The organism is Streptomyces sp. NPDC025721 (assembly GCF_055558595.1).
The window spans coordinates 143,434-201,104 of record NZ_JBVHMF010000010.1 but is presented as its reverse complement, the minus strand read 5'-3'; the positions used below and the strand labels follow the sequence as shown (position 1 = coordinate 201,104).

The window sequence follows — 57,671 nt, the reverse complement described above, 5'->3', positions numbered from 1 at the left end:
GCCACCAGCCACCACGCTCCCGCACCTCACCACCCGCCCCAACGGGGCAGACCGGTTGTCCCCGGACCACCCGCCGGTGAGGGGTTCGCCTCTGACGGGGCGCACCGTCTTTCGCCCGGACGGCGAGCCGATCCTTTAAGGGGCGCGGGGAACTGCGCGCTCAGCCACCACGCTCCCGCACCTCACCACCCGCCCCAGCGGGGCAATTCGGTGGTGGCCGGACCACCGGCCGGTGGGGGGCGGGCCGCGCAAGGTCCTCGCGCCCCTGACGGGGCGCCGTCCTGCGCAAGGTGTCGGCGGAGGAGGGAGGCAACCTGATCGCCGCGAAGCGGCTCTTAGCGGGCGTGAAGGACCACCACAGCCCAGACCACCCCTCCCGCCGCTCCCTGCTGACGGCAGCGGTGGCGACGGCGGGAGCGACGGCCGCGGCAGTGGCCCTGAGCGGCTGCACCTCCCAGGCCCAGGACACCGCCCCGCGCCGGCTCCCGGCCCCGGCGGACCCGCTGGCGACGCAGCCGTACCGCCCGCAGGGCGACCCGCTGGTGCTCCAGGTGATGGCGCACCCGGACGACGACCTGTTCTTCATGAACCCGGACACGCTGCACTCGCTCCAGGCGGGCACGCCCGTGGTGTCGGTGTACGTGACGGCGGGCGAGTCGACAGGCGTCAACCACGAGCCGTTCGGCCCGCGCAGGCGCCACCGCAGGGACCAGGCCGCGTACTCCTCCTCCCGCCACCAGGGCCTGCGGCAGGCGTACGCGACGATGCTGGGGCTGCCGCACTTCACCCGGTGGACCACCGACGTGATCGACGTCGGCGGCGGTCTGCACGCGGAGGTGGACGAGCTGCGGCACGGCGCGATGCACGCGCGCCTGGTGTTCCTCCAGGTGTCGATGCACGAGCTGAGCTCCAGCGCGAGCCTGCCGATGATGTGGGAGGTGCCGGGCACCGTACTGTCGTACGTGGTGGCGCAGAACGCGCCCGCGCCCGCCAACGGCCGCGGCACGTACACCCACCAGAAGCTGGTGGACGTCCTGGCCGGGCTGATGGAACGTTTCCGCCCGACGGAGATCAGGACGCTCGACCCGGACCCCGACATCCAGGTGCACGACAAGCGGCATCCGGCCGCCAGTGAGCAGCCCGGCTTCTCCGACCACCGGGACCACACCGCGACGGCGCTGTTCACCTGGAAGGCGATGGCGCAGTGGGTGTCGGAGTCGGCGAACGGCCCCGGCCGGGCGGTGCCCGCCTTCAGCACCACCGCGTACCGCGGCTACTACAACCACCACTGGCCGTACAACCTGCCGCCCGCGACCGTGGCGCTCAAGGCGCGCTTCCTCTTCCAGTACGGCGGCAACCAGGCGTGGCGCTGCGGGAATCCGGGCGGCTGCGGTGACTACGGCCAGGGCGAGAACGAGCCGCTGGCCAACCCCAAGGGGTGGATCCGCTCGACGCACCGCCGCTATCCGGGGGCGCGCCGGATCGTGGTCGGCGGGGCCGCGTACGAAGTGCTCGGTACGCGGGCGGTGCGGCGCGAGGAGACCCGGCCGGGCAGCGGGGTCTGGGGGCCGCCCCAGGATCTCGGCGGCGGGACGCTGGCCCCGGCGCTGTCCTGTGTACGGACCCGCGACGGCGGCACCCTGCTGTTCGCGCTGCGCTTCGCCGTCCTGGAGGGGCACGGCGGGCCGAACACCCGCGACATCGTGATGTGGCGCGACGGGGGCTGGTCCTCGCTCGGCAGTCCCGAGACGCACCCGGACCGTACGCGCAGGACCGGTGCGCCGGTCGCCGTCGCGGCCCCTGACGGCAGCGTGCACCTCTTCGCGCGCAACGCGGCCAAGGGGGTCAGCACCCGGGTGCTGACCGCCGGCGTCTGGAGCCCCTGGCGCGATCTCGGCGGCGCCGAGGTCCAGGACGGGCTGGCCGTCGTCACCGACCGCCGTGGCCGTATCCACGTCTTCGCCTCCGGCCACACCACCGTCCACCACTGGGCCCAGTCCAAGCCGGGCGGCGCCGTCGCCTACGCCCCCCTCCCGGCCCTCCCCGCCCCCGGCGGCCTCCCCTCCGCCGCCCTCACCCCCTCCGGCCCCCTGTCACTCCGCTACACCCTCCCCGCCACCCCCCGCGTCTTCCACCAGTCCCTCGCCCTCTAGGGCCGCGCCTGACGGGGCGCAACGCAAAGGTGCCCCGGATCGCGGGAAGCGATCCGGGGCACCCTCGTTGGCTCAGAGCGAGCCGCAAGCCACTACTTGTTGATCTTCGTGACCTGACCGGCACCCACCGTGCGCCCACCCTCACGGATGGCGAACTTCAGGCCCTCTTCCATGGCGATCGGCTGGATGAGCTGGACGCTCATGGCCGTGTTGTCGCCCGGCATGACCATCTCGGTGCCCTCGGGGAGGGTCACGACGCCGGTCACGTCCGTGGTGCGGAAGTAGAACTGCGGACGGTAGTTGTTGAAGAAGGGGGTGTGACGGCCACCCTCGTCCTTCGACAGGATGTAGGCCTGGGCCTCGAACTCGGTGTGCGGGGTGACCGAACCGGGCTTGATGATGACCTGGCCGCGCTCGACATCCTCGCGCTTGATGCCACGGAGGAGCAGACCGACGTTCTCACCGGCCTGGCCCTCGTCGAGCAGCTTGCGGAACATCTCGATGCCGGTGACCGTGGTGGTGGTCTTGTCCTGCTTGATGCCGATGATGTCAACGGTCTCGTTGACCTTCAGCACACCACGCTCGATGCGGCCGGTGACGACGGTGCCACGACCGGTGATCGTGAAGACGTCCTCGATCGGCATCAGGAACGGCTTGTCGACGTCACGCTCGGGGGTCGGGATCGCGGTGTCCACGGCCTCCATGAGGCCGAGGAGCTTCTCGCCCCACTCCTTGTCGCCCTCAAGCGCCTTGAGCGCGGAGACGCGCACGACCGGCAGGTCGTCGCCCGGGAACTCGTACTCGGAGAGCAGCTCACGGACCTCGAGCTCGACGAGCTCCAGGATCTCCTCGTCGTCCACCATGTCGGCCTTGTTCAGGGCGACGACGATGTACGGCACGCCGACCTGGCGGGCCAGGAGCACGTGCTCCTTGGTCTGCGGCATCGGGCCGTCGGTCGCGGCGACCACCAGGATGGCGCCGTCCATCTGCGCCGCACCGGTGATCATGTTCTTGATGTAGTCCGCGTGACCGGGGCAGTCGACGTGCGCGTAGTGACGCGACTCGGTCTGGTACTCGACGTGCGCGATCGAGATGGTGATACCGCGCTGGCGCTCCTCAGGAGCCTTGTCGATCTGGTCGAAGGCCGAGGCCTCGTTCAGGTTCGGGTACGCGTCGTGCAGCACCTTGGTGATCGCCGCGGTAAGGGTCGTCTTACCGTGGTCGATGTGACCGATGGTGCCGATGTTGACGTGCGGCTTAGTCCGCTCGAACTTCGCCTTCGCCACTGGGGTCCTCCTGGGGAGTGGATCTGTACGCCTTGCTTCATCGGCGCCAGGTGATCTTTGCTGGAATGCGGACTGCCGGGGCACCCGCCGCGCACCGTCCGGTACACACCTTCCGGTTTGCGGCGGATTGCCCCGAAGCCTGCTGTCAAGCCTAAAGGGTGAAACGCGCTGAGGATTTCAGGCGTTACTCGCCCTTGGCCTTCGCGATGATCTCCTCGGCGACGTTCCGCGGAACCTCGGCGTAGGAGTCGAACTGCATGGAGTAGCTGGCCCGGCCCGAGGTCTTGGACCGCAGGTCACCGACGTAGCCGAACATCTCCGACAGCGGAACCAGGCCCTTGACGACACGGGCGCCGCTGCGCTCCTCCATGGCCTGGATCTGGCCACGGCGGGAGTTGAGGTCGCCGATGACATCGCCCATGTAGTCCTCGGGCGTGGTGACCTCGACGGCCATCATCGGTTCGAGGAGCACGGGGCTCGCCTTGCGGGCACCCTCCTTGAACGCCTGCGAACCGGCGATCTTGAATGCCAGTTCGGAGGAGTCGACCTCGTGGTAGCCGCCGTCGATCAGGGTGACGCGGACGCCCACCATCTCGTAGCCGGCCAGGATGCCGAACTTCATGGCCTCCTGCGCACCGGCGTCCACCGACGGGATGTACTCGCGGGGGATGCGGCCACCGGTGACCTTGTTGACGAACTCGTAGGTCGCGTCGCCGCCTTCCAGCGGCTCCAGCATGATCTGCACCTTCGCGAACTGACCGGTACCACCGGTCTGCTTCTTGTGGGTGTAGTCAATGCGCTCGACCGTCTTGCGGATGGTCTCGCGGTACGCGACCTGCGGCTTGCCGACGTTGGCCTCGACCTTGAACTCGCGCCGCATACGGTCGACCAGCACCTCGAGGTGCAGTTCGCCCATACCGCCGATGATGGTCTGGCCGGTCTCCTCGTCCGAGTGGACCTGGAAGGAGGGGTCCTCCTCCGAGAGCCGCTGGATGGCGACACCCAGCTTCTCCTGGTCACCCTTGGACTTGGGCTCGATCGCGACCTGGATCACCGGCGCCGGGAAGTCCATGGACTCCAGGATCACCGGGCTCTTGTCGTCGCACAGCGTCTCACCGGTGGTGGTCTGCTTCAGGCCCATGACGGCGATGATGTCGCCCGCGCCCACCGACTCGATCTCCTCACGCTTGTTCGCGTGCATGCGGTAGATCTTGCCGATGCGCTCCTTCTTGCCCTTGACGGAGTTCAGCACAGCCGAACCCGCGTTCAGGCGGCCCGAGTAGACCCGGACGAAGGTGAGCTTGCCCAGGTGCGGGTCGCTCATGATCTTGAACGCGAGGCCGGAGAACGGCTCCTCGTCCGACGGCCGGCGCTTGATGATCTCGTCGGCGTTGCCGACGGCGTGGCCCTCGATGGCCTCGACGTCCAGCGGCGACGGGAGGTAGCGCACGACCGCGTCGAGCAGGGGCTGAACGCCCTTGTTCTTGAACGCGGTGCCGCAGAACACGGGGGTGACGGTGACGGAGTCCTTGGTCCCCTTGGAGGCCAGGGTGATCCGGCGGATGGCCGCGATCAACTGGTCCTGGTCGGGCTCCTGGCCCTCCAGGTACAGCTCCATCATGGCGTCGTCGTGCTCGGCGACGGCCTCGAGCAACTTGCCGCGCCACTCGTCGGCCGCTTCGACGTGGGTGTCCGGGATGTCGACGGTGTCGTACATCTCGCCCTTGGTCGCTTCCGCGGACCAGACCAGCGCCTTCATCTGGACGAGGTCGACCACGCCCTTGAAGTCGGCTTCCGCGCCGATCGGGAGCTGCATGACCAGCGGCACCGCGCCGAGGCGGTCCACGATCATGTCGACGCAGCGGTGGAACTCCGCGCCGGTGCGGTCGAGCTTGTTGACGAAGCAGATGCGGGGCACGCCGTAACGGTCGGCCTGACGCCACACCGTCTCGGACTGCGGCTCCACACCGGCGACACCGTCGAACACCGTGACGGCGCCGTCGAGGACGCGGAGCGAACGCTCCACCTCGACGGTGAAGTCGACGTGACCGGGGGTGTCGATGATGTTGATGGTGTGGTCGACATCATCGAGCGGCCAGTGACAGGTCGTCGCGGCCGACGTGATCGTGATGCCGCGCTCCTGCTCCTGCTCCATCCAGTCCATGGTGGCTGCGCCGTCGTGGACTTCACCGATCTTGTAGGAAACACCGGTGTAGAACAGGATCCGCTCGGTGGTCGTCGTCTTGCCCGCGTCGATGTGGGCCATGATCCCGATGTTGCGGACCCTGGCCAGGTCAAGCGAAGTGGTGGCCATGTGGCTCAGTCTTCTCTCGGTTTCGATGTGGGTGGTGACTACCAGCGGTAGTGCGCGAAGGCCTTGTTGGACTCGGCCATCTTGTGCGTGTCCTCGCGGCGCTTCACGGAAGCACCCAGGCCATTGCTGGCGTCGAGGATCTCGTTCATCAGACGCTCGGTCATCGTCTTCTCGCGACGGGCGCGGGAGTAACCGACGAGCCAGCGGAGCGCCAGCGTGTTCTGACGGCCCGGACGGACCTCGACCGGCACCTGGTAGGTCGCACCGCCGACGCGGCGGGACTTGACCTCAAGGGTCGGCTTGATGTTCTCCAGCGCGCGCTTCAGCGTGATGACCGGGTCGTTGCCCGACTTCTCACGAAGGCCCTCAAGGGCGCCGTACACGATGCGCTCAGCGGTGGAGCGCTTGCCGTGCAGGAGGATCTTGTTGACGAGCGACGTCACCAGCGGGGAGCCGTAAACCGGGTCGATGATGACCGGGCGCTTCGGGGCGGGGCCCTTACGAGGCATGCTTACTTCTCCTTCTTGGCGCCGTAGCGGCTACGAGCCTGCTTACGGTTCTTGACGCCCTGCGTGTCGAGGGAACCGCGGATGATCTTGTAACGAACACCCGGAAGGTCCTTCACACGACCGCCGCGCACGAGCACGATCGAGTGCTCCTGGAGGTTGTGGCCCTCACCCGGGATGTAAGCCGTGACCTCGATACCGCTGGTCAGCCGTACGCGCGCGACCTTGCGCAGCGCCGAGTTCGGCTTCTTCGGGGTGGTCGTGTACACACGCGTGCAAACGCCACGACGCTGCGGGGAACCCTTCAGCGCGGGCGTCTTGTTCTTCTCGACCTTGTCCTGCCGGCCCTTTCGGACCAACTGCTGGATCGTAGGCACCGTTTCTCCGGTTTCTGTGTGCCGATCTCGATAAATCTAACCTGGGGACCGACCCACGCGGTCGGGTGTGTCGCGGACCCCACACGAATCCGAACCAACGGAGAAGTGCGTATGTCGGGTGACGCGGCCTCGGTGCCCTCTCGCGGTCGCATGGCACACGCGAGGACCCGGGCACACCCCAGGCACAAGGTCAGAGCGTACCTACCGCATCGGCTGCGGTCAAAACAAATGCAAACGCGCAGGCCGGTGACTACTCGAAGATTGCCACCACCCAGATCAGCGCCCAGAAAGCCAGCCCGAGATAACCGATCACCAACCCGGCGGTCGCCATCCCGTCACCCTGCTCACCGCGCTCGCGGATCTGCCGCTTCGCGGTGTGCCCGAGCACGACCGCGCCGATCGACGCCATCCCGAAGATCGGCGACCCGACCAATGAGCACACCAGTGCCCCGATCGCCGCCCCGTTCGTCTTCGGCACGGGCGCCACCGGCGGCGCGTACCGGAACGGCTGCGGCGCCCCGAACGTCGGAGGCACCGGATACGGCGAGGACGGCCGCGGAATGTCCGCTGTCAGCCGGTCCAAGTCCCCGTACGTACGCGCCGCGTAGGCACGCCCCAACCGGTCCTCGTACTCTTCCTGCTTCAACCGCCCCTCGGTGAACGCCTCGTTCAGCACGTTCACCGCGCGCTCTCTGTCCGCATCCCCGGCAAGCATGTATCCATAATGCCGCAGAGCGGCCATCCCCGAGAGGGATGGCCGCCCTGTGTGACAGCAACGGGACGAAACTCAGCCGTTGTACGGGCCGTAGTCGTAGTCCTCCAGCGGAACGGCCTGGCCGGAGCCGGTGCCGAACGGGCTGTAGTCGATGTCGTCGTAGCCGACGGCCGAGTACATCGCGGCCTTGGCCTCCTCGGTCGGCTCCACCCGGATGTTGCGGTAGCGGGCGAGGCCCGTACCGGCCGGGATCAGCTTGCCGATGATGACGTTCTCCTTCAGGCCCAGCAGCGAGTCCGACTTGGCGTGGATCGCCGCGTCGGTCAGCACCCGGGTCGTCTCCTGGAAGGAGGCGGCCGACAGCCAGGACTCCGTGGCCAGCGAGGCCTTGGTGATACCCATGAGCTGCGGACGACCCGAGGCCGGGTGACCGCCCTCGGAGACCACACGCCGGTTCTCGGTCTCGAACCGGCCGCGCTCGACCAGCTCGCCGGGCAGCAGCTCCGCGTCGCCGGACTCGATGATCGTCACCCGGCGCAGCATCTGCCGGATGATGATCTCGATGTGCTTGTCGTGGATCGACACGCCCTGCGAGTTGTAGACCTTCTGGACTTCCTGCACCAGGTGGATCTGCACCTGGCGCTGGCCCAGAATGCGCAGCACGTCGTGCGGGTTGGTGGCACCGAAGGTCAGCTTCTGGCCGACCTCGACGTGGTCGCCCTCGCCCACCAGGAGCTTGGCGCGCTTGGAGATCGGGTAGGCGATCTCCTCGGCACCGTCGTCCGGGGTGACGACGAGCTTCTTCGTCTTCTCGGTCTCCTCGATCCGCACCCGGCCGGACGCCTCGGAGATCGGGGCGACACCCTTCGGGACACGGGCCTCGAACAGCTCGACGACACGCGGCAGACCCTGCGTGATGTCGTCACCGGCCACACCACCGGTGTGGAAGGTACGCATCGTGAGCTGGGTGCCGGGCTCACCGATCGACTGGGCCGCGATGATACCGACGGCCTCGCCGATGTCGACGAGCTTGCCGGTGGCCAGCGAACGGCCGTAGCAGTACGCGCAGGTGCCGACGGTCGACTCGCAGGTGAGGATCGAGCGGGTCTTGACCTCCTCGACACCGTGCCGCACGAGCTGGTCGATCAGCACGTCACCGAGGTCGACGTTGGCGGGCGCGATGACCTTGCCGTCCACCACGACGTCCTCGGCGAGCATGCGGGCGTACACGCTGGTCTCGACGTCGTCCGTCTTGCGCAGCGAACCGTCCGCGCCGCGCTCGGCGATCCGCAGCTTCAGACCGCGCTCGGTGCCGCAGTCCTCCTCGCGGATGATCACGTCCTGCGAGACGTCCACCAGACGACGGGTCAGGTAACCCGAGTCGGCGGTACGCAGCGCGGTGTCGGCCAGACCCTTACGGGCACCGTGGGTGGAGATGAAGTACTCCAGCACGGACAGGCCCTCACGGAAGGACGCCTTGATCGGACGGGCGATCGTCTCGTTCTTGGCGTTCGACACCAGGCCACGCATACCCGCGATCTGACGCATCTGCATCATGTTTCCGCGGGCCCCGGAGTCCACCATCATGAAGATGGGGTTGGTCTTCGGGAAGTTCGCGTTCATCGCCACAGCGACCTCGTTGGTCGCCTTGGTCCAGATCGCGATGAGCTCCTGAGTGCGCTCGTCCTTGGTGATCAGACCGCGCTCGTACTGCTTCTGGACCTTCTCGTCCTGGGCCTCGTAGGAGGCGATGATCGCCTTCTTGGCCTCGGGCACCACGATGTCCGTGACGGACACGGTGACACCGGAACGGGTCGCCCAGTGGAAGCCCGCCGCCTTCAGGTTGTCGAGCGTCGCCGCCACGATGACCTTCGGGTAGCGCTCGGCGAGGTCGTTGACGATCTCGGAGAGCTGCTTCTTGCCGACCGCGTAGTCCACGAACGGGTAGTCCTCGGGCAGCAGCTCGTTGAAGAGCGCGCGGCCCAGGGTCGTCCGCAGCCGGAACGTGTCGCCGAGCTGGTACGGCTCCTCGCCCTCGGTGGGCTCCGGCGGCACCCAGCCGCGCGGCGGGACGGTGCCCACCGGGAAGCGGATGTCGACCGGCGCCTGCATCGACAGCTCACGGCCGTCGAACGCCATGATCGCCTCGGCGGTCGAACCGAACGCCCGGTTCTCCCCGATGACCTCGCGCTCCTCGGAGTCCGTGGTCAGGAAGAACAGACCGAGCACCATGTCCTGGGTCGGCATGGTGACCGGACGGCCGTCGGCCGGCTTGAGGATGTTGTTCGAGGACAGCATCAGGATGCGGGCCTCGGCCTGCGCCTCCGCGGACAGCGGGAGGTGCACGGCCATCTGGTCGCCGTCGAAGTCCGCGTTGAACGCGGTGCAGACCAGCGGGTGGATCTGGATGGCCTTGCCCTCGACGAGCTGCGGCTCGAATGCCTGGATGCCCAGACGGTGCAGGGTCGGTGCGCGGTTGAGCAGCACCGGGTGCTCGGCGATGACCTCTTCGAGCACGTCGTACACGACCGTACGGCCGCGCTCGACCATGCGCTTGGCCGACTTGATGTTCTGCGCGTGGTTCAGGTCCACCAGGCGCTTCATCACGAACGGCTTGAAGAGCTCCAGCGCCATGGCCTTGGGCAGGCCGCACTGGTGCAGCTTGAGCTGCGGGCCGACGACGATCACCGAACGGGCGGAGTAGTCGACGCGCTTGCCGAGCAGGTTCTGCCGGAAGCGGCCCTGCTTGCCCTTGAGCATGTCGGACAGCGACTTCAGCGGACGGTTGCCGGGGCCCGTGACCGGGCGGCCGCGACGGCCGTTGTCGAAGAGCGCGTCGACGGCCTCCTGGAGCATGCGCTTCTCGTTGTTCACGATGATCTCGGGGGCGCCGAGGTCGAGAAGCCGCTTCAGGCGGTTGTTGCGGTTGATGACACGGCGGTACAGGTCGTTGAGGTCGGAGGTCGCGAAGCGGCCACCGTCGAGCTGCACCATCGGACGCAGGTCCGGCGGGATCACCGGGACGCAGTCCAGCACCATGCCGTTGGGCTTGTTGGTGGTCTGGAGGAAGGCGGAGACGACCTTGAGGCGCTTGAGCGCCCGGGTCTTCTTCTGGCCCTTGCCGGTACGGATGATCTCGCGGAGGCGCTCGGCCTCCTCCTCCAGGTCGAAGGACTCCAGGCGCTTTTGCAGCGCCGCGGCACCCATCGAACCCTGGAAGTACGTACCGAAGCGGTCGCGCAGCTCGCGGTAGAGCAGCTCGTCGCCCTCCAGGTCCTGGACCTTGAGGTTCTTGAAGCGGGCCCACACCTCGTCGAGCCGGTCGATCTCGCGCTGCGCACGGTCGCGGAGCTGCTTCATCTCGCGCTCGGCGCCTTCGCGGACCTTGCGGCGGACGTCGGCCTTGGCGCCTTCGTTCTCCAGCTCGGCCAGGTCGGCTTCCAGCTTCTTCTGCCGGCCCTCGACGTCGGAGTCACGGCGCTGCTCGACCTGCTGGCGCTCGACGGAGACCTGGGCCTCCAGCGACGGCAGGTCGCGCGTGCGGCGCTCGTCGTCCACCCACGTGATCATGTACGCCGCGAAGTAGATGACCTTCTCCAGGTCCTTCGGGGCGAGGTCGAGCAGGTAGCCGAGGCGCGACGGAACGCCCTTGAAGTACCAGATGTGCGTGACGGGCGCGGCCAGCTCGATGTGGCCCATCCGCTCACGACGCACCTTGGCGCGAGTGACCTCGACGCCGCAGCGCTCACAGATGATGCCCTTGAAGCGGACCCGCTTGTACTTCCCGCAGTAGCACTCCCAGTCCCGGGTAGGGCCGAAGATCTTCTCGCAGAAGAGCCCGTCCTTTTCCGGCTTGAGCGTGCGGTAGTTGATGGTCTCCGGCTTCTTCACTTCGCCGTGCGACCAGGTACGAATGTCGTCCGCGGTGGCAAGGCCGATCCGCAGCTCGTCGAAGAAGTTGACGTCGAGCACTTGTCGTCAATCCCGCCTTCGGGTTCCACCCGACCAAAAAACGCGGTCGGGGTCGATTGTCAAACATGGTCTGAACGGTCCTGGGAGAGGCCGCCCGGTCCTGGAGGGACCGGGCGACCGGCCCGTCAGACCTCTTCGACGCTGCTCGGCTCCCGCCGGGACAGGTCGATACCGAGTTCTTCCGCGGCGCGGAAGACGTCCTCGTCGGTGTCACGCATCTCGATGGACATGCCGTCCGAGGACAGCACCTCCACGTTGAGGCAGAGCGACTGCATTTCCTTGATGAGCACCTTGAAGGACTCGGGGATGCCCGGCTCGGGGATGTTCTCGCCCTTGACGATGGCCTCGTAGACCTTCACGCGGCCGAGCACGTCGTCGGACTTGATGGTCAGCAGCTCCTGGAGGGCGTAAGCGGCGCCGTACGCCTCCAGCGCCCACACCTCCATCTCACCGAATCGCTGGCCACCGAACTGCGCCTTACCACCCAGCGGCTGCTGGGTGATCATCGAGTACGGACCGGTGGAGCGGGCGTGCAGCTTGTCGTCCACCAGGTGGTGCAGCTTGAGGATGTACATGTAGCCGATCGAGATCGGCTCAGGGAACGGCTCGCCGGAGCGGCCGTCGAACATCCGCGCCTTGCCGGACGGCAGGACCATGCGGTCGCCGTCGCGGTTCGGGATGGTGGACTCGAACAGACCGCGGATCTCGTCCTCGCGGGCGCCGTCGAAGACCGGGGTCGCGACGTTGGTGCCGGCGGCGACGACGTCCGCGTCGATCGCCTGGAGGCGACGCGCCCACTCCTCGCCGATACCGGAGACGTCCCAGCCCTGCTTGGCGAGCCAGCCGAGGTGGATCTCCAGCACCTGTCCCGGGTTCATGCGGGACGGGACGCCGAGCGGGTTGAGGATGATGTCGACCGGGGTGCCGTCCTCGGTGAACGGCATGTCCTCGACCGGCAGGATCTTCGAGATGACGCCCTTGTTGCCGTGACGGCCGGCGAGCTTGTCGCCGTCGGTGATCTTCCGCTTCTGCGCCACGTACACGCGCACGAGCTGGTTGACACCGGGCGGCAGTTCGTCGCCCTCCTCGCGGTCGAAGACCCGGACGCCGATGACCTTGCCGGTCTCGCCGTGCGGCACCTTCAGCGAGGTGTCACGGACCTCACGGGCCTTCTCGCCGAAGATCGCGCGCAGCAGGCGCTCCTCCGGGGTCAGCTCGGTCTCGCCCTTGGGCGTGACCTTGCCGACCAGGATGTCGCCGGCGACGACGTCGGCGCCGATCCGGATGATCCCGCGCTCGTCGAGGTCCGCGAGGACCTCCTCGGAGACGTTGGGGATGTCCCGGGTGATCTCCTCCGGGCCGAGCTTGGTGTCACGGGCGTCGACCTCGTGCTCCTCGATGTGGATCGAGGAGAGGACGTCGTCCTGGACCAGCCGCTGGCTGAGGATGATCGCGTCTTCGTAGTTGTGGCCCTCCCAGGGCATGAACGCCACCAGGAGGTTCTTGCCGAGGGCCATCTCGCCCTCGTCGGTCGAGGGACCGTCGGCGAGCACCTGGCCGACGACGACCCGGTCGCCCTCGTTGACGACGACCTTCTGGTTGAAGGACGTGCCCTGGTTGGAGCGGGAGAACTTCGCGACGCGGTACGTGGTGTACGTGCCGTCGTCGTTGGTGATGGTGACGTAGTCGGCCGAGACCTCCTGGACCACACCGTCCTTGTCCGCCTTGATGACGTCACCGGCGTCGACCGCGCAGCGGTACTCCATGCCGGTGCCGACCAGCGGCGCCTCCGCCTTGATCAGCGGCACGGCCTGGCGCATCATGTTCGATCCCATGAGCGCGCGGTTGGCGTCGTCGTGCTCCAGGAACGGGATCATCGCGGTCGCGACCGACACCATCTGGCGCGGCGAGACGTCCATGTAGTCGACGTCGTCGCCGGGGATGTAGTCGATCTCGCCGCCGCGGCGGCGGACCAGCACGCGGGACTCGGCGAACCGCAGGTCCTCGGTGAGCGGCGCGTTGGCCTGCGCGATGACGAAGCGGTCTTCCTCGTCCGCGGTCAGGTAGTCGACGTCGTCGGTGACGACGCCCTCGACGACCTTGCGGTACGGGGTCTCGACGAAGCCGAACGCGTTGACCCGGCCGTAGGAGGCGAGCGAGCCGATCAGGCCGATGTTCGGGCCTTCGGGGGTCTCGATCGGGCACATGCGGCCGTAGTGCGACGGGTGCACGTCGCGGACCTCGAAGCCGGCCCGCTCACGGGACAGACCACCGGGGCCCAGCGCCGACAGGCGGCGCTTGTGGGTCAGGCCGGACAGCGGGTTCGTCTGGTCCATGAACTGGGAGAGCTGGCTGGTGCCGAAGAACTCCTTGATGGAGGCGACGACCGGCCGGATGTTGATCAGGGTCTGCGGCGTGATCGCCTCGACGTCCTGGGTCGTCATCCGCTCGCGGACCACGCGCTCCATACGGGCCAGGCCGGTACGGACCTGGTTCTGGATCAGCTCGCCCACGTTGCGCAGGCGGCGGTTGCCGAAGTGGTCGATGTCGTCGACCTCGACGACCATCGAGGAGCCGTTCTCCCCGGTGGTCTCGGTCTCACCGGCGTGCAGCTTCACCAGGTACTTGATGGTGGCGATGATGTCGTCGGTGGTGAGCACACCGGCGTCCAGGGGCGCGTCGCTGCCGAGCTTCTTGTTCACCTTGTAGCGGCCGACCTTCGCGAGGTCGTAGCGCTTGGGGTTGAAGTAGAGGTTCTCCAGCAGGGTCTGCGCGGCCTCCTTGGTCGGCGGCTCGCCCGGACGCAGCTTGCGGTAGATGTCGAGCAGCGCGTCGTCCTGGCCCTGGGTGTGGTCCTTCTCCAGGGTGGCGCGCATCGACTCGTAGTCGCCGAACTCGTCCAGGATCTGCTCGGTGCTCCAGCCGAGCGCCTTGAGCAGGACGGTGACCGACTGCTTGCGCTTGCGGTCGATGCGGACACCGACCATGTCGCGCTTGTCGATCTCCATCTCCAGCCAGGCACCCCGGGACGGGATGATCTTGGCGGAGAAGATGTCCTTGTCGGACGTCTTGTCGATCTGGCTGTCGAAGTAGACACCCGGCGAGCGCACGAGCTGCGAGACGACGACACGCTCGGTGCCGTTGATGCAGAAGGTGCCCTTGTTGGTCATCAGCGGGAAGTCACCCATGAAGACCGTCTGGGACTTGATCTCGCCGGTCTCGTTGTTGGTGAACTCGGCGGTGACGAAGAGCGGGGCGCCGTACGTGAAGTCGCGCTCCTTGCACTCGTCCAGCGAGTTCTTCGGAGGCTCGAATCGGTGGTCACGGAAAGTGAGCGACATCGACCCGGAGAAGTCCTCGATCGGCGAGATCTCCTCGAAGATCTCCTCCAGACCCGACTTCCTGGGGACGTCCTGCCCACTGTCCAGGGCCGCCTCGACACGGGCCTTCCACGCGGCGTTGCCGAGCAGCCAGTCAAAGCTCTCGGTCTGGAGCGCGAGGAGGTTCGGAACTTCGAGCGGTTCACGGATCTTCGCGAAAGAGATGCGCAGCGGGGCGGTGCTTGCGCCGTTGTTCGAATTGGTGGTCGAGGCGTTGCGCGAGGCGGCCAAGAGGGGGTCCTTCCGAGGGCTCGGACTCACTACGCGCATACCGGTCCGCCCCTGAGCGTAAGAAGAAAGCCCTGATGGCGGACTTCTTCAGCAGTGCTCAGACGTGGGCATGCTCCTGGTGACGGGCCAGGCAGCAGCTAACAGGCAGCGCAAAGGGTCAGTGTAGCCACTCGGCACACTGATGTCCAGAGCAGAGATTCGGAGTACCGAATCATCGCCCCCTCGTCCGTCCTGCGGATCCCGCCTCGGAACCGGATCCGCGCCTGCGCCATGCATTCCCGCATCTCCCCCGATCCATGCATCCAACCCGGATCGAAGTGTCGACGCGTCCTGAGAATTGCGCGCCGCGTGCGGTTCGTCAAGGCCCTGGCCTGGCAGAGATGCTCACAGCCCCGCGCCCGGCCCCCTGCCGGATGGCTCCCGGAGCAGGTCCCGTGCGGGAACGATCACCTTATCCGGACGGTGGCACCGCCCCGCCACAAGGACGCGGGAACGCCGTAGGGCGGCCACCCGGATGGGTGACCGCCCTACGGCTGTCCGGCCCTGTGCGGGCCGTACGGGGACTGCTGGGTGCCGCTCGGTGTTACTTGACCTCGACCGAGGCGCCGGCGGCCTTGAGGGACTCGGCGGCCTTGTCGGCGGCAGCCTTGTCGACCTTCTCCAGGACGGGCTTCGGGGCGCCGTCCACGAGATCCTTGGCCTCCTTCAGGCCGAGCGAGGTCAGCTCACGCACGACCTTGATGACCTGGATCTTCTTGTCACCGGCGGCGGTGAGGACGACGTCGAACTCGTCCTGCTCCGGGGCGGCGTCCGCGACGGCGGCCGGACCGGCGACACCGGCGGCGGCGACGGGGGCGGCGGCGGTGACGTCGAACTTCTCCTCGAAGGCCTTCACGAACTCGGAGAGCTCGATGAGGGTGAGGGTCTCGAACTGCTCGAGCAGCTCGGCCTGGCTGAGCTTCGCCATGATGGCGGTCCTTCCACTAATTCGGCTGGTGCCGGTTGTCGATGTCGGCGGGCGTACTCGGAGCCCGCTGGACTGCGGGAGTGGTTACTCCGCAGCCTCGGCGGGAGCCGGCGTACCGGCACCGCCCTGCTCTGCCTGCTCGGCCTGCTTGGCACGAAGCGCCTCCGCGGTGCGGACGAACTTCGAGGGCAGCGCCTGGAAGAGCGCGGCAGTCTGCGACTGCTTGGCCTTCATGGCGCCCGCCAGCTTGGCGAGCAGAACCTCGCGGGACTCGAGGTCCGCGAGCTTCTTGATCTCGTCGGCGGACAGCGCCTTGCCGTCAAGGACACCGCCCTTGATGACGAGAGCGGGGTTGTCCTTGGCGAAGTCGCGCAGACCCTTCGCCGCCTCGACCGGGTCACCGGCGACGAAGGCGACGGCCGACGGACCCGCGAACAGGTCGTCGAGCGTGCTGATCCCGGCCTCGTTGGCCGCGATCTTGGTCAGCGTGTTCTTCACCACGGCGTACGTGACGTTCTCACCGAGCGAACGGCGCAGCGTCTTGAGCTGCGCCACGGTGAGACCGCGGTACTCGGTCAGCACAGCGGCGTTCGAGGAGCGGAACTGATCCGTCAACTCGGCAACCGCGGCAGCCTTATCGGGCCTCGCCATGAGTCTCGGCCTCCTTCCGGGTGATTGCGGACCGCACGGAATTGAAGGAGGGGACTTGGCAAAAACGAACGCCCCGGCGCAGGCGCACGGGGCGTGACTCGACGGAATCGACTTCCGCTCGGCGGAAATCTCTTCCGGAGTTCATCCACGATCACCTGCGCGGGCCATCCGCAGCTAGCGGATCCTTCGGCCGCCACGCCCTTTTCGGGGCACGGCAACGACCAGCGGTCTTTGGCTTCTCGGGAAGCGTACGGGACGGGTCCTGACAACACCAAATCCGGCCCCCGTGCGGTGTGCACGGAGGCCGGACTTCGGATGGTGCCGCACGCCTTACGCGTGGCCCCGCGTCGTCATCAGACGGACGCCGGGTCCTCCTCGACGAGGAGGTTGCGGGTGCGGTTGGGGTCGACCTGGATGCCGGGGCCCATGGTGGTGCTCACGGCGGCCTTCTTGATGTAACGACCCTTGGCGGCGGACGGCTTGAGACGCAGGATCTCGTCCAGGGCCGCCGCGTAGTTCTCCACCAGCTTGGTCTCGTCGAAGGAGACCTTGCCGATGATGAAGTGCAGGTTCGAGTGCTTGTCGACGCGGAACTCGATCTTGCCGCCCTTGATGTCCGTGACAGCCTTCGCCACGTCCGGGGTGACCGTACCGGTCTTCGGGTTCGGCATCAGGCCACGGGGACCGAGCACGCGGCCCAGACGGCCGACCTTGCCCATGAGGTCCGGGGTGGCGACGACGGCGTCGAAGTCCAGACGGCCCTTCGACACCTCGTCGATCAGTTCGTCGGAGCCGACGATGTCGGCTCCCGCGGCTTCCGCGGCCGCAGCACGGTCACCGGTCGCGAAGACCAGGACCCGGGCGGTCTTGCCGGTGCCGTGCGGAAGGTTCACGGTGCCACGGACCATCTGGTCGGCCTTGCGCGGGTCGACACCCAGGCGGAAGGCGACCTCGACGGTCGAGTCGAACTTGGTGGTCGCGGTGTCCTTGGCGATCCGGACGGCCTCGAGGGGGGCGTACAGGCGCTCCGCGTCGATCTTGCCGTCGGCAGCGCGAAGGGACTTGCTGCGCTTGCTCACTTACTGCTCCTGTTGGTGAAGGGGAGTCGTGGTACGGGCCGAGCAGGCCCTGCCACAGATGAACCGGCGGGGCGTCGGCCCTCGCCTCTGTCGCTCGGGCGTCAGCCCTCGACCGTGATGCCCATGGAGCGGGCGGTGCCGGCGATGATCTTCTCGGCGGCGTCCAGGTCGTTCGCGTTCAGGTCGGGGAGCTTCGTCGTGGCGATGTCCCGAACCTGGTCGCGGGTGAGCTTGGCGACCTTCTTGACGTGCGGCTCGCCGGAGCCCTTCTCGACACCCGCGGCCTTGAGGATCAGCTTGGCCGCCGGCGGCGTCTTGGTGATGAAGGTGAAGGAACGGTCGTCGTAGACCGTGATCTCCACCGGGATCACCATGCCGCGCTGCGACTCGGTCGCCGCGTTGTAGGCCTTGCAGAACTCCATGATGTTCACGCCGTGCTGGCCCAGCGCGGGGCCGACCGGCGGCGCCGGGTTGGCCGCGCCGGCGTTGATCTGGAGCTTGATCAGCCCCGTGATCTTCTTCTTCTTGGGAGGCATTGCTCTCTCCGGGTCCTGTTGAGAGTGTTCGTGCCTGCGTACAGGCATACCGCACCACTTTAGCGGGTATTGGCCCGCATCCTGAAACCGGCCGGTGGCCGGGGGACACAGCGGCCCCCGGCCGACGGAAATCCGTCGAACGGGGGCCGCTGGAAAAGTCTCAGTTCTTCTGGATCTGGTCGAAGCTCAGCTCGACCGGGGTCTCGCGGCCGAAGATCTCGACCAGGCCCTTGACCTTCTTCGAGTCGGCGTTGATCTCGTTGATCGTCGCCTGGAGCGTCGCGAAGGGGCCGTCGGTGACGGTGACCGAGTCGCCGACCTCGAAGTCCAGCACCTGGACCTCGACCTTGCGCGGCTGGGCGGTGCCCTCGGCGATGGCGGCGGCCTCGGCCGCGGCCTCCACCTCCGGGGCGAGCATCTTCACGATCTCGTCGAGGGTCAGCGGGTACGGGTCGTACGCGTTGCCGACGAAGCCGGTGACACCGGGGGTGTTGCGGACGACGCCCCACGACTCGTTCGTCAGGTCCATGCGCACCAGCACGTAGCCGGGGAGCTTGTTCTGCCGAATGGTCTTGCGGTCGCCGTTCTTGATCTGGACGACTTCTTCCTGGGGCACTTCGGCCTGGTAGATGTAGTCCTCGACGTTGAGCGAGACGGCGCGCTGCTCCAGGTTGGACTTCACGCGGTTCTCGTAACCGGCGTAGGTGTGGATCACGTACCACTCGCCGGGCAGGGTGCGAAGCTCCTCGCGGAAGGCGGCGACCGCGTCCACGACCGGCTCGGACACGGCGGCCTCGCCGTCGTCCTCGTCCGCTTCGTCCTCAGCCGCTTCGTCCTCGTCGGCGACCGCCACGTCCTCGTCGGACTCGTCGTCCGCCTCGTCGTCGTCCGCCTCGTCCGTGGCGGCCTCGGCGGCTTCCTCGTCCTCGTCCTCGTGGACGGCGGCCTGCTCGGCGGCTTCGCCGGCGTTCAGGTCGGCAGCCTCGGCCTGGTCGATCTCGCCGTCGGCGGCCTCGACGATGTCGAGCGCGGTGTCGTCGCCCTCAACGGTTTCGTCGGCGTCGTACACGTTCGGGTCAGACACGGTGACTGCTTCTTCCTGACTTCAAGGGGTGGAACATGCGGACAGGCGCCCGTGGACCGGCGCCCACCGCGGGATCAGCCGAAGACGTACGAGACGAGCTTCGAGAATCCCCAGTCAACCACGCTGACGAGACCGATGACGACGACAACGAAGACAATCACCACTGTGGTGTAGGTGATCAGGTCGTTGCGGCTCGGCCAGACGACCTTGCGGAGTTCCGCGACGATCTGGCGGTAGAAGAGCGCCAGCCGACCGAGGGGGCCCTTCTTGCCGCGCTTGCCGCCGCGGCGGGGCTTGCGAGTCTCGTCGTCCTCGGACGTGTCAGGCTCAGGGGCCTCGATGGAGTCCGTGATCTCAGTCACTACGTCCTCACCTGACTCCGGGTCGTGGCCGTGTCGCGCCCGTCGCGCGGTACGGCGAGTGCTTTACCTGCCCACGTCCGTCGGGTGACGTGTGGAGCAGGGTCGGAGGGACTCGAACCCACAACCGCTGGTTTTGGAGACCAGTGCTCTACCAATTGAGCTACGACCCTTTGCGACTCCCCCAACGTACCGCAGCATTGCGGAACCGCGGTGCCGGTGGGAAGGCCATCGACGGATGAGTGTACGTGTTTCGCGGCCCTCCGTCGAACGCCTTGCGTCCGATCAGGTTCCGGCCGCGTTCCGTTGACGTTTTGACGCGGTGTCGACGGGGTGCCGGTGGGGTGCCGAGGAGGTTCCGGTGGGGTGCCGGCGAGGTTCCGGCGAGGCGCTGGTCAGGTTCCGGCGAGGCGCTGGTCAGGTGCCGGTCAGGTGCCGGTCGGGTGCCGGTCGGGTGCCGACGGGGCCGCGGACCCCCGGCGCGCACCGGGTGTGTTCACAGTCCGGACAGGTCCGCAAACCTGGGTGCCGGGCCTCCCCCGCGTCTGGGACCATGCAGTCATGAGCGCAGCTACTCCCCCCGTACAGTCTCCCACCGACCGTCGGGTGTCGGCCCGCGTCGGGTCGATCTCCGAGTCCGCGACGCTGGCCGTCGACGCCAAGGCCAAGGCCCTCAAGGCCGCCGGGCGCCCGGTCATCGGATTCGGCGCGGGAGAGCCCGATTTCCCGACGCCCGGCTACATCGTCGAAGCCGCGGTGGAGGCGTGCCGCAACCCGAAGTACCACCGCTACACCCCGGCCGGCGGTCTGCCCGAGCTGAAGACGGCCATCGCCGCCAAGACGCTCCGCGACTCCGGCTACGAGGTCGAGCCGTCGCAGGTGCTGGTCACCAACGGCGGCAAGCAGGCCATCTACGAGGCGTTCGCCGCGATCCTCGACCCGGGTGACGAGGTCATCGTGCCCGCCCCGTACTGGACCACCTACCCCGAGTCGATCCGGCTCGCGGGCGGCGTGCCGGTCGAGGTCGTCGCGGACGAGACCACCGGTTACCGGGTCTCGGTCGAGCAGCTCGAAGCGGCCCGCACCGAGCGCACCAAGGTCGTGCTGTTCGTCTCGCCGTCCAACCCCACCGGCGCCGTGTACAGCGCCGCCGACACCGAGGCGATCGGCCGCTGGGCCGTCGAGCACGGCCTGTGGGTGCTGACCGACGAGATCTACGAGCACCTGGTGTACGGCGACGCGACGTTCACCTCGCTGCCGACGGCCGTGCCCGAGCTGCGCGACAAGTGCATCGTGGTCAACGGCGTGGCGAAGACGTACGCCATGACCGGCTGGCGGGTCGGGTGGATCATCGGCCCGAAGGACGTGGTCAAGGCCGCGACGAACCTCCAGTCGCACGCCACCTCGAACGTCTCCAACGTCGCGCAGGTCGCCGCGCTGGCCGCCGTCTCGGGGAACCTGGACGCGGTCGCCGAGATGCGGACCGCCTTCGACCGCCGCCGCCGCACCATCGTGCGGATGCTCAACGAGATCGACGGCGTCGTCTGCCCGACGCCCGAGGGCGCGTTCTACGTCTACCCGTCGGTGAAGGCGCTGCTCGGCAAGGAGATCCGCGGCAAGCGCCCGGCCGACTCCGTCGAGCTGGCCGCGCTGATCCTGGACGAGGCCGAGGTCGCGGTCGTGCCTGGTGAGGCCTTCGGCACCCCCGGCTACCTGCGGCTTTCGTACGCGCTCGGCGACGAGGACCTGGAAGAGGGCGTCTCGCGGCTCCAGAAGCTGCTGGGCGAGGCGAAGGACTGAGCCCCTTCGGACGCTGCGGCGATCCGTTTTTGCATTCGGGCAAGCCCCCGTTCGGAGAAAGTGGTACCGGACGGGGGCTGTCGTATAGCAGGATCTTGGAATGGCACGCGAGGTCCGTCAGCTCCCCAAGGCACATCTGCATCTGCACTTCACCGGCTCCATGCGCCCCGGCACGCTCCTGGAACTGGCCGACCGGCACGGCGTGCACCTCCCCGAGGCGCTGACCTCGGGCGAACCCCCCAAACTCCGGGCCACCGACGAGCGCGGCTGGTTCCGCTTCCAGCGGCTGTACGACATCGCCCGCTCCTGCCTGCGCACCCCGGAGGACATCCAGCGGCTGGTCCGCGAGGCCGCCGAGGAGGACGCGGCGGACGGCTCCGGCTGGCTGGAGATCCAGGTCGACCCGACCTCGTACGCGCCGCGGCTCGGCGGGCTGATCCCCACGATGGAGATCGTCCTGGACGCCGTGCACACCGCCTCGCGGGACACCGGGGTCGGCATGGCCGTGGTCGTCGCCGCCAACCGCATGAAGCACCCGCTGGACGCCCGTACGCTGGCCCGGCTCGCCGTCCGGTACGCCGACCGCGGCGTGGTCGGCTTCGGGCTCTCCAACGACGAACGGCGCGGTCTGGCACGGGACTTCGACCGCGCCTTCGCCATCGCCCGCGACGGCGGCCTGCTCGCGGCCCCGCACGGCGGGGAGCTGGCGGGGCCCTCCAGCGTCCGCGACTGCGTCGACGACCTGTACGCGGGCCGTATCGGGCACGGGGTCCGCGCCGCCGAGGACCCGCGGCTGCTGCGCCGCCTCGCCGAGAAGGGCATCACCTGCGAGGTCTGCCCGGCCTCCAACGTCGCGCTCGGCGTGTACGAGAAGGCCGAGGACGTACCGCTGCGCACCCTGTACGAGGCGGGCGTGCCGATGGCGCTCGGCGCCGACGACCCGCTGCTCTTCGGCTCCCGGCTCGCCGCCCAGTACGAGATCGCCCGCGCCTCGCACGACTTCACCGACGCCGAACTGGCCGAGCTGGCCCGGCAGTCCGTACGGGGCTCCCGCGCGCCGGAGGACGTACGCCGGCGGCTGCTGGCGGGGATCGCCGAGTGGGAGGCGACACCGGAGGGGGCCGAGGGCTCTCGTGAGGGGGTGGGCTCTCCCGAGGGGGCGGTGGGCTCTCCCGAGAGGGCCGTCGGGTCTACAGGCTGACGCTCACCAGGACCGGCTCGTTGACCAGCGTCACGCCGAACGCCGCGTGGACGCCGTCGCGTACCTCGCGGGCCAGCGCCAGCAGATCCTCGGCGGTCGCGCCGCCGCGGTTGGTCAGCGCCAGCGTGTGCTTGGTGGAGATCCGCGCCGGGCCGCTGCCGTACCCCTTGGTGAACCCCGCCTTGTCGATCAGCCAGGCCGCCGAGAGCTTCGTGAGGCCCTGACCGGCCTCGCCCGCCGGGTACGACGGCGGCGCCGTGTCCTGGCCGAGCCGCTCCTTCGCCCGCTCCAGGAACGCGGCGTGCTCCGGGGCGGTCAGGATCGGGTTGGTGAAGAAGGAGCCCGCCGACCAGGTGTCGTGGTCGGCCTCGTCCAGCACCATGCCCTTGCCCGCGCGCAGCGCCAGCACCGTCTCCCGCGCCTTCTCCAGGGGCACCCGGTCGCCGGGTTCCACGCCCAGGGCGCGGGCCGTCTCCGCGTACTTCACCGGGGCGGAGAGTCCGCCCGCGTCCTCCAGTCCGAAGCGGACGCGCAGCACGACGTAGCGGTGCGGCTCCGCCTTGAAGCGGCTGTGGCGGTACGAGAAGGCGCACGCGTCGTTCGCCAGCGTCACCGTCTCGCGGGTCCGGCGGTCGTACGCGACGACCTCGGTGATCGTCGTCGACACCTCTTGGCCGTAGGCGCCGACGTTCTGGATCGGCGTCGCCCCCGCCGAGCCGGGGATGCCCGCCAGGCACTCGATTCCGGCCAGGCCGGCGGCGACGGTCCGCGCCACGACGTCGCTCCAGGTCTCGCCCGCGGCGACCTCAAGCGAGGTGCCGTCGAGGGTCACGCCGCGGGTGGCGATCCGTAGCGCCGTTCCCTCGAAGCCGCGGTCGCCGACGACGAGGTTGCTGCCGCCGCCGACGATCAGGAGGGGGTCGCCGGTGGTGTCCGCCGCGGCGACGGCGGCGATGACGTCGGCGTCCGAGGCCGCCGTGATCAGGCGGTGCGCGGGGCCGCCTACGCGGAAGGTTGTCAACGGGGCCAGCGGCGCCTTCTCCATTACGTCCACCCCCTCACCCTAGGGGCCCGCCGCCTCCCTTCTTTTCCCGGCCCGCTTGCGTGGGGGGCGTCTTTGCCCGCCCGCCCACCCGTGCGGGTGCTTTCTTCGTCTGCGGGTGCCGCTTGTGCCTGGTCGGTCCCGGCCCGGGGCACCTCCTCGGGCGACGAACCTGCGGCCACCTGCGCCTGCTTCTGCCCCTGCCCGTTCGTCCCCCTGCGGGGGCACCCCGCACCGACCCCTCCGGTCCGTCGGCGCCCGACAGTCCGCTGTGGCTGAGGAGGGAGGGGTGGCAGGGCGTACGGGCCCTGCGTAACTCCCCCCCGGCCAATCCGAAAGGACCGCCCCCACCCCCACCCGTACCAAAGAGGCCCCCCACCCACGGGGGACCGTCAGGCGGCGACGGGCCGGAGGGGACGGGGCGGGGTGCCCCCGCAGATTTGCGTGCCGACAGGGCGTGGACGAATGGGAAAGGAGCAGGCAGCACGCAGCTCGAGGAGGTGCCCCGGCCCGGGACCGACACCAGGGACAGGGCGGTGGAAGAAAGGGCTGACCCCCGCACCCAAAAAAGCCGGGCACGGGGGTCAAGAGGGCCACGAACGGCCAGGACGGCCAGGACGGCTAGGAAAGGGCTAGGCGGTGGGCTGGAGGTCGCGGGGGGAGGAGGACGGGGTGGAGTCGAGGGAGGTGGGAGAGGGACGGCGGGGAAGGAGGAGGGCCGCGACCGTGGCGACACCGAGCACGGCGGCACCAACCCACAGCGCAGGCGTCAACCCGTCGACAAAGGCGTCAGCCGACCCGTACCCGCCCTGCGCGGAAAAGATCGAGCCCAGCACCGCGATCCCCAGCGCTCCCCCCACCTCACGCAGCGCGTTGTTGGCCCCCGAGGCGATCCCCTGCTCCGCCCCCCGCACACTCCCCATCACCAACGCCGTGGCCGGCGCCACGAACAGCGCCATCCCGGCCCCGCTGATGATCAGCGCGGGAAGCTGCGCCAGATACGAGACGTCCGGCGAGATGATCGTCGCGAACCACCCGAGCCCGATCGCCTGAAGGGCGAGCCCGGCCGCGACCACCGGCCGCCCCCCGATCCGGTCGGAGACAATCCCGGCGATCGGCGCGACGATCATCGGCATACCGGTCCACGGCAGCATGCGCAGCCCGGCCTCGGTCGGCGAGTAGCCGACGACGTTCTGCAGGAACTGGCTGAGCAGGAAGATCGACCCGAACATCCCGGTGAACATCAGCATGCTGGCCGCGTTGATGGCCGAGAACCCGCGGCTGCGGAACAGCCGCATCGGCAGCATGGCGTTCGGCGAGGTCGCCCCGTGCCGGATGAAGGCCGCGACGAGCGCCGCGCCGCCGATGAGCCCGCCGAGCACCGGCCCGCTGGTCCACCCCTTGGTCGTGGCGTTGACCAGCGCGTAGACGACGCCGAACAGCCCGAGGCTGATGAGCGCGGTGCCGCGCGGGTCGAGCCGGGCGCCGGGCGCGGTGGACTCGTTGAGGCGCAGCCGGGCCAGCGGGATGAGGGCGATGCCGAGCGGAACGTTCAGCCAGAAGATCCACTGCCAGGAGATGTGTTCGGTCAGGCTGCCGCCGATGAGCGGCCCGCTGGCGACGGCGAGGCCGTTGACGGCGCCCCAGATCCCGAACGCGGCGCCTCGCCGCTCGGCAGGGACCGCCGCGGTGAGCAGCGTCAGCGTGAGCGGCATCATGATCGCGGCGCCGACGCCCTGGAGCGCGCGGAAGGCGATGAGCATGGAGATGGTGGGCGCGAGGGCCGCCGCGGCGGAGGCGCCGGTGAAGATCGTGAGGCCGGTGAGGAAGAGCTTGCGGCGGCCGAAGCGGTCGCCCAGCGCCGCGCCGAACATCAGCAGGACGGCGAAGGTGAGCGTGTAGGCGTTGACCGTCCATTCGAGGTCGGACAGCGCCCCGCCGAGGTCCTTGCGGATGGACGGCAGCGCGGTGGTGACCACGAGATTGTCGAGGGCCGCCATGAATCCGGCGACGCTGGTGATGATCAGAGCCCAGGCGGCGGTGCCTGGCCTGCGGCCTTCTGCTGCTTGCTGGGTCATGACTCCCCCTGTGGAGTGCGTACTGCGACGGCTTCGAGCCGTACGGTTAGTTATGGATGACTAACTTCAGCGGACAGAAAAAACCGATGACTCCGCGCCCCGAAAGGCGCGGCGCCTCACTCGGGACGGGCCGTCTCGTACAGCCCTTCCCAGATGCGGTGGTCGGCCGGGAAGCCCAGCGACACCAGGGTGTTGATCAACATTCCGTAGGCGAGGAACTGCGTGGTCTGCTCGACGTCCGCGCCCAGCTCCAGATGCAGGGTCTCCCACAGCGCCTCCCACCCCTCACGGATGGAACGGCCGAATTCGTGGTCCCCGGACGCCTCGGCGGCGGCGACCGCGACATACATCTGCATCTGCATCAGCAGCCGCTCGGGGTCGTCGGAGATCAGCGTCTGATACGCGTTCCCCATCGCCTTGAGCTTGCCCTCGTGGTCCGTCTCGTCCTCGGCCACATCGGCGAAGACCTGGCGCGTCGATTCCAGGCAGTAGGTGGCCGCCGCCAGGAACATGGCCTCCTTGTTCGGGAAGAGGCGGAAGAGATACGGCTGCGAGACGCCCACCCGGCGGGCGATCGTCTCGGTGGACGTGCCGTTGTAGCCGCCGCGGGCGAATTCGCTCATCGCCGCGCGGATGACGCTCTCGCGCCTCTCCTCTGCGCTCATCCTGACCATACGAGTAAGTTAGTGGTCCATAACTAACCTGTCAACCGCGATACGGGAGACACGGGCAAACGTAAGGGGCACCCACCTGGATGGGCACCCCTTACCTGCGCGTCTACGTCTCAGGCGAGCCGGACCACGGCGCGGGACATGCCCAGCACCTTCTGGCCCGCGGACGTCGCGGTGAGGTCGACCCGCACCCGCTGGTCGTCCAGTTTGGCGGCGACCTTCGCGGTCACCTCGATGAGCGCGCCCTGCTCGTCGTTCGGCACGACGACGGGCTTGGTGAACCGTACGCCGTACTCGACGACCGCCCCCGGGTCGCCGGCCCAGTCCGTGACGACCCGGATCGCCGAGGCCATGGTGAACATGCCGTGCGCGATGACGTCGGGCAGGCCGACCTCGCGGGCGAACTTCTCGTTCCAGTGGATCGGGTTGAAGTCACCGGAGGCGCCCGCGTACTGCACGAGTGTGGCGCGGCTCACAGGGAAGGTCCGCGCGGGCAGTTCGGTGCCGACCTCGACGTCCGCGTAACCGATCGTCGCCGTCATGCCGCGCCCTCCCCGTTCGCCGAAGCGTTCCCCGAGCCGTTCCCGCTGCCGCCGCGCGGGTCGTGCTCCGCCGCGCGGGCGACCAGCTTCGTCCAGGCGGTCACCACGTGCTCGCCGGACTCGTCGTGGACCTCGCCGCGGATGTCGATGATGTCGTTGCCCGCCAGGGACTTGATCGCCTCGATGGTGGAGGTGACCGAGAGCCGGTCACCGGCCATAACCGGGCGCGTGTACGCGAACTTCTGGTCGCCGTGCACGACCCGGCTGTAGTCGAGGCCCAGCTCCGGGTCCTGGACGACCTGGCCCGCGGCCTTGAAGGTGATCGAGAAGGCGAAGGTCGGCGGGGCGATCACATCGCGGTGCCCGAGCGCCTTGGCCGCGTCCGCGTCCATATAGGCCGGGTTCGTGTCCCCGACCGCCTCGGCGAATTCGCGGATCTTCTCCCGGCCCACCTCATAGGCGGCGGTGGGCGGATAGCTCCGCCCCACGAAGGACTGGTCCAGAGCCATCGGCACCTCCGGTGCGGGAAGCGGGCGGGATCGGGGGCAGCGTACGACATACGTACGGAAGTCGTACGGGCGCGGGGGTCGCTAGCAGTGGCGTAACGGTTCAGCTGATCCGTACGGCTCCCACCGGGCAATACGTCGAGGCCGCCCCCGGTGACGGGGACGGCCTCGCGGTACTGCTACGGCCTGGAGTCAGCGCGTTTCGCGGTGCGCGGTGTGCGCGTTGCAACGCGGGCAGTGCTTCTTCATCTCAAGACGGTCCGGGTCGTTGCGCCGGTTCTTCTTGGTGATGTAGTTCCGCTCCTTGCACTCCACGCAGGCCAGCGTGATCTTCGGGCGGACGTCTGTGGCGGCCACGTGAGTGCTCCTTGACGAACGGGGGTGATTTGAACATGAGAATAGTAGCCGACTGAGGGACCGATCCCACAATCGGCTACGGTGAGTAGCGGCGACCGGACTTGAACCGGTGACACAGCGATTATGAGCCGCTTGCTCTACCGACTGAGCTACGCCGCTTTGACGAACTGGTCCCCGCCTGGCGGCGGGGAACCGATCCATCTGAGCCCCAATACGGAATCGAACCGTAGACCTTCTCCTTACCATGGAGACGCTCTACCGACTGAGCTATTGGGGCGAGCGAGGAAGACATTACACGGTCCGCCGCGATACGTGAAATCCGTATCGGGCAGGGCACATCGGGCGTCGCGGGGCGTCACGCCCACCCCCTGATCAGGACGTGATCACCTCCCGGCCGCCGCGCGCCGGGTGGCCGACGGGCCCCGTACGAGGGCCTGTTCGCACCGCCGCCACGAGGGTCCGCCCGCGCCGCCGCGACCGCCTTGGCCGCGCCTGCCAGGAGCCGTACCCGCGCTCGCTCTCCGCGCGGCACCGCGTCCGCCCGCACCCGCGAACCGCGCGCCGGCGCGTACGAGTTCCGGGCGCACCGGAACGCGAGCGCGTCCGCTCCCCCGCGCGGCGCCGGCCGTACCGTGTGCCCCGTCTCACGACCCCCACCGGTACGACTAATGCCCTCCTGTCAGGTGTGTGCCGTGCTGACCCCTAAGCTCGGCTTTGCGTGATCTTGCCTCCCGCCGCCCGCCCTGCACGCACCGGAGGAGCGCGATGACCGACAGCCCTCGCGACAGTGCCCGCACCGCCGCAGAAACCGCCACCCTGCTGCTGTGCGGCGCCCGGCTGACCGACGGCCGGACCGTGGACGTACGGCTCAGCGGCCCCCGGATCGAGGCCGTGGGCACCGCCGGCAGCCTCGCGCCCGCCGCGGGCCGTACCGCCGACGGGTCGCGCCGTCCGGCCGACGGCACCCGTATCGACCTGCGCGGATATCTGCTGCTGCCCGCGCCCGCCGAGCCGCACGCCCACCTCGACCTGGCGCTGACCGCGGGCGCCGCGGGGCCGCCGTCCGACGACCCCGCCGATGTGCAGCGGCGCGCCACCGAGGCCGCGCTGCTCCAACTCGGCCACGGCGCCACCGCTTTGCGCAGCCATGTGCGGATCGGCGACGTCCAGGGGTTGCAGGCGCTCGAAGCCGTGCTCCAGGCGCGGCGGGCGCTGCGCGGGCTCGTCGACCTGCACACCGTCGCCGTACCGCGGCTGCTGACCGGCGCGGCGGGCGCGGACGGGCTCGCGATGCTGCGCGACGCGCTGAAGATGGGCGCCGCGGTGGTCGGCGGCTGCCCCGATCTGGACCCGGACCCGAGCGGGTACGCCGAGGCCGTCTTCTCGCTCGCCGCCGAGTTCGGGCTCCCGGTCGACCTGCACACCGCCGCCGACGACCCGGCCCGGCTGGCCCGGCTCGCCGCGATGGCGGGCGGTCTGCGGCCGGGCGTCACCCTCGGGCCGTGCCACGGTCTCGGCGCGCTGCCGCCCGAGGCGATCGACTCCGCCGCGCAGCGGCTGGCCGCCGCCGGGATCTCGGTCACCGCGCTCCCCCAGGGCGGCTGCGGCGCGCTGGACTCCGTACGCCGCGGCGGCGGTCCGCACACCCCGGTCCGCCGGCTGCGCGCGGCGGGCGTCCGGGTCACGGCGGGCAGCGGGGCGCTGGGCGACCTGGCCAATCCGGTCGGCCGCGGCGATCCGCTGGAGGCCGCCTTCCTGCTCGCCTCCTACGGCGAGTGCGGCGCGGCGCAGGCGTACGCGGCGGTCAGCGGCCGGGCGCGGGCCGTGCTCGGGCTGCCGGAGGTACGGGTCGAGGCCGGTTTCCCGGCCGAGCTGCTGGCGGTGCGCGGGGAGGGTGTCGAGGCGGTGCTCTCCCTGGCGTACAGCCGGATCGTCATCCACCGGGGCCGGGTGGTCTCGCGGACGAGCGCGGTGCGCGAATACTGCGACTCGGCGAGCGAGGCCGCGCTCGACCTCCCGCGTCAGTCGCACCGCGAGGCGTAGCGTCACGTCCATGCGCATGGTGATCGCTGGTGGACATGGACAGATCGCGTTGCGGCTTGAGCGGTTGCTCGCCGAGCGCGGTGACAGTGTGGTCGGGCTGATCCGTAACCCGGCCCAGGCCGACGACTTGCGGGCGGCGGGCGCCGAGCCGGTCGTCCTGGACCTCGAATCGGCGACGGTCGCGGAGGTGGCCGCCGTCCTGGAGGGCGCCGAGGCGGCCGTCTTCGCGGCGGGCGCGGGTGCGGGCAGCGGGGCCGCCCGCAAGCACACCGTCGACCACGCGGCGGCCGTGCTCTTCGCAGACGCGGCCGAACAGGCGGGCGTACGGCGCTATCTGGTGGTCTCCTCGATGGGCGCCGACGCCCGGGCGAGCGGGGGTGACCCCGTCTTCACCGAGTACCTGCGCGCCAAGGGCGCGGCCGACGACGACATCCGCGCGCGTACGGACCTGGACTGGACGATCGTGCGCCCCGGCGCCCTGACCAACGACCCGGGTACCGGCCGCGTCCGTCTCGCCCCCTCCACCGGCCGCGGCTCCATCCCCCGCGACGACGTCGCCGCCGTCCTGGCCGGCCTCCTGCTGACCCCCTCGACCGCCGGCCTCACCCTCGAACTCGTCTCCGGCACCGACACCATCCCCGAAGCCCTCCGCACCGCCGCCCTCCCCTAACCCCTCCCCCGCACACACACCAAAACGGCCCCCCGCCCTGCTCTCCAGCAGGCCGGGGGGCCGTTCTCATGATGTGGCGGCACGTGGATTCGAACCACGGTAGGCAGAGCCGACGGATTTACAGTCCGTTCCCATTGGCCACTCGGGCATACCGCCATGGGATGAAGCCGCGGATCCGCTGGGTGCGGGGTGCCGTGGCGACGACGTAAACGATACCCGATCCGGAGGGGTGGTTCGCCACCGGATTGATCACCGCCTCCGCCTTGTGTCCGCACGCACCGGACACCGCTCCTTCCCCGCGGAGATCCACACGACAGGCCCTAGTCTTTGGGGATGGTGGTCCGGGGATCGGGCCGCGGATGTGATGGAAGACAGACAAGCGATACCCAAGGAGCCCACTGAAGATGGCCGACTCCAGTTTCGACATCGTCTCGAAGGTCGAGCGGCAGGAGGTCGACAACGCCCTCAACCAGGCCGCCAAGGAGATCTCGCAGCGGTACGACTTCAAGAACGTCGGGGCCTCGATCGCCTGGTCGGGCGAGAAGATCCTGATGGAGGCGAACTCCGAGGAGCGCGTCAAGGCGATCCTGGACGTCTTCGAGACCAAGCTGGTCAAGCGGGGAATCTCGCTGAAGGCGCTGGACGCGGGCGAGCCGCAGCTCTCCGGCAAGGAGTACAAGATCTTCGCCTCGATCGAGGAAGGCATCTCCCAGGAGAACGCCAAGAAGGTCGCGAAGATCATCAGGGACGAAGGTCCCAAGGGCGTCAAGGCCCAGGTCCAGGGCGAGGAGCTGCGCGTCAGCTCCAAGAGCCGTGACGACCTCCAGTCCGTCCAGGCCCTGCTCAAGGGCAAGGACCTCGACTTCGCCCTCCAGTTCGTCAACTACCGCTGATTCCACGCCGGGAGGCCGCGGCCCGCGTCGCGGCCCTCCCGCCGGTTCCCCTGCGGACGCCGCATCCCCGTGGCCGCCCCCATCCCCGTGGACGCCGAATCCCTGTGGCTCCCGCGCCCCCGGCGATAGGCTGCCTGGCCAAGACAGGCAACGGGGAACGGGGAAGTACCAGGCATGTCCGCCAAAGGAGATCTGACGATAAGTCTGATCGGGCTCAGCGACCTGGCGACGGGGCTGAGATCGGTCAAGACGCGGATGGACGACACCGGGCAGGTCGATCGCGCCCTCGGCAACGGGGAGTTGGGCTCGTCCAGGGCGCATGACGCGCTCGACGGTTTCATGCACGGCTGGAAGGACGGCCGTAAGGAGATCGACAGCGGTCTGGAGAGCGTCGCGAAGATGGCGCAGGCCGTCGTGGACGAGATCACCAAGACCGACCAGGAGCTGAAGGACGCGCTGGCCAAGCACGAGGGCGGCGGTCAGCCGTGACCGTGTCCTCTTCCGCCCCCTCCGGCACGTCGCCGGTGCGCGGGGTGAACATCCTGGTGCCCAGCTCCTGGTACGAGTTCGACATCCATCCGGCCACGCGCGACGCGTCGATACGTGAGGTCGTACGCGAACGGGTCCAGGAACGGCCGGAGTTGGCCGACTCCAGGACGGCGCTCATCCGCACGCTGACCCGTACGGCCGACGAGGCGTGGCAGACCGGGGTGCTGTACTTCGGCGCGCTGGCCGACCTGAGCGACGAGGCACCGCTGACGGCGAGCGTCACGATCGCGGTACTGGAAGCCGACGACCGGGCGGACGGCACAGCGGACGGCGATCGGCCCGGCAACGGGGCAGGAGGGGCAGGCGGGGCCGGTGGGGCGGGCGGCAATCTGGCGGCGCTGATGGCGGCGCTCAAGCCGGTCGCCGCGGGCCGCAGGCCGACCGACCCGTGGCGCCGGATCAAGCTGGTGGAGCTGCCGGACGCGGGTTCCGCCGCGCGCAGCGAGGGGATCGACGACATCGAGCTGCCGGACGACGACCGTACGGTCCGGATGGTGCTGATGCAGACCTTCGTACCGTTCCCCGGCGGCGACCCTCGGGTCGCGGTGATCAGCGGGGCGACCTCCCAACTCGCCCTCGCCGAGCCGATGCTGGAGCTGTTCGACGGCATCACCGAGACCTTCCGCTTCGTGTACGCCGACGACGACCCTTCCGCCGGGTCCGCCGAGAGGGTGAGCTGAGCCGTGACCCGACCCACCGACTGGCACAATCTCGACCTCGACAGCGACCCGACTCCCGGTGACGTCTACGAGATCAGGGCCGAGGGCAGGCGCTTCCAGACCTTCGCCGAGGACGTGGCGACCGTGCACTCGCTGCTCAGCAGCGCGGCCAAGGACCAGGCGCTCGCCGAGTGGAACGGCAAGGCCGCCGAGGCGTTCCGCGGTCAAATAGGCAAGCTGCCCGGGCAGTTGGGCAAGCTCCACGACTCCTACGGCGCGGCCGGCGACGCCCTGGTGACCTTCGCCGACTCGGTGGAGACCGAACAGTCCACCGCTGACGGCGCGTTGTCCCAGGCGCGCCTGCTGCGCAACGATCTGGCCGCGAAGCAGACCGAGTTGGCCCGCGCGCAGGTCGACGCGACCACGGCGGGCGACGCCAAGGCGAAGCTCGACGGCTCCAAGGGATCAGCCGGAAGCGCCGGCGGGAACGTACCGCCGCCCGACCCGGACAAGGTCCGTCAGGCGGTCCGCAACGCCCAGCAGGCCGACGCCCACAAGGACCAGGTCGCGGGCCAGGTCTCCGGGATTCAGCAGCAGTTGGCCGAGCTGCGCAAGAAGGCGCAGGACGCCGGGACCAACCACGGCACGGCGGTGGACGTCCTCAAGAAGGACCTCGACCACGCCTCCGACGTCGGCATCCACAACAAGAAGTGGTACCAGAAGCTCGGGGACTTCCTGGTCAAGGCGTGGAGCGTCATCCTCCCGATCCTCAAGGTGATCGTCGCCATCGGCGGCATCCTGCTGCTGTTCATCGGCGGCCCGCTGGCCTGGATCGTGCTGGCCGCGGCCTTGCTGGTCTTCGCCGACACCTTGGTGAAATTCATTCAGGGCAAGGCGGGTTGGGGCGATCTGCTGTTCGCCGCGCTGGACTGCATCCCGGTGATGGGCAAGGTCAGCATGCTGGTCAAGGCGGGTGAGATCGGCAAGCTGAAGTGGGCGGTGAAGATCCTCCAGGCCGAGCGGAAGTACCAGAACGTCATCAAGGTGTGGAAGTACGGCGAAGACCTCAGCGGATTCCGCAAGGTCGCCTTCGGCTTCGCCAAGGGCCTGGGCAAGGACACCCTCAAGGACGCCATGAACGGCGGCTGGACGAACGTCAAGAAGAACTTCCTGGCCAACGTCGCGGGCAACACCATCGGCGCCGGGCTCTCTCCGCTGGTCGACAAGGGCTTCGCCAAGATCCCCCGGCTCTACTACAGCGGCCCGATCTCCGCGATGTCGGGCGCCGAACGCCGGGCGCTGGGCCACCTGTCGATGGACATGAACGGCCTGACGCAGCGCGGAAAGACGCTCATCGGCGCCACGAAGGGGCTGGTGACGTCGGTGACGAAGGAGACCGTCAAGAGCACGGTCTTCGGCAAGGACTTCACCATCGAGAACATCGGCTTCGGCACGCTCACCGGCTTCGGCAACTCGGGCGGCGGCTACCGCACCGGCCGGCACTGAGCGGGACGTTCACCCGAGCGGGCCGGGTCCGGTTCACCGCCAGGAGCCGGACAGACCGGGGGCCGGACGGACCGGGGGCCGGACAGACCAGAGGCCGGACAGACCAGAGGCCGGACAGACCAGGCCCGCGACCGCTACGAGCCGCGCCGTACGGCCACGTCGTACCGCGGGTCGCCGAAACCGGCGGCCCGCGCCCGGCGCAGCGCCTCATCGCCGATGTCCCGGATCGCCGGGCCGCCGCCGCGGGCCTCATCGGTCCGCTCGGCGGCTCCGGCGGCCCCGCCCTGCCTGACCAGGCTCACCCCGCGCGGCCCCGGCAGCGCGAGCACTCCCCCGATCCTGGGGTCGCCCGCGAACCAGACCTCGCGCTTGGCGTTCTCTCCGAGCACCCGCCGCCAGCGGCGGACGTCGGGGAAGCGGACCCGGATGCTCACGTCCTTGTCCGGGTTGTCGGGCACAGGCAGCCGGAAGAACGGCACGCCGTTATCGGCCACTTGGGCGACGCCGTCCAGGCGCTGCCAGGGGTAGACCTGAAGGACCCGCCAGTACCGCTTGTAGCGCGGCTGTATCAGGGCCCACCAGCCGAGGCCGAGCATCGAGGCCGTCATGAGGACGTACGCGAGCCAGGTGACGTCGATGTCGAGGAAGACGTCGAGGAAGGCGAAGACCAGGGCCCAGCCGGGGATGCCCGCGGCGCTGACGATCAGCAGCGCCCGCAGCCGCCCGCGGGACCGCGCGCACCACTCGCGCGTCGCCGGTTCCGCGACCGCGCCCTCGTACGTCACCCCGTCGTGCGTCACGCCCTCGTACGTCACGCCGTCGCGCGGCGCACCCTCGTAGGCCCCAGCAGGCACGGGAATTCCCCCTCGGGTGTGGGTGCGGCCATCGGGTCCGGCCGTCGGCGTTCGACCCTAGCAGTGCGGGTCTCCGGCGGCGCGGGCTCAAGCGCGGGCGCAAGCGAGGGCCGAACCGCGGGCTGAACCGAGGGGCTCAAGCGACGGGCCCGGCCGAGGGGCTGAACCGACGGCGCGGTACGTCACGGCTTGCCGTAGTCGGCCGCCCACGGGTTGAGTTCGGCGTACTGCTGCTTCCAGGCCGTGCGGTACTGGGCGGCCAGCGGCGGGGGGAAGATCGCCAGGACTTCGGCGACGCGCTCGGGGGTGGCGCCGTCGAGCAGCCACGGGATGTAGCGCGGCGCGAGGCCGAGGCCGATCTGATTGCGCTGGCTGTCGGCGAACAAGGCCCAGTCGGCCGGGGACAGTTCGCGCTCGATGAGCGGGAGCGCGTCGCTCTCCTCGTGGCTGAGGTGGGCGTTCAGTTCGGTGGCGAAGGCGTCGGCGGCGTCGCCGAGGGCGGTGTGGCCGCCCTGTTCGTCGGCGAGCGCCGCGTCGATCGCGGCGATCAGCGGGTCGATCCGGTCGTGTTCCGCCTCCATCGCCTCAAGGAGTTCGAGGTCGTCGGGGCGGTCGGCGAACTGGCCGCGCAGCTTCGGCCACAGGACGTCGTCCTCGGCTGTGTGATGGATGGTCAGGAACCGCTTGAACAGATCCCACCCGAAGTGGGTGGCGGTGAGCCGGGACGGGTCGTCGCCCGTGACGGCGGCGGACTTGGCGATGATCGCCACGTCGCGCCGCAGTCCGTCGTGGAAGGCGTACATCATCGTCAGATCGACGGTCTCGCCCGGCTGGTGCGGAGTGGTCATCAACGTGTCTCCCTGGAACTAGGTGAACCAGTGGATCAGGAGGAATCGCCACACCGAGGCTATAGTCAGCCTGCCGAATCGTCAATCCGCATATCTATCCGGGAGTTGAACCATTTCCCGGGCCGAACCGAGCGGCTACTGAAGCTCCTTGACCACCTTCAGCGCGTCCCCGATGTGCCCGCCGATGTTCATCATCGAGGAGAACGCGTGCCGGACGACGCCCTCGCGGTCGATGACGAAGGTGACGCGGCCGGGCACGACGCCCAGGCTCGTGGCGCCGTACTGCTTGCGCACGGCCTTGTCGGTGTCGGCGAGCAGGATGAAGGGCAGCTCGTGGCGGCCGGCGAACTTCTCGTGCGTCTCGACCGAGTCGGAGCTGACGCCGATCACCTCGGCGCCCGCGTCGGTGAAGCTCTCGTAGCTGTCACGGAAGCTGCACGCCTCGGTGGTGCAGCCGCTGGTGTTGTCCTTCGGGTAGAAGTACAGCACCACGACCTTCTCGCCCAGCACATCGCTGAGCGTGACGGGCTTGCCCGTCTGGTCGGGAAGGGTGAAGTCCGGTGCCTTGGCGCCGACGTGAAGAATGGCCATGACGTCTCCTCGGTGGGATGCGGTCGGGAATGTGGTCGGGATGCGGGCCGGGTATGCGGGCCGGGGGCACGGTCCGCGAGGGGCGTCGGGGGCGGAAACGGTACGGGCGGCCCGCGCGCGACAGCCAGTGGTCAGACGTCCGCGCGCAGCATCTTCGTGAGCAGCGCCTTCAACTCCGCCCGGCCGTCGGTGCCGAGCCTCGTGCCCATGTCGGTCTCGGCGGCCTCGACGGCCCGCCGGGCGGTGGCCAGCGCGTCGCGCCCCACGTCGGTCAGCCGCAGCGCGTACCGCCGCCGGTCGCGCGGGTCGCGCTCGCGCACCACCCGGCCCGCGCTCTCCAGGTCGTCGACGATCTGGAGGATCGCCTGCTCGCTGATGCCGAGCCGCCGGGCGAGCCGCTGCTGCGAACTCGCCTCGTCGGCCAGGACGGTGAGCGCGCCGAAATGCCGCGCCTGGAGGCCGACGTCGGTCAGCGCGTCCTCGATCCGGCGCCGTACGAAATGGTGCGCCTGGGCGATCAGCGGGCTCGTACGCCGTACACCGCGCTCGGGCGGGGTACGGGCCAGCAGGGTGCTCAGCAGCGCGTCGAGGCGGACGCGTTCCGCGGCGGTCAGGGCCGCGGTGAGGTGGTCGTCGCCCGCGGCCATCGCGGGTTCCATGGCCTTGACGGCGCTGCGGCCGTCGTCGGTGAGGGCGAGGACGTACGAGCGGCGGTCGCCGGGGTTGCGGGCGCGGGTGACCTGGCCCGCCTGCTCCAGCCGGTCGATCAGCTTGACCATGGTGGTGCGGTTGATGCCGAGCCGCTCGCCGAGATCCTGCTGGGAGTACGTGACGGGGGCGTCGAGCGCGTCGAGTATCTGGAAGTCGCGCGCGCCTGAGGCGCCTTGGCCCGCCGCGACGCCGAATTCCGGGGCGAGGTGATCGGCGACCCGGTTGGCGCGGATGTGTGCGCGGCGCAGAAGATGCGCCGCGTAGACGGCGAGGGCGGGCGGCAGTTCGGCGTCCGCCGTCTCGACACTGAGCGCGTAGTCGTCCACCCGGCACCTCCGCAGGTGAGGGTAGCAGGGACGGCCTCCTGACCGGCCGTCAGGTACGGCGGACGGCCGGAAGGCGCTCGGCCCGAAGGCACTCGGCCCGAGGGGCGGCCCGACGGCACTCGGCGCGACGGACGGCCGGAAGACGCTCAGCGCGAGGCGAACGGCCGGTCGGTCGGCACGATCTCCTTGCCCAGCGGCATGAGCGACAGCGGGATCAGCTTGAAGTTGGCGATGCCGAACGGGATGCCGATGATCGTGACGCAGAGCAGCACGCCGGTGACGATGTGGCCGAGGGCCAGCCACCAGCCCGCGAGGATCACCCACAGCACATTGCCGACGAAGGAGCCCGTGCCCGCGTCCCGGCGCTCGACCGCGGTGTAGCCGAACGGCCAGAGCGCGTAGACGCCGATGCGGAAGGCGGCGATGCCGAACGGGATGCCGATGATCGTGACGCAGAGGAGTGCCCCTGCCAGGACGTAGCCGAGGAACATCCACACACCGCAGAGGATGAGCCAGATGACGTTCAGGATGGTCTTCACCGGTGGCCTGCCATGTCTTCGAGGCGGGAGATGCGCTCTGCCATCGGGGGATGGGTCGAGAAGAGCTTGGAGACGTCGCCCGCGCGGAATGGACTGGCGATCATCATATGGCTGGCGGTCTCCAGGCGCGGTTCGGGCGCGAGGGGCCGCTGCTGTGTGCCCGTTTCGAGCTTGCGCAGCGCGGAGGCCAGGGCCAGCGGGTCGCCGGTCAGGCGCGCGCCCGAGGCGTCGGCCTCGTACTCCCGCGAGCGGGAGACGGCCAACTGGATGACCGAGGCGGCCAGCGGGCCGAGGATCATCAGCAGCAGCATGCCGAGGATGCCGGGGCCCTCGTCGTCGTCGGAGCGGCCGATCGGGATCAGCCACGCGAAGTTGACCAGGAACATCACCACGGAGGCGAGCGCGCCCGCGATCGAGGAGATGAGGATGTCGCGGTTGTAGACGTGGCTCAGCTCGTGGCCGAGGACGCCGCGCAGCTCGCGCTCGTCGAGGATGGCCAGGATGCCCTGGGTGCAGCAGACCGCCGCGTTGCGCGGATTGCGGCCGGTCGCGAAGGCGTTCGGCGCCTCGGTGGGCGAGATGTACAGCCGGGGCATGGGCTCGCGGGCGGTGGTCGAGAGCTCGCGCACGATCCGGTACAGCTCGGGCGCCTCGAATTCGCTGACGGGGCGGGCGCGCATCGCGCGTAGAGCCAGCTTGTCGCTGTTCCAGTACGCGTACGCGTTCGTCCCCACCGCGATGACCAGGGCCACGATGAGTCCGGTCCGGCCGAAGAAGCTGCCGATGACCAGGATGAGGGCCGACAGACCGCCGAGGAGTACGGCGGTCTTCAACCCGTTGTGCCGGCGGTGCACGGTGCGCCCTCCAAAGTGTGCGTCGGGGGGAACCTCTCCCCCTAGGAGAACCTCCTGCCCACAACAACGCCACCCGAGCGCCGCTAGTTCCCTTATGCGCACGCAGCGCTACCGGCGCGGGGCGTACGGATACGGCCCCCGGCCGGTCGGGGCCGGGGACGGACGTGCTGGTCAGAGGGCCGGAGGGAGGACCCGGTCAGAACAGCGAGCCCTGCGCGTACCGCAGGACGAGCTGCGGCGCGCCGGACAGTGCCACCCCGGCCAGCGCGGTCAGCGTGATGGCGGCGACGAGGCCGACGGGCGTACGGGTGACGGGTACGGCCGCGAGCGCGCCGCCGGTCGTGATGCCGCTCGCGCCGCCGGTCGTGACCGCGCTCGGGGATTGCTCGGGAGCGCCCTCGGGGCGGGTGAAGAGCAGCGCCGTCCAGCGCAGGTAGTACACGAGCGCGATGACGACGTTGACGGCCATGATCACCGCGAGCCAGCCGTGCTGGGTGCCGACGGCGGAGGAGAAGACGGCGACCTTGGCGAACAGGCCGATGACGCCGGGCGGCAGTCCGGCCAGGCACAGCAGGAAGAAGCCGAGCGCGAGGGCGGCCAGCGGGCGGGTCGCGTACAGGCCCCGGTAGTCGCTGAGCCGGCCCTGCGGGGCGGTGCGCGAGACGAGGGCGGCCACGGCGAAGGCGCCGAGGTTCACCACCGCGTACATCAGGGCGTACGCGACGGTGGTGCCGATCTCGTGCGCCGGGTCGGCGGCGGAGGACGCGGCGGCCAGCGGCACCAGCAGATAACCCGCCTGGCCGATGGACGACCAGGCCAGCAGGCGTACGGCGCCGCGCGGCACGCCGGGCCGCTGCCGGAGCGCGCCGACGTTCCCGACGGTCATGGTGAGCGCGGCCAGTACGCCGAAGGCCGGGCCCCACACGTCGTAATAGGGCTTGAAGGCGATGACCGACACCAGGATCAGGCCGGAGAAACCGGCGGCCTTGCCGACCACCGACAGATACGCGGCGACCGGCAGCGGCGCGCCCGCGTAGGTGTCGGGCACCCAGAAGTGAAAGGGGGCCGCGGCGAGTTTGAAGGCGAACCCCACCAGAGTGAGGGCCGCGCCGACCTTCGCCACGGTGACGAGTTGCGCGGGCGCGTGCGTGAGGCCGTCGGCGACGGCGGCCAGGTGCATGGTGCCGGTGGCCGCGTAGACGAAGCTGATGCCGAGCAGCGAGACGGCGGTCGCGGTCACCGAGGACAGGAAGAACTTGAGCGCGGCCTCGCTGGACAGCTTGTCGCCGCGCCGCAGGCCGACCAGCGCGAAGGCGGGCAGGGTGGCGACCTCGAGGGCGACGATCAGGGTCGCCAGGTCGCGGGAGGCGGGCAGCAGCGCGGCGCCGGAGGCGGAGGCGAGCAGCAGGAACCAGTACTCGCCCGCCGGGAGGTCGTCCTGGGTGTTGACCGACAGCAGGGCCGTGAGCAGCGCGCCGCCGAGCACCAGGGCCTGGATGACCAGGGTGAAGTGGTCGGCCGCGTACGAGCACCCGCCGCCGCCCGCGGGGAGGTCGGCGGCGGTGCCGGGGTGCACGACCGTCACGCAGAAGGTGGCGTGGCGGCCCGCCCGCAGCGGGATCAGGGCCAGTGCGGCCAGGACGAGTCCCGCGACGGTGGTCCAGGCCAGCAGTTCCTTGCGGGCCTTGGGCAGGAAGAGGTCGGCGACCAGGACGACGAGGGCGAGGACCGCCGGGATGGCGGCGGGGGCGAGCGCCGTCCAGTCGACGGACTGCACGAGGGACGGCATCAGTTGCCTCCGAGGAGGGTGTGCACGGCCGGATCGGTGAGGCCGAGCAGGACGGCGGGCCACAGTCCGGCCAGGACGGTGAGCGCGGCGAGCGGCGTCCAGGCGGCGAATTCGTACGCCTGGACGTCGGCGAGCGCGGGCTGCGCGTCGACGGTCTCGCGGTCGCCCATGCAGACCCGGCGGACCACGACCAGCAGGTAGGCGGCGGTGAGCAGGGTGCCGAAGGCGGCGACGGCGGTGAAGGTCAGATAGGCGGGGCGGCTGAGGCCCGCGGCGGGTTTGAAGGCGCCGAACATCGACAGCATCTCGCCCCAGAATCCGGCCAGGCCCGGCAGTCCGAGGGAGGCGACGGCGGCGAAGGCGACCAGGCCGCCCAGGCGCGGCGCCTTGCCGTAGAGCGCGGCTCCCGTGGCGCCGGCGAGGGTGTCGAGGTCGCTGGAGCCGTATCGGTCCTTCAGGGCGCCGACCAGGAAGAACAGCAGGCCGGTGATGAGGCCGTGGGCGATGTTGGCGAAGAGCGCGCCGTTGACGCCGGTGGGGGTCAGGGAGGCGATGCCGAGCAGGACGAAGCCCATGTGGCCGACGGAGGAGTACGCGATCAGCCGTTTGAGGTCGCCGCCGTTGCCCCGGCGGGCCAGCGCGAGGCAGGCGAGCGAGCCGTAGACGATGCCGACGACGGCGAAGGCGGCCAGGTAGGGGGCGAAGGTGTGGATGCCGTCGGGGGCCATCGGCAGGACGATCCGGACCAGGCCGTAGGTGCCCATCTTCAGCAGCACGCCCGCGAGCAGCACCGATCCGACGGTGGGGGCGGCGGTGTGGGCGTCGGGCAGCCAGCTGTGCAGCGGCCACATCGGGGCCTTCACGGCCAGGCCGAGGCCGATCGCGAGGACCGCGATCAGTTGCGTGGAGTGACTGAGTGATGACCCGTTGTCAGTGGCGAGTGCCACCATGTCGAATGTGCCCGCCTTCACGCCGATGAGGAGCAGGCCGAGCAGCATGATCACGGAGCCGAGGAGGGTGTAGACGATGAAGCGCAGTGCGGACCGCTCGCGGTCCCCGCCGCCCCAGCGGGCGATGAGGAAGTACATCGGGATGAGGACCGTCTCGAAGGCGAGGAAGAACAGCATCAGGTCGAGCACGGCGAAGGTCGCCAGCGTGCCCGCTTCCAGGAGCAGCAGCAGGGCGACGAACGCCTTGGGGCCGGGGCCCGCGGGCATTTTGAAGTAGCTGTAGAGCGCGCAGAGGAAGGTCAGCAGCGCGGTCAGGACGAGGAGGGGGAGCGAGATGCCGTCGACGCCGAGGTGGAGATGGATCTTGAGCGCGGGGATCCAGTTGAGGTCGGTGGTGGCCTGGGTCCTGGCGGGGTGGTCGTGGTCGAAGCCGGCCGCGAGGACGATCGCCAGGACGAGTACGGCGCCGGTGACGGTGACGCCGTGCCGCAGGACGGCCTGGCCGGGGTCACGGCCCTTCAGGCCGGGCGGCGGCGGGAGCAGGGCGCCGACCGCGCCGAGCAGCGGCAGCACGAGGAGTGCCGCGAGGACGTACTGGAGGGCGGTGTCGTTCACTTCGGGCTCAGCCTCCGACGGCGACGAGGACGGCGAGGACGACCGCACCGGCCAGCAGCGCGCTGAGGTAGGTCTGGACGTTTCCGGTCTGGGCCTTGCGGACGGCCGCGCCGAGCAGCCGGGGGGTGCCGCCCGCGCCGCGGACGTAGGTCTCGATGACCTCGCGGTCCAGGAAGCGGACGAGTTGCGCGGCGGCCAGCACCGGGCGGACGAACAGCGCGGTGTAGAGGGCGTCGAGGTGGAAGCCGTGGGCCGCGTGGCGGTGCAGCCTGCCCAGCAGCAGACGGCCGGGGTCGCCCGGGTCGTCGGCGGACGCGATGTCGCCGTAGATCGCCTCGTGGGTGGCGGTGGCCTCGGCCTCGACGAGGGCGGGTTCCGCGCCGGGGTCGCCGTCGGCGGTGACGACGGCTCCGACGGGGACGGCGAGCCGGGTGGCGGTGGCCGCCTTCCAGGCGCCGTAGGTGATCAGGACGCCGACCAGGGCCAGGCCGGTGCCGAGGACGGAGGTGATCAGGGTGGGGCCGAGCGGGGCGCCGCCGAACCAGTCGGGCAGCTCGCGGTAGGCGAGGCCGCCGAAGGCGATGGTGGGGACGGCCAGCACCCACAGCACGGAGGTCATCACGACCGGCTGCCTGCCGTGGTCGGGGGCCTCGGGGCCGCTGCCGCGGAAAGCCAGCAGGAACAGCCGGGTGGCGTATCCGGCGGTCAGGACGGCGGCGGTCAGGCCCGCGACGAAGACGGTCCAGCCGACGGCCGAGGGGACGTGCGCGGTGTGCCCGGCCGAGGCGTGCTCGGCGGCGCGCAGCACGGACTCCTTGGAGAAGAAGCCGGACAGCGGAGGGAGGGCCGCGAGGGCGGCGAGGGCGATGCCCATCGTCCACATGGCGTCGGGGACGCGCTTGGCGAGCGAGCCCATGCGGGACATCGCGGTGAGCGAGTTGGTGCCCGCCGCGTGGATGACGACGCCCGCGCCGAGGAAGAGCAGCGCCTTGAAGGCGCCGTGCGACAGGAGGTGGAAGACGGCGGCGTCGCGGTCGGCGACGGCCAGGGCGCCCGCCATGTAGCCGAGCTGGCCGATGGTGGAGTACGCCAGCACGCGTTTGATGTCGTCCTGGGCGAGGGCGGCCAGGCCCGAGCCGATCATGGTGACGGCGGCCATCACGGCGAGGACGGCCAGCGCGGCGGCGGACGCGGTGAACACCGGCAGCAGCCTGGCCACCAGATAGATGCCGGCGGCGACCATGGTGGCGGCGTGGATCAGCGCGGAGACCGGGGTGGGACCGGCCATCGCGTCGGGCAGCCAGGTGTGCAGCGGGAACTGCGCGGACTTGCCCGCGACCCCGGCGAGCAGCAGCAGCGCGATCACCGTGGGGTGGTGGAGCCGGCCGTCCGCCGCGGCGGAGAGGATGCCGCTGATCCGGAAGGTCCCGGCGTCGGCGGCGAGCGCGAACACCCCGATGAGGAAGGGGACGTCGCCGAGCTTGGTGACCAGGAACGCCTTGATCGACGCCGTCCTGGCGGCCTCGGTCTCCCAGTAGTGCCCGACCAGGAAGTACGAGCAGATGCCCATGATCTCCCAGCCGACCAGCAGCACCATCAGGTCGCCCGAGTAGACGACCAGGAACATGGCGGCGGTGAACAGCGAGACGAGGGCGGCGTACGAGGGATAGCGCGGGTCGTCGCGCAGATAGGCGGTGGAGTAGAGCTGGACGCAGGTGGCGACGAGGCCGACGAGGACGGCGATCAGGACCGCGAAGCCGTCCAGGTGCAGGGCGAGGTAGACGGGCGCGGAGCCGGTGTCGGTGAGCTTGTGGACGGCGTCGGTCGGCGCGCCGGTGCCCTGGCGGGCGGCGACGACGGCGGCCAGCACGAAGGCGGTGGCGGTGGGCAGTACGGCCAGCGGGCGTACGAAGCCGGGTGCGCGCCGGCCGAGCAGGAGTCCGGTGACCGCGCCGAGGAAGGGCAGGAGGGGGACGAGCGCGGCAAGGGCGGTCAGGGTCACGCGGCGGCCTCGGCCTTCTTGTCGGCGGCCGTGCCGTCCGGGTCGGACGCGGTGTGCTCGGACGACGCGTGCTCGGCTGATGCGTGCTCGGCTGACGCGTGCTCGGGCGGCTCGGCGAGGTCGGTGAGCCGGTCGATGTCGGAGCTGCCGCGGTTGCGGTACACGAGCAGCACGATCGCCAGGCCGAGACCGATCTCGGCGGCGGCGATCGTGATGGTGAACAGGGTGAGGGCCTGGCCGGAGTGGAGGGTGTCGCGCAGCCACACGTCGAAGGCGACCAGGTTGAGATTGACGGCGTTGAGCATCAGCTCGACGGACATCAGGACGAGGATCGCGTTGCGGCGGGCGAGGACGCCGTAGACACCGACGCAGAAGAGGAGGGCGGCGAGGACGGCCGGGTAGACGAGGTGCATCAGTTCTCCTTGCCCTGGCCGGTGGGGGTGCCGGTGGGGGTGCCGGTGGGGGTGCGGCCGCCCGTGCCGGTCCCGGCGCCCTTAGCGGTCCCGGTGTCCTTCGCGGTCCCGGTGCCCGCGCGGTCCTCGGCGGTCTCGCGGCGGGAGAGGACGATCGCGCCGACGAGGGCGGCGAGCAGCAGCACCGACAGCGCCTCGAAGGGCAGCACCCAGAAGCGGAACAGGGTCTGCCCGGTGGCGTGCGAGGAGCCCTGGACCACGCCGTGCAGGTCGATCCAGGTCGAGCGGAAGGCGTCCACGACCACCCACACCAGGGTGACCGCGGCGGCGACGGCGACCCCGAGGGCGACCCAGCGGTTCTCGGAGTCGGCGTCCGGCGAGCGGCCGATGGGCGCTCTGGTCAGCATCAGTCCGAACAGCAGGAGGACGACGACGGAGCCGACGTAGATCAGCACCTGCACCCAGGCGATGAACTCGGCCGTGAGCAGCAGGTATTCGACGGCGAGGCCGCCGAGGGCGACGACCAGCCACAGGGCCGCGTGCACGAGCTGCCGGGTGGTGACGGTCAGGACGGCCGCGCCGAGGGTGACGAGGCCGATGAGGAGGAAGGCGATCTCGACGCCGGTGGGCGAGAGGAAGCCGCCCTGGCTGTGGATGGTTTCGTGGACGATCACGAGTCGCCCTCCCCCGGCGCGGAGGGTCCTTCGGTCGCCGGGTCGGTCGCCGTCGGGGCCTGCGGCCGGGCCTCTGTTTGGGCCTGCGCCTCCGCCTGGGCCTGGGCTTCTGCCTGGGCCTGGGCCTGGGCAGCGATGAGCTTGTCGGCGGCCTTGCGGGCGGCGGCGATCTCCTTGGGTTCCTCGGCGGCCGGGTCGAGCGCGGGAGGCGCGGGCACCGTCCACATCCAGTCGCGCAGCTTGTCGCGCTCGTGGGTGAGTTCGAGGATGTCGGTCTCGGCGTACTCGAACTCCGGCGACCAGAACAGCGCGTCGAAGGGGCACACCTCGATGCAGATGCCGCAGTACATGCACAGCGAGAAGTCGATGGCGAAGCGGTCCAGCACATTGCGGCTGCGCTCGCGCCCGCCGGGGGCGACGGCCGGTGTCGTCTCCTTGTGGGAGTCGATGTAGATGCACCAGTCGGGGCACTCGCGGGCGCACAGCATGCAGACCGTGCAGTTCTCCTCGAACAGCGCGATCACACCGCGCGAGCGCGGCGGGAGTGCGGGCAGCGCGTCCGGGTACTGGTCGGTGACGGAACGCTTCGTCATCGTCCGCAGGGTGACGGCCAGGCCCTTGGCGAGGCCGGTTCCGGGGATGGCCATGCTAGGAGATCACCACCTTGACGACGCCGGTCAGGGCGATCTGGGCGAGGGCGAGCGGGATGAGTACGGTCCAGGCGAGTTTCTGGAGCTGGTCCTCGCGAAGGCGCGGGTAGCTGACCCGCAGCCAGATCACGACGAAGGCCAGCAGGCCGGTCTTGACCAGCGTCCACAGCCAGCCGACGCTGCCGGACCAGGGGCCGTGCCAGCCGCCGAGGAACAGCACCGTGGTCAGGGCGCACAGCACGACGATGCCCGCGTACTCGGCGAGCAGGAACAGGGCGAAGCGCAGGCCGGTGTATTCGGTGTACGCGCCGAAGATGATCTCGGAGTCGGCCACCGGCATGTCGAACGGGGGCCGTTGCAGCTCGGCGAGGCCCGCCGTGAAGAACACGAGGCCGCCGATGAGCTGCCAGGGGGTCCACCACCAGTGGTACTCCCCCACGATGCCCGGCAGTGACAGCGTGCCCGCCGCCATCGCGACCGACGCGGCGGTGAGCAGCATCGGCAGCTCGTACGCCATCAGTTGCGCCGCCGTGCGCAGGCCGCCGAGCAGGGAGAACTTGTTCGCCGACGCCCAGCCCGCCATCAGCGAGCCGAGCACGCCGATGCCCATCATGGCCAGGACGAAGATCAGGCCCGCGTCCAGGGCCTGGCCGACGAAGCCGTGCGGTCCCACCGGGATCGCGATCAGCACGACGAGGTAGGGCAGGAGCGCGACGGCGGGGGCGAGTTGGAAGATCCGCCGGTCCGCGTCGGCCGGAACCACGTCTTCCTTCTGCGCGAACTTCACTCCGTCCGCCACCAGTTGGGCCCACCCGTGGAACCCGCCCGCATACATCGGCCCCAATCGGCCCTGCATATGCGCCATCACCTTGTGCTCCGCCTGTCCCACCACCAGCGGAAACACCAGGAACACAACGAGCACACCCACAAGCCGCAGCCCGACGTCCACTACGTCACCCACGCCCCTCACCTCCCCGCCCACCGTCTTCGCCTGCGGCGCGCTCATCAGACGACGCGGACCCACCACCCCGACCGGGTGTGCCACCTGCGGTGGGCTTCTTGCTCGCAGCGGGCGGTTCGCTTGCAGCGGGCGGTTCGCTTCCGGCGGGCGATTCGCTTGCAGCGGGCGATTCGCCTGCGGCGGGCTTCTCGCTTGCAGCGGGCGGTTCGCCTGCGGCGGGCTCGTCGGACGACGCGGGCCCACTACCCCGAGCGGGGGTGCCACCTGCGGTGGGCTTCTCGCTTCCGGAGGGCGGTTCGCTCACAGCGGGCGTCTCGCCTGCGGCGGGCTCGTCGGACGACGCGGGCTCACCACCCCGAGCGGGGGTGCCACCTGCGGCGGGCCCCTCGCCTACGGCGGGCGGTTCGCTTGCAGCGGGCGGTTCGCCTGCGGCGCGCTCGTCGGACGACGCGGGCTCGTCGGACGACGCGGGCTCACCACCCCGAGCGGGGGTGCCACCTGCGGTGGACCCCTCGCCTGCGGCAGGCGGTTCGCTCGCAGCGGGCGTCTCGCCTACGGCGGGCTCGTCGGACGGCGCGGGCTCGCTACCCGCAGCGGAACTGCCGCCAGCGGCAGGCTTCGCCGACGGCGCGGGCTCGCTGACCGCAGCAGGGGTGCCGCCTGGGGCGGGCGGTTCGCTTGCGGTGGGCTTCTTGGTCGGCGCAGCGTCGCCGCGCCCCGCGGGGGTGGCGGTTGGGGGTTGTTCCCATGGGGCGTCGGGGACGCGCTTGCGTGGGGGCGCGGGGGTGTCGCCGGAGGGGGCCCCGGCAGGGGGTTGGACGGCGGAGCTACCGGCAGGGGTTTGGCTGGTGGAGCCTTCGGTCACGCTGCGGGTGCGGCGGGCCGGGCGGTCGGCCGACGGGGTTGTACGCGCCGGGCGGTCGGGCGGGGGGGCCGTTGGGCGGGGGCCGCGGGCGGGGCGGGCGGGGGGCGGGGGGAGTTGGCCTTTTTGGGGGCCCCAGTCGTTGGGGTCGGGGACGCCGGGGGGCTGCATCTGGCGGCGCTTGGGGCCGCCGTCGTGGGACTCGCCGGGCTCCTTGGCACCGGGCCACGCCTTGGCGACGCGGGCGGCGAGGACGAAGTCCTTGCGGAGGGGGTGCCCCTCGAACTCGTCGGGGAGCAGGAGGGGCGCGAGGCCCGGGTGCCCGGTGAAGTCGACGCCGAACATCTCGTGGGTCTCGCGTTCGTGCCACGCCGCGCCCGCGTAGACGCCGGTGGCGGTGGCGAGGACGGGCGCGTCGTGCGGCACGGTCGTCCGCAGCAGCAGCCGCCGGACGCCGCCGTCCAGCGCGACGACGTGCGCGCAGACCCGGAAGCCGGTGCCGGGCTCGTCGACGGCGCTCAGCCAGTCGAAGTACGTGCAGCCGAGGGCGTCCCGCGCGGCCGTGAGCGAGGCGACCCACTCACCGGCCGGCACATCGACGGTCAGGAGGTCGTACGCCTCCTGCGCGACGGCGCCCTCGCCGAAGATCTCCGCGGCCTCCCGCGGCAGCCAACCGGTCACCTCGGCCCCTCCGGCGGAGTGACGAGGCCGCTCGTCAAGGCGGCGACGGACGGACGCGGGCCCGCGGCGGAGCCGTACCGCTCCGCCAGCGACTCGCGCGCGATCTTCTCCTGGAGCTTGAGGATGCCCTGGAGGAGCGCTTCGGGGCGCGGCGGGCAGCCGGGCACGTAGACGTCGACGGGGATGATCTGGTCGACGCCCTTGGTGACGGAGTACGAGTCCCAGTAGGGGCCGCCGCAGTTGGAGCACGCGCCGAAGGAGATGACGTACTTCGGCTCGGGCATCTGCTCGTACAGGCGCTTGACGGCGGGCGCCATCTTGTCGGTGACGGTGCCGGAGACGACCATGAGGTCGGCCTGGCGCGGTCCCGGCGCGAAGGGGATGACGCCCAGCCGGATGAAGTCGTGCCGGGACATCGACGCGGCGATGAACTCGATGGCGCAGCAGGCGAGGCCGAAGTTGAAGACCCACAGGCTGTAGCGGCGGCCCCAGTTGAGCACCACCTTCATCGGCTCCGGCGCCAGCCGGGACAGCACGCCGAGACGGCGCGGCTCGGGAAGGTCCTGCGCAGGGGCCTCGGGAATCGCCTGCGGGTTCACGTCCATTCGAGGACGCCCTTCTTCCATGCGTAGAGCAGCCCGATCGCGAGGAAGCCGATGAAGACGAACATCTCCACCAGCGTCGTCGCGCCGAAGCCGGGCGCGGCGAAGACCGTGGCCCACGGGAACAGGAAGATCGCGTCGACCGCGAAGATGACGTAGAGGAAGGAGTACACGTAGTACTTGACCTGGGTGTGCGCCCAGCCCTCGCCGACCGGGTCGACCCCGCACTCGTACGTGAGCATCTTCTCGCGCGTCGGCACGACGGGCCGCAGCAGGCGGCCGGACGCGAAGGCGACGGTCACGAAGAGCACACCGACGACCGCGACCAGGCCGACGACCGAGTAGCCGTGGAAGTAGTCCACGTCCGTCCGCCCCTCGTTCACTCGTTGACCGGTGGTGTCCAGCGATCCTTGTGGATCTCTTTAGACGATCTATACGGGAGGGAGTCTAGGCCCTGGCCTCACAGGCGCACGCCCCCCGTGCGGGCACCGGTGCGCGCATCGGCGGCGGCCCCGCCGGACGCCCTCGCCCGTACCGGGGGATAACCCCACCGCCGCCTGACCTACGCACCCCATGGCGCGCCCCGCCGCTTCCCCGGCAGGCTGGACTCATGAACACCTCGCCCGCGTCCCGTCAGCCCGCCGCCCCCGCCCCGCTGCCACCCGTGCGCTTCGCGTACGACCGCGTGACGTGGCGGGAGATCGGGTATCTGCTGCTGAATCTGCCGGTGTCGATCATCGGCTTCGTCTACGTCGTGACGGTCGTGACGGTGGGCCTCGGCCTGTCGGTGACGGTGATCGGGTTGCCCCTGCTGGCGTACGGACTCGCCGGGTGCCGGCTGCTGGGGCGGGTGGAGCGGAGCCGGGCGCGCGACCTGCTGGGCGTGCACATCGACGAGCCGCGCCCGCTGAAGCGGGGCACCTTCGGTTTCCTGCCGTGGCTGTGGGCGTCGCTGAAGGACCCGGTGGCGTGGCGGCACGCCCTCTATTACGGCATCCGGCTGCCGTGGGGCATCCTCACCTTCACCTTGACGCTGGTCTCGCTGTTCGTGCTGTGGCCGGTGCTGCCGTTCCTGGCGCGCGGGCTGACGATGGTCGACCGGGCGATGGTCCGCGGGCTGCTCCAGCCGTCGGACGAGCTGGAGCGGCGGATCGAGGAGCTGGAGTCGGACCGCGGGGTCGTGGTCGACACGGCGGCGGCGGACCTGCGGCGGATCGAGCGCGACCTGCACGACGGCGCGCAGGCGCGGCTGGTGGCGCTGGCGATGGACCTCGGCCTGGCCAAGGAGAAGCTGCTGGAGGACCCGGAGGCGGCGGCCAAGATGGTGGGCGAGGCGCACGGCGAGGTGAAGGTGGCCCTTCAGGAGCTGCGGGATCTGGCGCGCGGCATCCACCCGGCGATCCTCACCGACCGCGGCCTGGACGCGGCCCTGTCGTCGGTCGCGTCGCGCTGCACGGTGCCGGTCGCGGTGACCGTGGACCTGCCCGCGCGGCCCGCGGAGGCGATCGAGGGGATCGCGTACTTCACGGTCTCCGAGCTGTTGCAGAACGTCAGCAAGCACAGCAGGGCACGGCACGCCTCGGTGGACGTGTGGCGCGCCGACGACCGGCTGATGGTGCAGGTACGGGACGACGGGCGCGGCGGCGCGGACGTGTCGGGCGGTACGGGTCTGGCCGGGCTCGGCGAACGGCTGCGGTCGGTGGACGGGCTCTTCGTGGTCAGCTCACCGGAGGCGGGGCCGACCGTGGTCACGGCCGAACTGCCGTGGCGCGACCGGGAGTTCCGCAAGGCCGGGGCCAGGCGCTGAGCGGAGCCAGGCGCTGAGCGCGGCCAGGCGCTGAGCGGAGTCAAGCACCGGGCGGGGCGCTGAGCGCGGAAGCCGGGGCGGTGGGGCTAGCCCCACCCCCAAGACGCCGATCCGCACCATGGGGATGGGTGCACGCACCAGCCAGCATGGAGTCACAGAGAAAAGCAGAGAGGACGGACCGACCATGGCTTACGGCTTCCCGCCCGCCGAGCGCGCGCACGAGCGCGAGCGCGAGCACCGCCTGCCGACGGCGCTGCGCGCGCCGGTCGAGGCACGCGCCTGGCGCGAGTTCGCCTACCTGCTGATCAATCTGCCGATGTGCATCGTCGGCTTCGTCTGGACCGTGACGATGTTCTCGCTCGGCGCCGGGCTGCTGGTCACCTTCATCGGGCTGCCGGTGCTCGTGCTCGCGCTCGGCGGCTGCCGCGCGATCGGCGCCGTGGAGCGGGCCCGCGCGCGGTCGCTGCTCTGGCTGGACGTGGAGGACCCGCGGCCGGTGCGCGGCAGGAACGGCGGTTTCCTGTCCCGGCTCGGTGCGCAGCTCGGCAGCGGCGTCAACTGGCGGCACGCCGCCTACACCCTGGTCCACTTCCCGTGGGGGATCTTCACCTTCTCCGTCGCCATCAGCTTCTTCACGTACGGCTGGGGCCTGTTGACGTATCCGCTGTGGCGCTGGGTCTTCCCGGTCTACTTCGGGCAGGACGGCCTCCAGATGTACGGCGACGGGCACGGGCACGGCTGGTGGCTGCACACCCCGGCCGACATGCTGCTGTGCGTCGTGGTCGGCGGCGCGCTCGTACTGAGCAGCCCGTGGGTCTACCGGGGCATGGCGCACGTGGACCGGATTCTGGTGAGCGGTCTGCTCGGGCCTTCGCGGCTGGCGGAGCGGGTCACCGAGCTGGAGTCGGACCGCGGGGTCGTGGTCGACACGGCGGCGGCGGACCTGCGGCGCATCGAGCGCGACCTGCACGACGGCGCGCAGGCGCGGCTGGTGGCGCTGGCGATGGACCTGGGCCTGGCCAAGGAGAAGCTGCTCGAAGATCCGTCGGCCGGGGCCGTGATGGTCGAGGAGGCGCACGGGGAGGTGAAGATCGCGCTTCAGGAGCTGCGGGATCTGGCGCGCGGCATCCACCCGGCGATCCTCACCGACCGCGGGCTGGACGCGGCCCTGTCGTCGGTCGCGTCGCGCTGCACCGTGCCGGTCGCCGTGACCGTCGATTTGCCGGCGCGGCCGGTGCCGGCCATTGAGGGCATCGCCTACTTCACGGTGTCCGAGCTGCTGCAGAACGTCAGCAAGCACAGTGGCGCTTCGCGCGCGACCGTGGAGGTGTGGCGGGTCGGTGACCGGCTCATGATGCAGGTGTCCGACAACGGGCGCGGGGGCGCCGCCGTGTCCGGTGGGTCCGGGCTCGCCGGGCTCGCCGAGCGGCTCGACTCCGTCGACGGTGTCCTCGCCGTGGCCTCGCCGCCCGGTGGCCCCACCCACATCACCACCGAACTCCCCTGGCGCGTCTAACCCCTCCGGGCCGGTCCCCTTACCCCTCCCCGCGCCCCGCCCAAAACGGCTCGCCCCTCCAAGAGGCGGTCCGCCGATCTTTTCAGGGGCGCGGGGAACTGCGCGGCCCGCCCCCACCGGGCCTTCAGCCCGAAAACAACCGCGTCTGCCCCACCGGGGCCGCGCCCCTGAGAGATCGGCGTCCGCCCGGCAGGGGGCGGCTAGGTCAGGGTGAGGAGGACTTTGCCGCGGTTGGTGCCGGCCTGGAGGGCTTGATGGGCTTGGAAGGCCGCGGCAAGCGACAACTCGGCGGTGATGTCGAGCCGAATGGCTCCGGAGGCCAGGAGGGAGAGGGCGGCGAGGGCGTGGCCGCGCAGAACGGCCGGGGCGCGGAGCGCGAGGTCGTGGATGGAGTAGCCGGTGAGAGCGCGGTTGCGCTCGGAGAAGGGGAGCACCGGCAGCGTGAGGTCGGGCTGCCGGGCGGCCTCGCCGTAGGCGACCAGACGGCCGAAGGGGGCCAGAAGGGAGAGCCCGGCCAGCCGCGTCCCCCCGCCGATGGGGTCGAGCAGCACGTCGATCTCGGTGCGGGCGGCGGCCAGCTCCTCGGCGAAGGTCTCGCGCAGCAGCACCGCGTCGTAGCCGAAACGTTTCGCGTACTCGGCCTTCTCGGCCGTGCGGACCGTCCCGTACACGGCGGCGGCCCCCAGCGCGCGGGCGATCTGCGCCGCGACCGAGCCGACCCCGCCCGCGGCGGCGTGGATGAGGACGGTGTCCCCCGCGGTGAGCCGCGCGGCCCCGGCGAGCACCCCGTACGCGGTGGTGAGGACGAGCGCCGCCCCGCCCCCGTCCCGGAGGGAGATCCCGTCGAGCGGGAAGGCGAAGTCGGCGGGCGCGACCGCGTATTCGGCGTATCCGCCGCCGTCGGGCAGATAGGCGGCGACGGGGTCGCCGACGGCGAGCCCGGTAACGCCCGCGCCGAGCGCGGCGATCTCACCGGAGACCTCCAGGCCGGGCACGGCGATCCCGTCCGGCGGACCGTAGTCGCCGAGCCGGTGCAGCACCTCGCCGTGGTTGACGCCCGCGTACGCGACCTGGATCAGCACCTGCCCGGGGCCCGGTTCCGGGACGGGGATTTCCACCGGCCGGAGCACTTCCGGGCCACCGTTGACGTCGAATCCGACCGCGCGCACACGCTCTCCTCTTGCCTGTGAGCCGCTGACGCGCGACCCCCGCCGACCTTCCGGGCGCAACCTTGCCCACCGGAACCGTATTCCCCATCAGCGCGTCGTTGCTGGGATGCTGGGGAAGACAGGGTCGGATGTGGGGGGCTGGAACGGGTGGAGGACAGGGTGCGGGTGGTCATCGCCGAGGATTCGGTGCTGCTTCGGGAGGGACTGACCCGATTGCTGACCGATCGCGGTCACGATGTGGTGGCCGGCGTCGGTGACGCCGAGGCGCTGATCAAGGTCGTACGGGAGCTGGCGGACGAGGGCGCGGCCCCCGACGTGGTGGTGGCGGACGTACGGATGCCGCCGACGCACACCGACGAGGGGGTGCGGGCGGCGGTGCAGCTGCGCCGGGACCACCCCGGCGTGGGCGTGCTGGTGCTGTCGCAGTACGTGGAGGAGCAGTACGCGACCGAGCTGCTGGCGGGCAGCAGCCGCGGGGTGGGGTATCTGCTCAAGGACCGGGTGGCCGAGGTCCGCGAGTTCGTGGACGCGGTGGTGCGGGTCGCCGAGGGCGGCACGGCGCTGGACCCCGAGGTGGTCGCGCAGCTCCTGGGCCGCAGCCGCAAGCAGGACGTGCTGGCGGGGCTGACGCCGCGCGAGCGCGAGGTGCTGGGGCTGATGGCGGAGGGCCGGACGAATTCGGCGGTGGCCAAGCAGCTCGTGGTGAGCGACGGCGCGGTGGAGAAGCACGTCAGCAACATCTTCCTGAAGCTGGGCCTGGCGCCGAGTGACGGGGATCACCGTCGTGTCCTGGCGGTGCTCACCTATCTGAACTCCTGATCTGTTGACACTCTGTCTCACAGCAGACGCCTGACGGCGCGGGCCCCACGGGCACCGCGCCGTTACCTGCACATGCCACACACATGTCCGGCAGTCCGCAGGTCGGGGCCGCGCTCCCGCATCCACATTCCGGGACGTACGGGGAAGGCGACCCTTACCGACGTACGATGACCGGTGAGCCGCCGCCTCTAGGGAGGTCCGTTTCAGTGACCAGCCAGGTCAGCAGCAGCAGCCCCGTGCCCACGGAGCAGCCCGCGCATCCGCCGGTGATCGGCGATGTCCTGGGCGAACAGCGCAAACCGGCGAAAGAGACGAAACGCCTCGACCGGGTGATCATCCGGTTCGCCGGTGACTCCGGGGACGGAATGCAGCTCACCGGGGACCGTTTCACCTCGGAGACCGCGTCCTTCGGGAACGATCTCTCGACGCTGCCGAACTTCCCGGCCGAGATCCGGGCCCCCGCAGGCACCCTGCCGGGCGTGTCGTCGTTCCAGCTCCACTTCGCGGACCACGACATCCTCACGCCCGGCGACGCGCCCGACGTGCTGGTCGCGATGAACCCGGCCGCGCTGAAGGCGAACGTCGCCGACCTGCCGCGCGGCGCCGAGATCATCGTCAACACCGACGAGTTCACCAAGCGCGCGATGGCGAAGGTCGGATACGCCGCCAACCCGTTGGACGACGGGTCCCTGGAGGCGTACGCGATCCACCCGGTGCCGCTGACGACGCTCACCGTCGAGGCGCTCAAGGACAGCGGCCTGGCGCGCAAGGACGCCGAACGGGCGAAGAACATGTTCGCGCTCGGCCTGCTGTCGTGGATGTACCACCGGCCGACCGAGGGCACCGAGTCCTTCCTCCGCAGGAAGTTCGCCAAGAAGCCGGACATCGCGGAGGCCAATGTCACGGCCTTCCGCGCGGGCTGGAACTTCGGCGAGACCACCGAGGACTTCGCGGTCAACTACGAGGTGCAGCCCGCCTCCAGCGCCTTCCCCGCGGGCACCTACCGCAACATCTCCGGGAATCTGGCGCTGTCGTACGGCCTGATCGCCGCGAGCAGGCAGAGCGAACTGCCGCTCTTCCTCGGCTCGTACCCGATCACCCCGGCCTCCGACATCCTGCACGAGCTGTCCAAGCACAAGAATTTCGGCGTGCGCACCTTCCAGGCCGAGGACGAGATCGCCGCGATCGGCGCGGCGCTCGGCGCGTCCTTCGGCGGGTCGCTGGCGCTCACCACCACCTCGGGTCCCGGTGTGGCGCTGAAGTCGGAGACGATCGGGCTCGCCGTCAGCCTGGAGCTGCCGCTGCTGATCATCGACATCCAGCGCGGCGGCCCCTCGACCGGGCTGCCCACCAAAACCGAGCAGTCCGACCTGCTCCAGGCGATGTACGGGCGCAACGGCGAGGCGCCGGTGCCGATCGTGGCGCCCAGCACCCCGGCGGACTGCTTCGACGCGGCGCTGGAGGCGGCCAGGATCGCGGTCACGTACCGCACCCCGGTCTTCCTGCTCTCCGACGGCTATCTCGCCAACGGCTCGGAGCCGTGGCGGGTACCCGACGTCCAGGACCTGCCCGACCTGCGGGTGCAATTCGCGACCGGGCCCAACCACACGGCCGAGGACGGCACCGAGGACTTCTGGCCGTATCTGCGCGACCCGGAGACGCTGGCCCGCCCGTGGGCGGTGCCCGGCACGCCCGGCCTCGAACACCGCATCGGCGGCATCGAGAAGCAGGACGGCACCGGCAACATCTCGTACGACCCGGCCAACCACGACTTCATGACCCGCACCCGGCAGGCCAAGGTCGACGGCATCAAGGTGCCCGACCTGATCGTGGACGACCCGGAGGGCGCCGCGCGGACCCTGGTCATCGGCTGGGGTTCGACGTACGGGCCGATCACCGCGGCCGTGCGCCGCATCCGGCGCGAGGGCGGCACGATCGCGCAGGCCCATCTGCGCCATCTCAACCCCTTCCCGGCCAACCTCGGTGAGGTCCTGCGGGCGTACGACAAGGTCGTGGTGCCCGAGATGAACCTCGGCCAGCTCGCCCACCTGCTGCGCGCCAAGTATCTGGTCGACGCCCGTTCGTACACGCAGGTCACCGGGTTGCCGTTCAAGTCGGAACAGCTCGCGAAGGCCCTCGTGGAGGAGAGTGCGAATGATTGAGGCGCTGTCGCTGGTGCCCAAGGCCGAGGCGAAGCAGTCCATGAAGGACTTCAAGTCGGACCAGGAGGTGCGCTGGTGCCCGGGCTGCGGGGACTACGCGATCCTGGCCGCCGTCCAGTCCTTCATGCCGGAGCTGGGCCTGGCCCGCGAGAACGTGGTGTTCGTGTCCGGGATCGGGTGCTCGTCCCGCTTCCCGTACTACATGAACACCTACGGCATGCACTCCATCCACGGCCGCGCCCCGGCCATCGCGACGGGGCTCGCCGCCTCGCGCCGCGACCTGAGCGTGTGGGTCGTCACCGGTGACGGCGACGCGCTCTCCATCGGCGGCAATCACCTGATCCACGCGCTGCGGCGCAATGTGAACCTGAAGATCCTGCTGTTCAACAACCGGATCTACGGGCTCACCAAGGGTCAGTACAGCCCCACCTCCGAGGTCGGCAAGATCACCAAGTCGACGCCGATGGGTTCGCTGGACGCGCCCTTCAACCCGGTGTCGCTGGCGATCGGCGCCGAGGCGTCCTTCGTGGCCCGCACGATCGACTCCGACCGCAAGCACCTCCAGTCGGTGCTGCGGGCGGCGGCCGAGCACGAGGGCACGGCGCTGGTGGAGATCTACCAGAACTGCAACATCTTCAACGACGGCGCCTTCGACGTCCTGAAGGAGCGCGAGACCGCGCAGGACGCCGTGATCCGGCTGGAGCAGGGGCAGCCGATCCGCTTCGGCGCCCCCGCCGAGGACGGACTCGGTTCGAAGGGCGTCGTACGCGACCCGGCGACCGGTGACCTGAAGGTGATCGACGTGACCGTGGAGGGCAGCGCGGGAGTGCTCGTCCACGACGCGCACACCCAGTCCCCGACGACCGCTTTCGCGCTGTCGCGGCTGGCGGACGCCGACACGCTCCACCACACGCCGATCGGTGTGCTGCGGGACGTGACGCGCCCGGTGTACGACACGGAGATGTCGGACCAGCTCGAAAAGGCCGTGGTGCAGCAGGGCAAGGGCGACCTCGCCGGGCTGCTGACCGGGCGGGACACCTGGACCGTCGTCGGCTGAGGCACGGGACCGCACAAGGGCGGGGGGGGGGGGGGGGGGGGGGGGGGGGGGGGGGGAGGGATACTCTTCCTCTGTTCCCCCTTCCGTTTTGT

At 70.1% G+C, this 57,671-nt stretch carries 50 protein-coding genes and 4 tRNA genes; 14 read left to right on the top strand and 40 right to left on the bottom strand.

Translation table 11 applies throughout. The features are described 5' to 3' along the window. Positions 1-290: 290 nt before the first annotated feature. Positions 291-2,153 (top strand): PIG-L family deacetylase, encoded by a 1,863-nt coding sequence (locus tag ACZ4EF_RS17045; protein ID WP_467505094.1) that lies wholly within the window; start codon positions 291-293, stop codon positions 2,151-2,153. 92 nt (positions 2,154-2,245) lie between these two features. On the opposite strand, the gene tuf is transcribed toward ACZ4EF_RS17045, so the two are convergent. The 14 genes from tuf to ACZ4EF_RS16975 form a co-directional block, all read right to left on the bottom strand. Then, entirely contained in the window at positions 2,246-3,439 is a 1,194-nt protein-coding gene (gene tuf / locus ACZ4EF_RS17040) for an elongation factor Tu (RefSeq protein WP_355340236.1), read from the bottom strand. 184 nt (positions 3,440-3,623) lie between these two features. Next, positions 3,624-5,753, bottom strand: a complete 2,130-nt coding sequence (fusA, locus tag ACZ4EF_RS17035; RefSeq protein ID WP_355340239.1) for an elongation factor G — start codon at positions 5,751-5,753, stop codon at positions 3,624-3,626. Between the two features lie 38 nt (positions 5,754-5,791). Continuing rightward, the gene (gene rpsG / locus ACZ4EF_RS17030; protein WP_093713199.1) at positions 5,792-6,262 is read right to left on the bottom strand and encodes a 30S ribosomal protein S7; all 471 of its coding nucleotides are present in this window, start codon (positions 6,260-6,262) and stop codon (positions 5,792-5,794) included. A gap of 2 nt (positions 6,263-6,264) precedes the next feature. Then, positions 6,265-6,636, bottom strand: a complete 372-nt coding sequence (gene rpsL / locus ACZ4EF_RS17025) for a 30S ribosomal protein S12 (protein WP_014144289.1) — start codon at positions 6,634-6,636, stop codon at positions 6,265-6,267. 250 nt (positions 6,637-6,886) lie between these two features. Next, positions 6,887-7,351, bottom strand: coding sequence for a DUF1707 and DUF4190 domain-containing protein (locus ACZ4EF_RS17020; RefSeq protein ID WP_366823801.1), 465 nt, complete (start codon positions 7,349-7,351; stop codon positions 6,887-6,889). A 72-nt stretch (positions 7,352-7,423) separates the two neighbouring features. Further along, positions 7,424-11,323: a DNA-directed RNA polymerase subunit beta' gene (locus tag ACZ4EF_RS17015; RefSeq protein ID WP_355340247.1), complete on the bottom strand. Its 3,900-nt coding sequence runs from the start codon at positions 11,321-11,323 to the stop codon at positions 7,424-7,426. 125 nt (positions 11,324-11,448) lie between these two features. Continuing rightward, positions 11,449-14,934, bottom strand: coding sequence for a DNA-directed RNA polymerase subunit beta (gene rpoB, locus ACZ4EF_RS17010; RefSeq protein ID WP_355340250.1), 3,486 nt, complete (start codon positions 14,932-14,934; stop codon positions 11,449-11,451). A gap of 583 nt (positions 14,935-15,517) precedes the next feature. Next, a complete protein-coding gene (rplL, locus tag ACZ4EF_RS17005) occupies positions 15,518-15,901 on the bottom strand; it encodes a 50S ribosomal protein L7/L12 (protein WP_355340253.1) in 384 nt (127 codons plus the stop codon). An 84-nt stretch (positions 15,902-15,985) separates the two neighbouring features. Next, positions 15,986-16,552 carry a 50S ribosomal protein L10 gene (gene rplJ / locus ACZ4EF_RS17000; protein WP_355340256.1) on the bottom strand — a complete coding sequence of 189 codons (567 nt, stop codon included), beginning with the start codon at positions 16,550-16,552 and terminating at the stop codon, positions 15,986-15,988. Positions 16,553-16,905: 353 nt separating this feature from the next. After that, positions 16,906-17,631, bottom strand: a complete 726-nt coding sequence (gene rplA, locus ACZ4EF_RS16995) for a 50S ribosomal protein L1 (RefSeq protein WP_355340259.1) — start codon at positions 17,629-17,631, stop codon at positions 16,906-16,908. Between the two features lie 101 nt (positions 17,632-17,732). After that, positions 17,733-18,167 carry a 50S ribosomal protein L11 gene (gene rplK / locus ACZ4EF_RS16990; protein WP_355340262.1) on the bottom strand — a complete coding sequence of 145 codons (435 nt, stop codon included), beginning with the start codon at positions 18,165-18,167 and terminating at the stop codon, positions 17,733-17,735. Positions 18,168-18,327: 160 nt separating this feature from the next. Continuing rightward, positions 18,328-19,251: a transcription termination/antitermination protein NusG gene (nusG, locus tag ACZ4EF_RS16985; protein ID WP_355340265.1), complete on the bottom strand. Its 924-nt coding sequence runs from the start codon at positions 19,249-19,251 to the stop codon at positions 18,328-18,330. Positions 19,252-19,325: 74 nt separating this feature from the next. After that, positions 19,326-19,604, bottom strand: coding sequence for a preprotein translocase subunit SecE (secE, locus tag ACZ4EF_RS16980; protein WP_355340710.1), 279 nt, complete (start codon positions 19,602-19,604; stop codon positions 19,326-19,328). A 106-nt stretch (positions 19,605-19,710) separates the two neighbouring features. Next, positions 19,711-19,783, bottom strand: a tRNA-Trp gene (locus ACZ4EF_RS16975). A 388-nt stretch (positions 19,784-20,171) separates the two neighbouring features. On the opposite strand from ACZ4EF_RS16975, the gene ACZ4EF_RS16970 reads away from it, so the two are divergent. Continuing rightward, the gene (locus tag ACZ4EF_RS16970) at positions 20,172-21,410 is read left to right on the top strand and encodes a pyridoxal phosphate-dependent aminotransferase (RefSeq protein ID WP_355340268.1); all 1,239 of its coding nucleotides are present in this window, start codon (positions 20,172-20,174) and stop codon (positions 21,408-21,410) included. 100 nt (positions 21,411-21,510) lie between these two features. Beyond that, positions 21,511-22,611, top strand: coding sequence for an adenosine deaminase (locus tag ACZ4EF_RS16965; RefSeq protein ID WP_467505087.1), 1,101 nt, complete (start codon positions 21,511-21,513; stop codon positions 22,609-22,611). On the opposite strand, the gene ACZ4EF_RS16960 is transcribed toward ACZ4EF_RS16965, so the two are convergent. The 8 genes from ACZ4EF_RS16960 to ACZ4EF_RS16925 all read right to left on the bottom strand — a co-directional run bounded on the left by ACZ4EF_RS16960 (position 22,601) and on the right by ACZ4EF_RS16925 (position 28,084). Then, positions 22,601-23,656, bottom strand: coding sequence for a UDP-N-acetylmuramate dehydrogenase (locus ACZ4EF_RS16960; RefSeq protein ID WP_467505154.1), 1,056 nt, complete (start codon positions 23,654-23,656; stop codon positions 22,601-22,603). The two genes, ACZ4EF_RS16965 and ACZ4EF_RS16960, sit on opposite strands and share 11 nt — an antisense overlap. Positions 23,657-24,285: 629 nt before the next feature. After that, positions 24,286-25,731 carry an MFS transporter gene (locus ACZ4EF_RS16955; RefSeq protein WP_355340274.1) on the bottom strand — a complete coding sequence of 482 codons (1,446 nt, stop codon included), beginning with the start codon at positions 25,729-25,731 and terminating at the stop codon, positions 24,286-24,288. Positions 25,732-25,847: 116 nt separating this feature from the next. Further along, on the bottom strand, positions 25,848-26,405 hold the full coding sequence (locus ACZ4EF_RS16950; RefSeq protein WP_355340277.1) for a TetR/AcrR family transcriptional regulator: 558 nt from the start codon (positions 26,403-26,405) through the stop codon (positions 25,848-25,850). 110 nt (positions 26,406-26,515) lie between these two features. After that, a complete protein-coding gene (locus tag ACZ4EF_RS16945; RefSeq protein ID WP_355340280.1) occupies positions 26,516-26,944 on the bottom strand; it encodes a MaoC family dehydratase in 429 nt (142 codons plus the stop codon). Beyond that, positions 26,941-27,453, bottom strand: a complete 513-nt coding sequence (locus tag ACZ4EF_RS16940; protein WP_467505084.1) for an FAS1-like dehydratase domain-containing protein — start codon at positions 27,451-27,453, stop codon at positions 26,941-26,943. The genes ACZ4EF_RS16945 and ACZ4EF_RS16940 overlap by 4 nt, the downstream gene beginning before the upstream one ends. 189 nt (positions 27,454-27,642) lie before the next feature. Beyond that, complete coding sequence (gene rpmG / locus ACZ4EF_RS16935; protein ID WP_004571794.1) at positions 27,643-27,807, bottom strand: 50S ribosomal protein L33; 165 nt, start codon at positions 27,805-27,807, stop codon at positions 27,643-27,645. Positions 27,808-27,893: 86 nt separating this feature from the next. Continuing rightward, positions 27,894-27,966: transfer RNA gene (locus tag ACZ4EF_RS16930), tRNA-Met, on the bottom strand. 45 nt (positions 27,967-28,011) lie between these two features. After that, positions 28,012-28,084 (bottom strand) — tRNA-Thr (locus tag ACZ4EF_RS16925). A 488-nt stretch (positions 28,085-28,572) separates the two neighbouring features. Between ACZ4EF_RS16925 and ACZ4EF_RS16920 the strand changes: the two genes are divergently transcribed. Together ACZ4EF_RS16920 and ACZ4EF_RS16915 are read left to right on the top strand one after the other, a co-directional pair. Next, positions 28,573-29,850, top strand: coding sequence for an amidohydrolase family protein (locus ACZ4EF_RS16920; RefSeq protein ID WP_355340286.1), 1,278 nt, complete (start codon positions 28,573-28,575; stop codon positions 29,848-29,850). A gap of 10 nt (positions 29,851-29,860) precedes the next feature. Next, on the top strand, positions 29,861-30,520 hold the full coding sequence (locus ACZ4EF_RS16915; RefSeq protein ID WP_401309184.1) for an NAD(P)H-binding protein: 660 nt from the start codon (positions 29,861-29,863) through the stop codon (positions 30,518-30,520). 74 nt (positions 30,521-30,594) lie between these two features. Here the strand turns inward: ACZ4EF_RS16915 and ACZ4EF_RS16910 are convergent. Further along, positions 30,595-30,676: transfer RNA gene (locus ACZ4EF_RS16910), tRNA-Tyr, on the bottom strand. Between the two features lie 248 nt (positions 30,677-30,924). Between ACZ4EF_RS16910 and ACZ4EF_RS16905 the strand changes: the two genes are divergently transcribed. The 4 genes from ACZ4EF_RS16905 (at position 30,925) to ACZ4EF_RS16890 (ending at position 34,127) form a co-directional block, all read left to right on the top strand. Next, positions 30,925-31,413, top strand: coding sequence for a YajQ family cyclic di-GMP-binding protein (locus ACZ4EF_RS16905; protein ID WP_188284013.1), 489 nt, complete (start codon positions 30,925-30,927; stop codon positions 31,411-31,413). A gap of 174 nt (positions 31,414-31,587) precedes the next feature. After that, entirely contained in the window at positions 31,588-31,902 is a 315-nt protein-coding gene (locus tag ACZ4EF_RS16900; protein ID WP_188284012.1) for a hypothetical protein, read from the top strand. Continuing rightward, the gene (locus tag ACZ4EF_RS16895; RefSeq protein ID WP_467505081.1) at positions 31,899-32,642 is read left to right on the top strand and encodes a hypothetical protein; all 744 of its coding nucleotides are present in this window, start codon (positions 31,899-31,901) and stop codon (positions 32,640-32,642) included. Before ACZ4EF_RS16900 ends, ACZ4EF_RS16895 begins: the two co-directional genes overlap by 4 nt. 3 nt (positions 32,643-32,645) lie before the next feature. Continuing rightward, the gene (locus ACZ4EF_RS16890; protein ID WP_401723325.1) at positions 32,646-34,127 is read left to right on the top strand and encodes a WXG100 family type VII secretion target; all 1,482 of its coding nucleotides are present in this window, start codon (positions 32,646-32,648) and stop codon (positions 34,125-34,127) included. Between the two features lie 134 nt (positions 34,128-34,261). Here the strand turns inward: ACZ4EF_RS16890 and ACZ4EF_RS16885 are convergent, their stop codons facing one another. The 16 genes from ACZ4EF_RS16885 to ACZ4EF_RS16810 all read right to left on the bottom strand — a co-directional run bounded on the left by ACZ4EF_RS16885 (position 34,262) and on the right by ACZ4EF_RS16810 (position 49,411). After that, positions 34,262-34,981, bottom strand: a complete 720-nt coding sequence (locus ACZ4EF_RS16885) for a hypothetical protein (RefSeq protein ID WP_391163457.1) — start codon at positions 34,979-34,981, stop codon at positions 34,262-34,264. 182 nt (positions 34,982-35,163) lie between these two features. Then, positions 35,164-35,829, bottom strand: a complete 666-nt coding sequence (locus ACZ4EF_RS16880) for a hemerythrin domain-containing protein (protein ID WP_355340313.1) — start codon at positions 35,827-35,829, stop codon at positions 35,164-35,166. A 135-nt stretch (positions 35,830-35,964) separates the two neighbouring features. Continuing rightward, positions 35,965-36,420, bottom strand: coding sequence for a peroxiredoxin (locus tag ACZ4EF_RS16875; protein ID WP_355340316.1), 456 nt, complete (start codon positions 36,418-36,420; stop codon positions 35,965-35,967). Positions 36,421-36,551: 131 nt separating this feature from the next. Beyond that, positions 36,552-37,457 carry a MarR family winged helix-turn-helix transcriptional regulator gene (locus ACZ4EF_RS16870; protein ID WP_401309135.1) on the bottom strand — a complete coding sequence of 302 codons (906 nt, stop codon included), beginning with the start codon at positions 37,455-37,457 and terminating at the stop codon, positions 36,552-36,554. 146 nt (positions 37,458-37,603) lie between these two features. Then, complete coding sequence (locus ACZ4EF_RS16865) at positions 37,604-37,996, bottom strand: YccF domain-containing protein (RefSeq protein WP_355340322.1); 393 nt, start codon at positions 37,994-37,996, stop codon at positions 37,604-37,606. Beyond that, entirely contained in the window at positions 37,993-38,850 is an 858-nt protein-coding gene (gene htpX, locus ACZ4EF_RS16860) for a zinc metalloprotease HtpX (protein WP_188284004.1), read from the bottom strand. The genes ACZ4EF_RS16865 and htpX overlap by 4 nt, the downstream gene beginning before the upstream one ends. A 196-nt stretch (positions 38,851-39,046) precedes the next feature. Next, the gene (locus ACZ4EF_RS16855) at positions 39,047-40,639 is read right to left on the bottom strand and encodes an NADH-quinone oxidoreductase subunit N (protein WP_467505077.1); all 1,593 of its coding nucleotides are present in this window, start codon (positions 40,637-40,639) and stop codon (positions 39,047-39,049) included. Then, positions 40,639-42,204: a complex I subunit 4 family protein gene (locus ACZ4EF_RS16850; RefSeq protein ID WP_355340330.1), complete on the bottom strand. Its 1,566-nt coding sequence runs from the start codon at positions 42,202-42,204 to the stop codon at positions 40,639-40,641. The genes ACZ4EF_RS16855 and ACZ4EF_RS16850 overlap by 1 nt, the downstream gene beginning before the upstream one ends. 7 nt (positions 42,205-42,211) lie before the next feature. After that, entirely contained in the window at positions 42,212-44,206 is a 1,995-nt protein-coding gene (locus ACZ4EF_RS16845; RefSeq protein ID WP_401309127.1) for an NADH-quinone oxidoreductase subunit 5 family protein, read from the bottom strand. After that, on the bottom strand, positions 44,203-44,619 hold the full coding sequence (nuoK, locus tag ACZ4EF_RS16840; protein WP_391050406.1) for an NADH-quinone oxidoreductase subunit NuoK: 417 nt from the start codon (positions 44,617-44,619) through the stop codon (positions 44,203-44,205). Before nuoK ends, ACZ4EF_RS16845 begins: the two co-directional genes overlap by 4 nt. Then, positions 44,619-45,293, bottom strand: coding sequence for an NADH-quinone oxidoreductase subunit J family protein (locus ACZ4EF_RS16835; protein ID WP_467346665.1), 675 nt, complete (start codon positions 45,291-45,293; stop codon positions 44,619-44,621). The genes nuoK and ACZ4EF_RS16835 overlap by 1 nt, the downstream gene beginning before the upstream one ends. Next, positions 45,290-45,940, bottom strand: coding sequence for a NuoI/complex I 23 kDa subunit family protein (locus tag ACZ4EF_RS16830; RefSeq protein WP_467505075.1), 651 nt, complete (start codon positions 45,938-45,940; stop codon positions 45,290-45,292). Before ACZ4EF_RS16830 ends, ACZ4EF_RS16835 begins: the two co-directional genes overlap by 4 nt. 1 nt (position 45,941) lies before the next feature. Continuing rightward, entirely contained in the window at positions 45,942-46,904 is a 963-nt protein-coding gene (locus tag ACZ4EF_RS16825) for a complex I subunit 1/NuoH family protein (RefSeq protein ID WP_355340345.1), read from the bottom strand. Then, on the bottom strand, positions 46,897-48,447 hold the full coding sequence (locus ACZ4EF_RS16820) for an NADH-quinone oxidoreductase subunit C (protein ID WP_467505072.1): 1,551 nt from the start codon (positions 48,445-48,447) through the stop codon (positions 46,897-46,899). The genes ACZ4EF_RS16825 and ACZ4EF_RS16820 overlap by 8 nt, the downstream gene beginning before the upstream one ends. Next, positions 48,444-49,052: an NADH-quinone oxidoreductase subunit B gene (locus ACZ4EF_RS16815; protein WP_355340351.1), complete on the bottom strand. Its 609-nt coding sequence runs from the start codon at positions 49,050-49,052 to the stop codon at positions 48,444-48,446. Before ACZ4EF_RS16815 ends, ACZ4EF_RS16820 begins: the two co-directional genes overlap by 4 nt. Then, on the bottom strand, positions 49,043-49,411 hold the full coding sequence (locus ACZ4EF_RS16810) for an NADH-quinone oxidoreductase subunit A (protein WP_467346659.1): 369 nt from the start codon (positions 49,409-49,411) through the stop codon (positions 49,043-49,045). Before ACZ4EF_RS16810 ends, ACZ4EF_RS16815 begins: the two co-directional genes overlap by 10 nt. A gap of 248 nt (positions 49,412-49,659) precedes the next feature. On the opposite strand from ACZ4EF_RS16810, the gene ACZ4EF_RS16805 reads away from it, so the two are divergent. Both ACZ4EF_RS16805 and ACZ4EF_RS16800 read left to right on the top strand, forming a co-directional pair. After that, on the top strand, positions 49,660-50,856 hold the full coding sequence (locus ACZ4EF_RS16805; protein WP_355340354.1) for a sensor histidine kinase: 1,197 nt from the start codon (positions 49,660-49,662) through the stop codon (positions 50,854-50,856). A gap of 184 nt (positions 50,857-51,040) precedes the next feature. Continuing rightward, a complete protein-coding gene (locus ACZ4EF_RS16800) occupies positions 51,041-52,372 on the top strand; it encodes a sensor histidine kinase (protein ID WP_391050404.1) in 1,332 nt (443 codons plus the stop codon). A 200-nt stretch (positions 52,373-52,572) separates the two neighbouring features. Here ACZ4EF_RS16800 and ACZ4EF_RS16795 read toward each other — a convergent pair whose 3' ends face one another. Beyond that, positions 52,573-53,541, bottom strand: coding sequence for a quinone oxidoreductase family protein (locus tag ACZ4EF_RS16795; RefSeq protein ID WP_355340360.1), 969 nt, complete (start codon positions 53,539-53,541; stop codon positions 52,573-52,575). Positions 53,542-53,700: 159 nt separating this feature from the next. On the opposite strand from ACZ4EF_RS16795, the gene ACZ4EF_RS16790 reads away from it, so the two are divergent. The 3 genes from ACZ4EF_RS16790 (at position 53,701) to ACZ4EF_RS16780 (ending at position 57,579) form a co-directional block, all read left to right on the top strand. After that, a complete protein-coding gene (locus tag ACZ4EF_RS16790) occupies positions 53,701-54,360 on the top strand; it encodes a response regulator transcription factor (protein ID WP_355340363.1) in 660 nt (219 codons plus the stop codon). 206 nt (positions 54,361-54,566) lie between these two features. Then, the gene (locus tag ACZ4EF_RS16785; protein WP_391050402.1) at positions 54,567-56,522 is read left to right on the top strand and encodes a 2-oxoacid:acceptor oxidoreductase subunit alpha; all 1,956 of its coding nucleotides are present in this window, start codon (positions 54,567-54,569) and stop codon (positions 56,520-56,522) included. After that, positions 56,515-57,579, top strand: coding sequence for a 2-oxoacid:ferredoxin oxidoreductase subunit beta (locus tag ACZ4EF_RS16780; RefSeq protein WP_355340369.1), 1,065 nt, complete (start codon positions 56,515-56,517; stop codon positions 57,577-57,579). Before ACZ4EF_RS16785 ends, ACZ4EF_RS16780 begins: the two co-directional genes overlap by 8 nt. The last annotated feature ends 92 nt before the right edge of the window (positions 57,580-57,671 follow it).

What these genes read in the sequence shown, in the direction of transcription:
- rplK (WP_355340262.1), bottom strand. Translation starts at nt 18,167, where the DNA reads ATGCCTCCCAAGAAGAAGAAGATCACGGGGCTGATCAAGCTCCAGATC.
- ACZ4EF_RS16900 (WP_188284012.1), top strand. Translation starts at nt 31,588, where the DNA reads ATGTCCGCCAAAGGAGATCTGACGATAAGTCTGATCGGGCTCAGCGAC.
- ACZ4EF_RS17020 (WP_366823801.1), bottom strand. Translation starts at nt 7,351, where the DNA reads ATGCTTGCCGGGGATGCGGACAGAGAGCGCGCGGTGAACGTGCTGAAC.
- ACZ4EF_RS16830 (WP_467505075.1), bottom strand. Translation starts at nt 45,940, where the DNA reads ATGGCCATCCCCGGAACCGGCCTCGCCAAGGGCCTGGCCGTCACCCTG.
- ACZ4EF_RS16960 (WP_467505154.1), bottom strand. Translation starts at nt 23,656, where the DNA reads ATGGAGAAGGCGCCGCTGGCCCCGTTGACAACCTTCCGCGTAGGCGGC.
- ACZ4EF_RS16805 (WP_355340354.1), top strand. Translation starts at nt 49,660, where the DNA reads ATGAACACCTCGCCCGCGTCCCGTCAGCCCGCCGCCCCCGCCCCGCTG.
- fusA (WP_355340239.1), bottom strand. Translation starts at nt 5,753, where the DNA reads ATGGCCACCACTTCGCTTGACCTGGCCAGGGTCCGCAACATCGGGATC.
- ACZ4EF_RS16905 (WP_188284013.1), top strand. Translation starts at nt 30,925, where the DNA reads ATGGCCGACTCCAGTTTCGACATCGTCTCGAAGGTCGAGCGGCAGGAG.
- ACZ4EF_RS16965 (WP_467505087.1), top strand. Translation starts at nt 21,511, where the DNA reads ATGGCACGCGAGGTCCGTCAGCTCCCCAAGGCACATCTGCATCTGCAC.
- ACZ4EF_RS16920 (WP_355340286.1), top strand. Translation starts at nt 28,573, where the DNA reads ATGACCGACAGCCCTCGCGACAGTGCCCGCACCGCCGCAGAAACCGCC.
- nuoK (WP_391050406.1), bottom strand. Translation starts at nt 44,619, where the DNA reads ATGCACCTCGTCTACCCGGCCGTCCTCGCCGCCCTCCTCTTCTGCGTC.
- ACZ4EF_RS16880 (WP_355340313.1), bottom strand. Translation starts at nt 35,829, where the DNA reads ATGACCACTCCGCACCAGCCGGGCGAGACCGTCGATCTGACGATGATG.
- ACZ4EF_RS16950 (WP_355340277.1), bottom strand. Translation starts at nt 26,405, where the DNA reads ATGGTCAGGATGAGCGCAGAGGAGAGGCGCGAGAGCGTCATCCGCGCG.
- ACZ4EF_RS16780 (WP_355340369.1), top strand. Translation starts at nt 56,515, where the DNA reads ATGATTGAGGCGCTGTCGCTGGTGCCCAAGGCCGAGGCGAAGCAGTCC.
- ACZ4EF_RS16875 (WP_355340316.1), bottom strand. Translation starts at nt 36,420, where the DNA reads ATGGCCATTCTTCACGTCGGCGCCAAGGCACCGGACTTCACCCTTCCC.
- ACZ4EF_RS16945 (WP_355340280.1), bottom strand. Translation starts at nt 26,944, where the DNA reads ATGACGGCGACGATCGGTTACGCGGACGTCGAGGTCGGCACCGAACTG.
- ACZ4EF_RS16800 (WP_391050404.1), top strand. Translation starts at nt 51,041, where the DNA reads ATGGCTTACGGCTTCCCGCCCGCCGAGCGCGCGCACGAGCGCGAGCGC.
- ACZ4EF_RS16940 (WP_467505084.1), bottom strand. Translation starts at nt 27,453, where the DNA reads ATGGCTCTGGACCAGTCCTTCGTGGGGCGGAGCTATCCGCCCACCGCC.
- rpsG (WP_093713199.1), bottom strand. Translation starts at nt 6,262, where the DNA reads ATGCCTCGTAAGGGCCCCGCCCCGAAGCGCCCGGTCATCATCGACCCG.
- ACZ4EF_RS16915 (WP_401309184.1), top strand. Translation starts at nt 29,861, where the DNA reads ATGCGCATGGTGATCGCTGGTGGACATGGACAGATCGCGTTGCGGCTT.
- ACZ4EF_RS16970 (WP_355340268.1), top strand. Translation starts at nt 20,172, where the DNA reads ATGAGCGCAGCTACTCCCCCCGTACAGTCTCCCACCGACCGTCGGGTG.
- ACZ4EF_RS16955 (WP_355340274.1), bottom strand. Translation starts at nt 25,731, where the DNA reads ATGACCCAGCAAGCAGCAGAAGGCCGCAGGCCAGGCACCGCCGCCTGG.
- ACZ4EF_RS16855 (WP_467505077.1), bottom strand. Translation starts at nt 40,639, where the DNA reads ATGCCGTCCCTCGTGCAGTCCGTCGACTGGACGGCGCTCGCCCCCGCC.
- rplJ (WP_355340256.1), bottom strand. Translation starts at nt 16,552, where the DNA reads ATGGCGAGGCCCGATAAGGCTGCCGCGGTTGCCGAGTTGACGGATCAG.
- ACZ4EF_RS16815 (WP_355340351.1), bottom strand. Translation starts at nt 49,052, where the DNA reads ATGGACGTGAACCCGCAGGCGATTCCCGAGGCCCCTGCGCAGGACCTT.
- rplL (WP_355340253.1), bottom strand. Translation starts at nt 15,901, where the DNA reads ATGGCGAAGCTCAGCCAGGCCGAGCTGCTCGAGCAGTTCGAGACCCTC.